The following is a 57,671-nucleotide window of genomic DNA, read 5'->3' as shown; positions in this document are numbered from 1 at the left end:
TTGTGGGCTTGCTCGGTTAAAGTGTCGATAATCTGTGGTAGGGTTTGAGAACCATAGTGACCCGGTTCGCGTAGACCCAACAGATTTAAATTTGGACCATTTAAGACAAGAATGCGTGATTTAGCTGTCATTGTGCTGCCATCTTCCTACTTCATGATATGAACTGGAATCTTCCCATAATATTTCCGATTCAGCGTGATTGTATTGTCAAATTTTACGCTGGATCTTTAAAATAGACCCAGATTATAGCCAATTCAGCGCATTTAGCAGCAATTTACTGGTCTAATCTCCCGTTTCTGAGATGAAAAACTGCTACCAAGGTAACAAATTTGACTGCTTTGTCTTGGACTTCAGCTCGCTAGATATGTTCCAACAAATAAAAAAGCCGCCACAAATGTGGCGGCTTGGTCTTGTTTTGCTATTTCTATGCAAGTTCGGCTTTTTCGGCGATTAACTTATCAACAACGCTTGGATCGGCCAGTGTTGAGGTGTCGCCTAAGTTGCTGGTATCACCAGTGGCTATCTTGCGTAGGATACGACGCATGATCTTACCGGAGCGAGTTTTCGGTAGAGAATCTGTCCAGTGCAGTACGTCTGGCGTGGCTATTGGGCCAATCTCTTTACGTACCCAGTCCTTCACTTCTTTGTGCAGCTCTGCTGATGGGAACTCACCATCGTTAAGCGTAACGTAAGCGTAAATGGCCTGACCTTTGATGTCATGCGGGATACCAACAATTGCCGCTTCTGCAATCTTATCGTGGGCAACTAAAGCCGATTCAATCTCTGCGGTACCCATACGGTGGCCTGAGACGTTGAGTACGTCATCAACACGGCCTGTGATCCAGTAGTAGCCGTCTTCGTCACGACGGGCACCGTCACTGGTGAAGTACATGCCTTTGAACGTAGAGAAGTACGTTTGCTCAAAGCGCTCATGGTCGCCATAAACAGTACGCATTTGACCTGGCCATGAATCAAGGATCACCAAGTTGCCTTCAGCTGCGGTTTCTTCAATGATGTTACCCATGTTATCGACTAACGCAGGCTGTACGCCAAAGAATGGACGAGTTGCAGAGCCAGGTTTTAGTGCCGTAGCACCTGGTAGTGGAGTTATAAGGATGCCACCGGTTTCGGTTTGCCACCAAGTATCGACAATCGGAGATTTCTCATTACCAATCGTCTTGTAGTACCACTCCCATGCTTCAGGGTTAATTGGTTCACCTACTGAGCCCATAATACGCAGGCTGTCACGAGTAGTGCCATCTACTGCTTCATTGCCTTTTGCCATTAACGCACGAATAGCCGTTGGTGCAGTGTAAAGAATATTGACTTGGTGTTTATCAACAACTTCACTCATGCGGTTGGTGTTCGGGTAGTTCGGCACACCTTCGAACAGGATGGTTTTAGCACCATTAGCTAGAGGGCCGTAGATAAGGTAAGTGTGACCTGTAATCCAACCTACGTCAGCGGTACACCAGAAGGTTTCACCTGGCTGGTAGTCGAAGACATATTTGAAAGTCATGGTGGCGTAAACGAGGTAACCGCCTGTGGTGTGAAGGACACCTTTAGGTTTACCGGTTGAACCTGATGTGTAGAGGATGAAGAGTGGGTCTTCCGCTTTCATTTCTTCTGGTGGGCAATCATCTGAAACAGAGGCCGTTGCTTCATGCCACCAAACATCGCGATGCTCATGCCAGTCAATATCACCACCAGTGCGCTTCAGCACTAGTACTTTATCGATTGTTTTTACTTCTGGGTTGGTCAATGCTTCATCGACGTTCTTTTTCAGCGGAACCGCTCGACCACCGCGCACACCTTCATCGGCTGTGACAACGACTTTGGCATCTGAGTCAATGATACGTCCTGATAGTGCTTCTGGAGAGAAGCCACCGAAAACAACCGTGTGGACTGCACCGATACGAGTACAAGCCAGCATAGCAACAGCCGCTTCAGGTACCATTGGCATGTAAAGACACACGACGTCGCCTTTACGTACACCTTGCTCTTTTAGAGCATTAGAGAAACGGCACACTTCTTTATGCAGTTCGTTGAACGTCAGTGTTTTATCGTCTGCTGGGTCGTCACCTTCCCAGATGATTGCCACGTCGTCACCGCGCTCAGCTAGGTGGCGGTCAATACAGTTTGCAGATACGTTGAGCGTACCATCTTCAAACCAGCGAATATCGACATGGCCTGTGTCAAATGAAGTGTTTTTAACTTTGGTGAAGGGTTTGATCCAATCAACAATCTTACCGTGCTCAGTCCAGAATCCTTCTGGGTCAGAGACAGACTGTTGGTACATGGCGAGGTAGGTATCATTATCCGCATGGGTATTTGTTTTGATATTTTCTTTTACCGGATAAATATGGGCTTCACTCATTGCTTTTCTCCTTGGGCTTAATTCAGAACGAATTGAGCAAGTGTTCGTTTAAAACGTTTTCCACGTTTGTCGAAATTCCCTATATCCGTAACTTTCTAGCACCGAGCGTAATTCGACAATTAGACTTTAGGATGAGAGGCCTGATTCTGCTTAGTATTGAGGAAGCTATGTTTGATTTTGAGAGTTGGATCGTAGGAATCCGTTAGCGGGTATAGGGCAGACTTAAGCTCGGTAAGTCTCCTTTGGTCAGGCGAACAAATACCAGCGCCGCTGAGATGGCATCTTGCAAAGCGTCGTGCTTACTCTGCATCGGTAAATCGAGATGTTTGCAAATGGCTTCCAGACTCAGATCGAAATAGGCGTTGGGTAAGTGTTTCTCCAGTTTGTCGTGGTAAATCTGGCTGACTTCAATCAAGGGGTTGGGGAGAGGAAATCCCAGATGACGTTTACACGCCAGATCAAGAATCTTCTTGTCGTAGCGAATGTGGTATCCCACCAGTGGCCGATTGCCGACAAAAGCCAGTAACTGTGTCAATGCCTGTTTTTCATCGATACCATCGGCCAGATCTGAATGGCGAATCTGATGGATCTTGACCGAATTAGAATCCAGCGATTGGGGAGCTCTTAATCTCACTTCGAAAGGTTGGCTGGTGATGATGCGGTTGTCGATGATTTTGGTCGCTGCGATGGTGACCAGTTCGGCGCGCTTTGGATCTAAGCTGGTGGTTTCACAGTCGAGCGAGACATACTCACCTTTTTGGACTGAGGCAAACAGGGGCTGATAAGGAGAGCCCTTCAATTTGTGATACCAGTAACGGCGCTGAATCCAGTTCATCATTAGTCCCGAATTTGATAGTGGTAGCCAAGGAACTGTTTGAATTTTTTGACCACATGCAGGCTGTGTCGCAGTAAGTCACGTTCCGTGCGTTCGAGCAGTTTGAGGTTGATGCGGTTGTGACTATGTTGATTCGCGACCTGTTGGCTAAGACGGAGTTTAAAGAACAGTTTCAATGCCTCATTGAGGTTGTCCGCGGTTTCTGGCTCTAAGATGCGCTTGTTACGCAACGCTTCAATCCGGTCAAAGGTGTTGTTTTCCTCTAAGCCATATTCCAGTGCTAGGGTACGAATCCCGTGAACGATTGGGAAGATACCGCCACTTTTCAGATCGACTCCTTGTTTATCCGATTTGACGTTGCCAAACAGAGTCAGTGGCAGAGAGAACTGCAAGGCGGGTCGAGTGAAGTCCTGTAGCGCCAGCATATTATTCAGCATCAGCCCTTTGAGGTGTTGTCGCACAGGAGTGAGTAAGGTCTTGTTGCCCGCGACCGCGTGGGCATCGGTGAAAATAGCCAGATCCATGACGTGCTCGGCAGAAGAAGGTTTAGACCAGCGTGTTAATGTTGTCTGCCAGTTACTCTGACTTTTTACCCATTTCGGATTGTTGACCATCACGTTACCCGGGCAAAGTGGGTAGCCTAGTTGTTGTAAAGTGTGGGTCAGTTGAGCCATAACTGTGTCGCACTGAGGCCAGTCCAATCCGTCTCTGATAATCAATGCATTGTCTTGGTCGGTTTTTAAGATCTGTTCCCCGCGCCCTTCTGAGCCTAAAACGATCAGACAGCAATGATCGTGAAGGGCAGGAGGAACAATCAGCTCAAACGCTTTTTCGATAATTTGCTCGTTGACTGCTGAAATCAGCTCCATGATAAAGCGTGTACGAATGCCGTTTCCTAGCAGGCTATCGACTAACTGACGCTGGCGATTGGATGCTAATGCCAGTTCTTCGATGCTGGAAGCGCGGGCTATGCTCAAGGTTAATACATGAGAATGGGTCGAAAAGGCACTGAGAATCTGGGTCATATCCAGCATACCGACTGCTTCTTTACCGTCCGCCACCATGACCCGTTTCAGACGCTGACGGGTCATCTTTATCATCGCGTTAAACAGAAAATCGCCATCGTCGACATGAACCACCGGAAAGGTAGCAATCGCGCTGATTTGAGTATCCAGCGGATGACCGTCAAGCATTACGGCATGCAGCATGTTGGTTCGGGTGACGATAGCGAAAGGCAGCTGATTTGGGTTGTTGGTCAAGCGTGGATCGTCATCATGGAGCCTGACCAAAGCGGCATCAATCCCATTTTGTTTTAAGACCTGAGTGACCTCATTAAGCGGTTGCTCAGGGTTAAGAATCATCGGAGGGTGATAGATATCACGGTCAACTTTAGTGAGAATAAACTCGGCCAGATTCTGTTGCTGCTGGGCAGCTTCAATCAACTGCTGTCGCTTGGCGAGATTGTTATCGAAATAGGCCGCAAACTGGCCATTTTCGTTGTATAGCTCAAGAAAGACCGCTTTAGGCAGCAGATACGTGAGTGTATCTTCCAGCGCGACGTAGTGGTGGCGGACTTTACCTTCAAACAGCGCGCGTACATCAAACAAGTCATCATTGGCGTAATGGGCGAATACTTCCTCTCCATTAGCACTGCGCTCCTCAACAGCGCCTTTAATCAGAATATGCAGGTGCTGGCTGTCCCCATCGGTTGCCAGCAAAACTTCTTTATCTCGGTAGTACGCCACATCCAGCGAAGCACGTAGCTTGTTCTGCTGTCTTTCGTCGAGACGATCAAACGGTGGAGAGTGCATGTTGAATTTATCTGGCATACCGGATCCGCGTGAGAAAAGAAACCATGTTTTAAGTGTGACAAGTTTCCTTTTAAGTGCCAGACGACTTTGGTCGAATTACTCTAATTTAGGATGGCTGTGCGGAAACAGATTGGTGAGTAATCTTCCCTTTTTATTCAGCAAGTAAGCAGAGATAATGCGGCATCCGCTCTCATATCGCATTCAGAGGTCAAAATGCTCAATCCGTCTCCCTATGGCTGGATATCTCAATACTTTGTCGGATTCTTTTTTGCCTATGGTGTCTATCTGCCATTCTGGGCGTTGTGGTTTGAGGAACAGGGTGTTTCAGCTACAGATATCGGCTTATTAGTTGGAATTGGTTTTGCGACTCGTTGTGTCGCCAATATGGTACTAACGCCGCGTATCCATATAGTTGAGCACCTGATGCCCGCGCTGCGCTGGTTGAGCATTGCAGCCCTAATTTTTATCGGTTTTCACTTCTTTACGGGCGGTAGTTTTTGGTTGATGGCAGGTGCAACTGTGCTGTTTAACCTTTGCTGCGGGCCGATTGTGCCGCTGTCTGATGCGATGGCGAACTACTATGCGCGGCTGAAGATGCTCGACTATGGGCGTGCTCGACTGTGGGGATCTGTGGCCTTTATTGCAGGTTCTACGGTGGTCGGCTATCTGGTGGCCAAATTCGGCACTGATATGATTTTGTATACCGCGCTAGCGGGGGTATTTTTTGCCATTTTAGTTGGGATGCGCAACACCAATCCGATGCCTGTCACGACGGAAGAAGAGCAGGCAGAAAGACCGAAACTGACCGAGCTACTAAAGGAGTCTTCCGTCTTGAAGTTCCTCGCTCTGGCGGCTTTGATTCAGGGCAGTCATGCCGCTTACTACAGTTTTAGCTCAATATACTGGAAAGAAGCCGGGCATTCTGAAGATATAATCGGCTATTTATGGAGCTTAGGCGTGGTGGCGGAAGTGGCAATTTTCGCCTTGAGTAAACGCCTGTTTGCCGGCTGGTCGCTACGTGCACTGTTTTTAGTCGCTGCTATTGGAGTCGTGGTTCGCTGGGGGTTGACCGCTTCGACCACGGTTCTGATTGGGCTTGTCTTAATCCAATTACTCCACGGTGTGACGTTTGCCGTCGCACACATTGCTGCTATTCAATACATCCAGCACTCGGAGCCAAGAAAAATGGTCGCCCTGCAAGCACTGTACAATGCGATTCCGCTCGGTGCATTCATCGCTCTGATGACCGCTTTGAGTGGTTGGGGGTATGAGAATTGGGGCGCGAACGTGTTTTGGGCGATGGCGGTGATGGGTATTCTGGCCCTGTTTATTCGTGTTGAACCAAAACGCGAACGTACCTCGGTTATCGACGTTAAAGCACAGAATTAAGCGGAACTGTTTGAGTTCGATTCGCTTCCTTAGTTAAATGAAACCTCTCCAGTATGGAGAGGTTTTTGTTTGTATAAACAAAGCTGCGGAATTCAATTCGATAAGGAAATCAGATGCAAGGCTGGCTAGTGATCACCGTATCACTGATGTACCTCGGACTCCTCTTTCTCATTGCTTGGTATGGCGATAAGCAGCATCGTTGGCTAGCTCGCTGGCGGCCGTGGATCTACAGTTTGTCGATTGCGGTCTACTGTACGTCGTGGACCTTCTATGGCACGGTGGGGCAGGCCAGTAACAATCCGTGGTCATTCCTCCCGATTTACATTGCACCTATCTTGGTGTTCACCCTTGGATGGCGAGTACTAGCTCGCTTGATCATTACCGCTAAGCGCGAACACATTACGTCGATTGCCGACTTTATCGCTGCTCGCTATGGTAAATCTCAAGGCTTAGCCGTCGCCGTCACTCTGATTGCCGTGGCGGGGATCTTGCCCTACATCGCCTTACAGCTGCGTGGTATTACCATGGGGTTGGAGATCGTCTCTCCGGAATTACCGGAAGCATTTAACGCTCGGGGCATGGATGTATCTTGGTTTGTGGTTGGTGCATTGGCGATATTTACCATGTTGTTCGGTACGCGCCACATCGACAACACAGAGCACCATCGTGGAATGATGATGGCGATCGCATTTGAGTCGATCGTCAAGCTGGTGGCATTCCTCGCCGTTGGGTGTTTCATCCTCTATCTGGCGCTCAATCGCAGCGACATTGAGCTGATGTCGATTGCCTCTGACACCTATCAATCACCAAACCTACCGACATTATTAATTCACACTGTGCTGACCATGATGGCGATTGTTTGTCTGCCGCGTCAGTTCCATACCATGGTAGTGGAAAACGAGCGCGCACAGGACTTGCATACGGCGCGCTGGTTATTCCCTGTTTATCTGGTGCTGATGGGCATCTTTGTTTTGCCTATTGCTTGGGTAGGGCAGGGGCTGCTGAGTAGTGCGAGCCCGGATACGTATGTGATCAGCTTACCGATGGCCGTAGGTGCTCAGGATATTGCTTTGCTGGCTTTTCTCGGTGGCACGTCTGCCGCTAGCGGAATGGTTATTGTCTCGACTATTGCGTTAGCCATCATGGTGTCGAACGATCTGGTGATGCCGCTGTTGCTGCGCCGGATGAAGCTTGCTCAGCGAAATCATCGCCACTTTTCAGGCTTATTACTGGTTATTCGACGTGGCTTAATTTTGCTGCTGTTACTTGGGGCATGGGGTTTCTATCAGGCATTAGGCAACATCCACTCTCTATCGGCAATTGGCTTTCTTTCATTTGCGGCTATTACTCAGTTTGCACCTGCTCTTCTGGGCGGAATGTACTGGCGAAATGGCAACCGAAAAGGTGTCTATGTTGGCCTCGCGTTTGGCTTTGGCTTGTGGCTTATTACCCTAATGAGTCAGACCGATATGCTGGCCGGCGATGCCAACAGTAATTTCCTTCTGTGGCTAGTGACACCGCCAGAGGCTTTACAGGCTGTAGGCATCAAAGGTTCTGACTGGGGAATTGTCCTCAGCGTGACGATCAACGCGCTGTGCTATGTAGTAGTTTCGTTAATGACGCGTTCAAGTCTGAGTGAGCGTTTGCAGTCGGCGTCTTTTGTCGGTACGCCAATGCCAGAAAGTGAGAACATCAGCCTCTACCAAAGCCGCGTGACGGTGGGAGAGCTGGAAATGCTAGCTGCGCGATTTGTTGGTCGACAAAGGGTGCGCATTGCGTTTGAGCAATACTGGGCCCAGCAACACGAAACTATGCTGCCAAATCAGCAAGCACCCGCCAGTTTAATCCGCCACACGGAACGGGTGTTGGCTGGCGTCTTTGGCGCCTCTTCAGCAAAGTTGGTCCTGACCTCTGCCCTACAAGGTCGCAACATGCAACTGGAAGAAGTCGCGACCATTGTCGATGAAGCCTCTGAGTTGTATGACTTTAGCCGCGGGCTTCTCCAAGGGGCGATTGAGCATATTGGCCAAGGCATTGCGGTGGTGGATAAGCAGCTTCGTCTGGTGGCATGGAACCAACGATATCTGGAACTGTTTGTATTTCCTCAAGGGTTGATTCAGGTAGGCAGGCCGATAGCGGATGTGATTCGTCACAATGCGGAGCAGGGGCTATGTGGCCCCGGTGACCCAGAAGACCATGTCCGTCGCCGTATCTATCACCTTGAACAAGGCACCCGTCATACTTCTTCACGAGTTCGGCCTGATGGTCGGGTTATTGAAGTGCAGGGCAATCCGATGCCCGGTGGCGGCTTTGTGATGAGTTTTACGGACATTACAGTGTTCCGTGATGCGGAACAGGCACTTAAGGATGCTAACGAAAGTTTGGAAGAGCGGGTTCATGAGCGGACTCAAGAGCTGGAGCAACTCAACAAACAGCTGGTCTCTGCCACTCAACGTTCCGAGCATGAATCTCAGTCGAAATCGCGCTTTCTTGCGGCGGTCAGTCATGATCTGATGCAGCCACTCAATGCCGCCCGCTTGTTTGCTTCATCACTGTCTGAGGTGGCGCAAGAAGAGGAAACCAAGCGTCTCTCCAAGCATATTGAAAGTGCTTTGGAGGCTGCTGAAGATCTGATTGATGACTTGCTTGATATTTCTCGGTTGGAGTCTGGCAAGCTTGATATTAATGTGCATAGCTTTGCAATTAATGATGTTCTCTCCAATCTAAATGCTGAATTCAGTGCGTTGGCAAAACAGCAGGGGATAGAGTTTGAGATGGTGCCAAGCCAGCTGATTGTTCAATCTGACCCGAAACTACTGCGCAGGGTGGTGCAGAACTTCCTAACCAATGCTTTCCGTTACAATCCCAAAGGCAAGGTGGTGCTTGGGGTAAGACGGGTAGGTCAACAGGCGAGGATTGAAGTGTGGGATAACGGCACCGGTATCGATGAAGACAAACAGCAGGAAATTTTTGAAGAGTTTACCCGCGGCAGTCAGGTTCGTTCGGATCAGGGGCTTGGGCTTGGTTTAGCGATTTCGAAAGGCATCGCCCACGTGCTTGGTCATCAAATATCCATGCGTTCGTGGCCCGGTAAAGGCAGTGTATTCTCAATCACACTCCACCGCAGTGCAGAAGCTTTAGTGCAGCCGCAAGCTGCGCCTTCTGCTGCCGTCTCTGACCTCAGCCACCTTAATGTACTCTGTGTCGACAATGAGCCAGAAATCTTGGTCGGGATGGAAAACTTGCTTGCGCGTTGGGGATGTAACGTGCGCACGGCAACCGATATTGTCACTAGTCTGAAATGTCTAGACGAAGAGTGGCTGCCGGACGTGGTTCTCTCCGACTATCGTCTCGATAACGGCCGTACAGGGCTTGAAGTTCTCCAACAGTGTCGCCTGCGCTTGGGAGATAGCTTTGAAGGGGTGATCATCAGTGCTGATCGAACCAACGACATGATGGATGGCATTAAATCTAACGGATTTAGCTTTATTCCTAAGCCAGTTAAACCGCTCAAACTTAGAGCGATTCTGAATCGGGTCTAGGCTTACCAAGCATCCTGTCGCGCGTTTGAATATGACTCAGTGCGTTTAAACAAAAAGGGTTGACGCTTCACGTCAACCCTTTTAGCTATTCTAATTTCGGTTTACTCAGTAAACAGTGTTTCGTATTTCACGAATGCGGTTTGTGTTTCCCCATAATACAGCGTGCCGTCAGATTGAATCGCCACTCTCAACCAGCTGTCTGCTGATGTGGGTTTAGGTAACGTGATATACCAGTTTTGCCCTGCTTGATCGGCTGGTTCCATATTGATTGGTTGCGCGTTCTGCTCTTGGCTGTCGACCAAAGAAAGCTTAACGCCTTCGAGAGAATGGGCTGAATGAAGTGATAACTCAAGATTTTCATCAGTAAGCTTTTCTGAGCGGAACTTGACCTTAAAGTCTCCATTTTCCATATCGCACAAACCACTGGTGTAGCGGCAGTTTGATTTGCTGACCAGTTTGTAGCTCTGGCCTTCTTTGGCGGCATGGGGTTTTTCGCTGACTGCCATGTCAGTGCCGAAATAGGCAATAATGGACAGAATCGGTGCAATCAAAAGAGCGACAATAAAGTGCTTATTTTTGAACATCTTGGCTTCCTTGCGACAACATTTCGAAACTACGGTAACTGAATTAAGAGCAATAAAAAAGCCCCGGACGGGTCGTCCCGTGAGGGGCTTTAATAGTTAAGTGTAGATTAGTGATCTACCGCATCTCCAGCGCCTGCTGGAACACGAACGTGTTCGACCAAATCTTTCACTTCTTGTGGTGTTTCTGCCGTGACTCTCGATACCGCGAATGCAACTAGGAAGTTGAATAGCGCACCGATAGCACCGAAGGCATTAGGTTCGATACCTAGGAACCAGTTGCTGCCCCAGCTTTCTAGGTACTTCCAGTCAGCGATGAACAGGATGCCTTTGTGCTGGAATACGTAGAATAGAGTGATCGTGATACCTGCAATCATACCGGCAATCGCGCCTTCCTTGTTGATGTTCTTACTGAAAATACCCATCATCAAGGCTGGGAAGATGGACGATGCGGCCAGACCGAAGGCCAGTGCCACCGTACCTGCTGCAAAGCCAGGAGGATTTAACCCCAGATAACCGGCGACAGCAATTGCGACCGCCATGGATATCCGGCTCGCCAGTAGCTCTTTCTTCTCAGAGATATTCGGATTTATCACACCTTTGATTAAGTCATGAGATATTGCCGACGATATCGCAAGTAGCAGGCCAGCAGCGGTAGATAGAGCAGCGGCTAAACCACCCGCGGCAACCAGTGCAATAACCCAGTTAGGTAGCTTGGCAATTTCTGGGTTAGCCAATACCATGATGTCACGGTCGACTTTCAGCTCGTTGGTTTCAGCATTTGATGTGTACTGGATGTTGCCATCACCGTTCTTGTCATCAAAGCCAAGTAGGCCAGTTTTTTCCCAGTTTTTGAACCAGTCAGGGCGTTCATCGTAAGCAAGATTTTGACCCGGAGCCGGGTTAACCGTATCCATTAGGTTTAGACGTGCCATTGCAGATACCGCAGGTGCAGTCGTGTATAGAATCGCGATAAAGACTAGCGCCCAGCCTGCTGAAGTACGTGCATCACGTACTTTCGGTACCGTGAAGAAACGGATGATAACGTGCGGTAGACCCGCAGTACCAATCATCAGAGACATGGTGTAGACGAACATGTTCAAGGTATCGCCACGTACTTGGGTGGTATATTCACTGAAGCCGAGTTCGGTGACCACCTGATCAAGCCGATCGAGTAGATAGACATCCGTTCCGGCCATGGTACTGCCGAGACCGATTTGTGGAATTGGGTTACCCGTTAGTTGGAGCGAGATAAAGATAGCTGGAATAGTGTACGCAAGAATAAGTACACAGTACTGAGCAATCTGCGTGTAGGTAATGCCTTTCATGCCGCCCATTACTGCGTACATGAATACAATACACATACCGATCAGTAGACCTGTTGAGTAGTCCACTTCAAGGAATCGACCGAAGGCAACACCAACCCCTTTCATCTGACCGATTACGTAAGTCACTGACGCGATAATCAGACACACAACCGCAACAATACGTGCACCATTGGAGTAGAAACGCTCACCAACGAACTCAGGTACCGTGAACTTACCAAATTTGCGTAGGTAAGGCGCTAAAAGCAGAGCGAGTAGTACATAGCCGCCTGTCCAGCCCATCAGGAATACAGAACCACCGTAGCCCATGAAAGCGATAAGGCCTGCCATTGAAATGAAGGAAGCAGCAGACATCCAGTCTGCGGCGGTTGCCATGCCGTTGGCGATCGGGTTAACCCCGCCCCCTGCAACATAGAACTCTTTAGTTGATCCCGCGCGTGCCCAAATTGCGATACCGATATAAAGGATAAAGGTGGCACCTACAACGAGATAAGTGATTGTTTTCAAATCCATCTGAACTGCTCCTTACTCGTCCACATCAAATTCGCGATCGATTTGGCGCATTTTCCACGCGTAGTAGAAAATAATGCCTAGAAAGGTATAGATGGAACCTTGTTGTGCAAACCAGAAGCCCAGTTTGTAACCACCTATCTGAAATTGGTTAAGCTCGTCGACAAATAGAATGCCGCAGCCAAAAGAAACGACAAACCATATAACCATTAAGCTAATCATCAGTTTTACGTTTTTGTCCCAGTAGGCTTTGGCTCGTTCCTGACTTTCAAACGCCATTGCCGCCTCCTTACGATTGGTTTCGTTGTTAAATAAATGTTTCACCATCTACATTAGCAAGGTGCTGACAAGAACTCTTTGCAACTTTAGTCGCGAGAGAAAAAACAAAAAGCACCTAAAAATCAGGTGCTTAATATTTGAATGATAGATTTTTGTGATGTTAATGTGGTGTTAAATTAGCCTAAGGTCTAATGATGTGTTGATGACTTTATAAAATAATTCAACCAAGGTAGAAGTCTTTGATGCCCAATAACAGGTTGTTTAAAGCCACTGCTGCAAGGATCAACCCCATGACTCGGCTGATGATCGCAGCGCCGACATTGCCAATCCATTTCTGGATATGTGTCGCGCCAAGCAGCAGGAGTAAGGTGATCAACAGAACACTCACCATCACCGCGGCAGTAATGCCTTGGTCGACCAAGGAATAACGGTGGTTGTCGGTCAGCATCACGATCGCCATCATTGCGCCGGGAGAGGCAATTGAAGGGATCGCGAGTGGGTAGACGGCTAAGTCAGCCAGATCGGAGTGGCTGACTTCTTCAGAAAGCTTAGTTTCCTGTTCAGGCTTAGATTCACCAAAAATCATTGTTAGAGCGAACAGCAAGAGTACTAAGCCACCAGCTGCCTGAAACGCAGGTAGAGGAATCTGCATTGCATCCAGCAGCAGCTGACCGGCAATGAGGAAGAACAGAAGTACGCCTGTTGAAATACCTACCGCTTTGAGCGCCACTAAACGGCGTTGCTTGGCAGTAAGGTGTTGAGTTTGGGATAGATAGACCGGAACTGAACCAATCGGATCGATGACGGCCCAGAGAACGACAAATTGAGTGATCAATACGCTAAGCAATGATTTGACTCCCAGAGTTAGTGAAACAGAGGGATGAATAAGTCGATCAGATGACCGACTTGACTATCTTAGCAGATAAATGATCGAGATAGGGTGAAAAAGAAAATTAAGATTCAGATTCTAGCTGCTGAAGTAAAATCACAGCCTGAGTACGGTTTTTAACACCTAACTTTCTAAAGATCGCAGTCATGTGGGCTTTTATCGTTGCTTCAGAAACATTTAACTCATAGGCAATTTGCTTGTTTAGCAGACCATCAGATAACATTCCGAGTACTTTGTATTGCTGTGGCGTTAAAGTGGCAATTTTCTCTGCTAAGTCATTACAAGCTGCGTTGTTGGTGATGGAGCCTTCTGGGAAGAAAGGTTCGCCGCTCAAGACCTGATTCAATGCACTGACCAATTCTCGCATGTCACTCGACTTAGGGATAAAACCAAACGCACCGTGGCTCTTGACCTGAGTGACTACGGAAGGTTCTTCACTGGCCGACACGACCACAATGGGCATGTCCGGGTACTCTGCCCGTAGCTGAATCAGCCCAGACATCCCGTTGGCGCCAGGCATTTTTAAATCAAGCAGCAGAAGGTCGGGTTCGTCTTCTTTGGCAAGAACTGCCAGAAGCGCATCGAGGGAGTCCGCTTCCAATAAATTGGCACCACTAACCGCCATGTGCACAGATTGAAACAGTGCATTACGAAATAAAGGGTGATCGTCGGCGATGATAATGGTGTAGGTCGAGTCCATGACGTTAACTGCTATTGAAAGTTTGCTTACAGGAATTATTGTCACCTTTGAGAGTATGGACAATATCCATACCCTAAAAGTCTGAACTGTATCGGGTTTTATCGCCAAATTGCATATAAATAAACAAGATACAAAAACGCCAGTCGTTAGACTGGCGTGAAGTTAATCCGCTGGTGCTTACAGGCTGTGGGCGTTGATGTGTTGTAAAAACGGCTCTGCCTGCATAAATCCGGTTACTCTGGCGTTGGAGACATGTTGGCCGCTGGCGTCCCAGAACTCTATTGTTGGCAGGCCAAGTACATTCATCTCTTTTAGCAGTGCGATGTCTTGCGGCAGGTTCTTGGTGACATCGGCCTGTAACAGCACAAAATTACGTAGCTTTGCTTCTACATCAGGCTTGTGGAAGGTGTACTTTTCGAACTCTTTACACGCCACACACCAGTCAGCATAGAAGTCGAGCATCACAGGCTTGCCTGCCAGCTTAGCTTGTTCCAACTGGCTGTTGAGGTCATCCACAGTGCTAATGCGTGTAAATTGAATACTAGGCTGCGCTTGTTCTGTATGACCACCAAACCAATAGTTGAGTGCGGGTTGCGCTGAAGCGAATAAGCCAAGAACCGCAATGATACCGACTGCACTTTGTTTCCAGCCGCCAAATGGCAGTGAGTTTTTAACATGGTATAGCCAGCCAAAAGCGGCTAGACCAAGTGCGGACCACAACCCGGTTGCCCAAGTTTCTGGCAGGATACGTTCAAGTAAGAAGATTGGCGCAGCAAGCAGAATAAAGCCAAACAGGGTTTTTACTCTGTCCATCCAGTTACCGGCTTTTGGCAGCAGTTTGTTGCCAAATACCGCAACCAGCATTAGCGGGATGCCCATACCTAAAGCGAGAGCGTACAGTGCGACGCCGCCCGTGAGTAAGTCACCGCTTTGTGCGACGTAGAGCAGTGCGCCTGAAAGCGGCGCTGTGGTGCAAGGGGAGCAGACTAATCCAGAAATTGCACCCATGGCAAACACGCCCAGCGAGCTGCCGCCTTGCTGTTTGTTACTTAGGTTATTGAGCCAAGTCTGCACTGCACTTGGCAGCTGAATGGTGTAGGCACCAAACATCGACAGCGCTAGGGCAACAAACATGACGCTTAAACCAATCAGGACATAAGGGTGTTGCATGGCGGCCTGAAACTGCATACCCGCCGAGGCGACAACCAATCCCAATAAGGTGTAGGTGAGTGCCATCCCTTGAACGTAAATAAACGCCAGGCCTAATGCTCGGCCGTGACTCAGTTTGCCGCTGCCAAGCACAATACTGGTCAAAATCGGATACATCGGCAGTACGCATGGCGTAAACGCAAGGCCAACACCCAGTGCTAAAAACAGTAAGGGGGTCCACCAGCTATCACTTAGGCTGGACGCTAGGCTCGACTCCTGAGAAACCGGCTGTGACGGTTTGACTGGAGTGTCAGTTGGGGCAGAAGAACTTGCGCTGCCAGATGGCGCTGATTGGTCACCAGCGCTGGATTGGAAGCTGGTTAAGTCAACCACGCGAGTCTCTGGTGGGTAGCAAAAGCCAGCTTTTGCACAGCCCTGATACTGGACAATCAGACGGGCGCCATCCTGATAATCGGCCAAAGGCACTTCGACAAACAGAGGTGTGGTATAGATGTTGACCTCACCGAAAAACTCGTCTTTGTAGGGCTGGCCGTCTTCCATTTTCAGCTCGCCTACCGTGACATTTTCGCCGCTGACCGATAAACGGTGTTGGTAGAGGTAGTAATCCTGTTTGACTTGCCAGTCGAGGAAAACCCGATCGCCTTGTTGGTAGGCGTTAAACGGGAAAGCTTGATCGACAGGGACAAAAGTATTGCTCTGATTTCCGAAGCTAGGCGCAGAGTTAGACTGCTCGAAAAGCGCCATAGCAGGGGCAGAAGCTACAGTCAGACATAATAAAATCAGTGAAAAGACGGCACGCATAGAAAAGTCACTTGAGTTAAATTTTCATCATTTTAACTCAATCAGACAGGGGAAAGGGGGAATAAGTTTCATACTCCGACAAATATCGCCAATTCAAAAGCTTAAGTCAGGCCGATACCTGACTTAAGTTGAGATGATGTAGGCAAGACTTAAGCCACACCGAGTCGAGCGCGAACCACTCGTTCGCAGGCATCAATATGATCGGTGTCTTTTGGTATCACGAGGACGGTGTCGTTGCCACCTACTGTACCGAGGATTTCGGTGTGTGGGTCGATGTCGACCAATCGTGCGACAAGCTGGGCACTGCCTGGGTGAGTTTTAACCACCACCATCGCCTGATTATGGGTAATGAATTCAATCTGCGAGGAAATCGATGACTCAACACGCACAGGTGCGGTTTCAACGGTAATGCAATACACCTTTTTACCACAGGCATTCTGGACCTTAACTACCCCAAGCTGAGACAGCAGACGCGAGACCGTAGACTGGCTGATACCTTCAAAGCCAATATCAACCAGTGCTTCGCGCAACTCATTCTGAGTGGTAAAGCTCTGCTGTTGAAGCAGGCGTTTACAGGCTGCGGTCAGGGTTTTGTCTTCAGTGTAATCCACCGAAGCGAGATTTAGAGTTTCACTCATGCGAACTCCTTAAAACATGACGTAGAGATAACTCTTCCTTGCGACCTTCGGCACTTCATTCCCTAGTAGTGCCTTCAGACATTGAGCGGTCACTTCTGTGGTGACTTAAAGATTTGATTCGGGAGTATTTTAACACCAAACAAAGTGTGGCTTTTTGAAAGGGATCACCAATTAAAAACTATTAATTGGTGATTTTATTGGTTGATAATTCTGTGGTGTGTGGATATTTATTCTCAAATGGGAATAAATATCCACAGCACTTTTAAATAGCGTTTGTCAGAGCTGATTAGCGCACTTCTGCCATGATTTCGCGTGAGAATACTTTTTCACAGTAGTGGCATTTGAGCTGAACGTGACTCTGCTTTTGCAGCACTTTAAAGTGGCTTTCGACAGGTTCACCGTGCGAAATACAATTGCTGTTCGGACACTCAAAGACGCTATGAATATGTTCTGGGAGCGCTAAGGTCAGCTTGTTGACCACCTGATATTCCTCAATCTGGTTTACGGTGGCTTTCGGCGCATACAGAGCCAATTGGTTGGCCTGCTCTTTGGTCAAATAGACATTTTCAATCTTGATGAGGTCTTTCTCGCCGAGCGCCGAAGAAGGTAAGTTGAGACCAATGGTGATGCGTTGATTGGTCTTGTGCATTTTAAAAAGTTTGAGCACTTTAATGCCGACGTTAGCAGGAATATGGTCAATCACGCTGCCGTTACGAATGGCTTCTACTTGTAGTTGAGTTTCTTTCACCATGATAATTCTCCTGCAATTAAAGGGTTTCACTAAGAACAAGGGCAAGTAAGGCTTCACGGGCATAGACACCGTTTTCGGCCTGCTCAAAGTAGTAAGCGTGTGGCGTTTTATCGACGTCTGTTGTGATTTCATCGACTCGTGGTAACGGGTGAAGTACCTTCAGGTTTTCACGTGCCTCTTTCAGCGTATCGGCGGTGAGAATGAACGCTGACTTAATGTGAGCGTATTCGGACTCGTCAAAGCGCTCTTTCTGTACGCGCGTCATATACAAGACATCAAGCTCCGGTACGACGTCTTCGATGTTGTTGTGCATACTGAATTTGATGCCTGCCTCTTCGAGTTCTTCACAGATGTAATCGGGCATCGCCAACGCTTCAGGAGCGATAAAGAAGAAGCGAACGTTGTTGAACTTCGCCAGTGCCTGAGTCAGAGAGTGGACAGTACGACCGTATTTAAGGTCACCCACAAACGCGACATTGAGGTTGTCGAGCGTGCCTTGGGTTTCGTAGATAGAAAACAAATCCAGCAGAGTCTGAGTTGGATGCTGATTCGCGCCATCACCCCCGTTGACCACAGGTACGCCATTGGAAAATTCGGACGCTAAACGTGCTGCGCCTTCTTGTGGATGGCGCATCACAAAGGCGTCGACATAAGAAGCAATCACCTGAACTGAGTCGGCCAGTGTCTCCCCCTTTTTCGCCAGTGACGTGTTGCCACCATTGTCGAAGCCAATGATTGTGCCACCGAGGCGCTGCACAGCCGTTTCAAATGACAGCCTGGTGCGAGTGGAAGGTTCAAAGAAGCAGCTGGCCACTACTTTGTTTTTTAGCAGTGTCGGGTTTGGCTCGGCTTTTAGCCTAGCCGCGGTGTCGACGATAAGCTCTAGCTCGCTGCGGCTGAGCTCAGGAATGGAGATAATGTGCTTGTTAAATAACGAATGCGCCATAGCAGTGTTTCCTCGTCTCAATGGGTGAGTTTGTCCAACCCTTGTAGATTGCTAATCCATGGGTTGATGTAAATTTCAGACAAAAAAAAGCCTCCTAAATAGGAGGCTTGAAAAGGATCGACAGAATAAAATGAAACCACACATGCTCCTGAGTCAGGGCATAAGTTAAGCCAACATTGAGTGGTTGCTGACAGGTTCATTTTGATCCTCCGAAGACAAATTGCGGAGGATTATACGGACAAAAAAAGCCAACGCAAGCGTTTGCGTAAAGTATTCATAAATTGGATTTTTATGCGTATTTCGCCTATTTTAGCGACACGTTTGCAGCGGTTGTGCTGTCTTGCATTGAGAACGATGATGAATCCTTAAGTGTGAAAAAAAATGCGGGCTTTATTCAGCATGTTTTTGATACATGATGAACGCCACCCGCATTTCCCTGCAAACAATACTCAGTCTAATTTGAGTATGATTACTTTTAATCGATGATATTAGTCACCTAGTGTAGCTACCATCACCGCTTTGATGGTGTGCATACGGTTTTCAGCTTCGTCGAACACAATAGAGTAGTCAGATTCAACCACCTCATCAGTCACTTCACAGCCGTTTTTAAGCATTGGGTATTCTTCAGCAAGCTGTTTACCGACCGTGGTATCTTCGCCGTGGAAGGCAGGTAGGCAGTGCATGAATTTCACATGAGGATTACCTGTTGCTTTGATCATTTCCATGTTGACTTGGTAAGGCAGCATGAGGTTGATACGCTCTGCCCATGCTTCTTTTGCTTCGCCCATCGATACCCACACATCCGTGTACAGGTAGTCACAACCTTGAACGCCTTCTTGAACATCTTCAGTCAGTGTAATTTTCGCACCGGTTGTTTCAGCAATCTCACGGCACTGTGCGACAAGTGCTTCTTCTGGCCAGAACTGCTTAGGCGCGACGAGACGAATATCCATGCCCATCTTAGCGGCGCCAACCATCAGAGAGTTGCCCATGTTGTTGCGCGCATCACCTAGGTAGGCAAACTTCATTTCGTGTAGCTGTTTGCCACGGCCATGTTCCATCATAGTTAGGAAGTCAGCGAGAATTTGCGTCGGGTGGAACTCATCGGTCAGGCCATTCCATACCGGTACACCGGCGTAAGCGCCCAGCTCTTCGACAATTTCCTGACCAAATCCGCGGTACTCGATGCCATCGTACATGCGGCCTAAAACACGAGCGGTATCTTTCATCGATTCTTTGTGACCAATCTGAGAGCCTGTTGGGCCTAAGTAAGAAACTTGAGCGCCTTGGTCAAAAGCCGCAACTTCAAAGGCACAACGGGTACGAGTCGACGTTTTCTCGAAGATCAGAGCGATGTTTTTACCTTTCAGACGAGGCTGCTCATAGCCGTTGTATTTCGCTTTTTTCAACTCCACGGATAGGTCCAACATGTGTTGAATTTCACGCGGAGTAAAGTCTAATAATTTTAGGAAGTTACGGTTGCGTAGGTTGAAAGCCATGATGTTTTCCTTCTTATCGATGTGCACTTTCTCGTTGCAGGGAAAGAGGTAAGAAAGTGCAGTAATGAATTTGAGTGATTGTTTGTTTCATCTCAGCCCTGACTCAAGTCAGGACTGCTGGTAATTAGCCTTTGGTGATATTGGTGCCTGCCGTGCCCTGAAGAATGCGTAAACCATCTTCCAGTGAGCCGATACCGACCACTTTGCCACCTTGCTTGACGAACTCGCATGACGCTTCGATTTTTGGCCCCATTGAGCCGGCGTCAAACTGGTACTGTGCTAATTCGGTTGGGTTCGTGCTGCGCAGCGCATGTTGAGTAGGCTTGCCCCAATCGAGGTAAACCGCATCTGCGTCAGTGAGGATAAGCAAAGCGTCAGCATTTAGCTGCTTAGCCAGGAATGCTGCGGACATGTCCTTATCAATCACAGCTTCAACACCAACCAGTTTGCCATTCTCTTTTTTGACTGGGATGCCGCCACCACCAGTACAAATCACTAAGTGACCTTCGTCGATGAGCTTGGTGATCGCGTCGTGCTCGATGATGCCTGTTGGTTGTGGGCTAGGTACGACGCGGCGGAAGTGCTGACCATCTGGTTTGATGGTCCAGTGGTATTTCTCAGCCAGTTCACGAGCCTCGGCTTCTTCATAAATTGGGCCGATGGGTTTGGTTGGATCGGCAAATGCAGGGTCATTAGGGTCCACTGTCATCTGCGTTAACATGCAAGTGGCATTGACGTTTGGCATTTGGTTTTTGAACTCTTGCATTAGCATGTAACCAATCATGCCTTGCGTTTCACTGCCCAGAACATCCAGTGGGTATGGTGCTACTTTCTTGTATTCCAAACCTTGTAATGCCAACAAGCCAACCTGTGGGCCATTACCGTGTACCAGTACGACGTTGTATTCCTGAGCAATTTCCGAAATGGTTTTGACGGCAATTTCGATGTTCTGACGTTGTACTTCGGCTTCCAATGGCTCACCGCGGCGAAGTAGGGCGTTTCCACCAAGTGCGACAACTACAGTTTGTTTTGTCATTGCTTTAATCTCTCTGCTGAGGGCGAGAGCTAAGTCGCTCTCGCCAACTTATCCGTTACTTAAATACCATCACGTTCGATTGGGCAGCTCATGCAGCGCGCGCCGCCACGGCCACGACCCAGCTCATCGCCCGGAATAGGCAATACTGTGATGCCCGCTTTGTCGTACTTCTCGTTGGTGTAGGTATTGCCTTCGTATCCGATCACGACGCCAGGCTTAACGGTGAGAACGTTGTTAGCGTCGTTCCACTGTTCACGTTCCGCGTTGAAGTTGTCACCGCCAGTGGTGATAAGGTTGAGTTGGTCGACACCAAGAGCTTTCTCGATAGCCGTCACGAAGTAACCTTCTTCTTTGACGTTCACAGCGCCAGACGCATCACCAGTCAGGCTCCAGCACTTCACATCTTTGCGCATCACTTCTGGGTAAACAGAGAAGGTATCTTCACGCATATGAGTCATGACGGTGTCTAAGTGCATGCATGAACGATGTTTTGGCAGCTCCATCGCAATCACTTGTTTAGCTTGACCATGTTTGAACAAGCCAGAAGCAAGATGCTCAACACCTTGAGCGGTTGTGCGCTCTGACATACCAATCAGCACGGCGTCTTTACCAATGACTAAGACATCGCCGCCTTCAATGGTGGAGTTGTCGTAGATTTTCTCTTCATCACCGAAGTATTTGATGAAGTCCTGACCAGCAAAGCTTGGGTGCCAGCGGTAGATAGCACGAACGTGGTTGGTTTCACGTTGACGGGCTGGTTTCGCCATTGGGTTGATAGAGACACCGCCATAGACCCAGCAAGAAGTGTCGCGGGTAAATAGGTGGTTTGGTAATGGCTCAATGATGAAATCTGTTGGTGCATGAAGCCCCTGCATCATAGATGAGGATTTCATCGGCATTTCAGCATAAGAAAGACCACCGGTAAGAATCTTAGCCAGCTCAACATTGGGTAAGTCACCTAAGTAGCAACGAACGTCATTGGCAAAAGTTTTACCTAAACGGTAATCCGATACCTGACGACTTAGCAGCCAGTCTTTGGCTTCTGCTACCGCCAGCGTGTCTGCAAGTAAGTCAGTAAGCAGTAACACTTCCACACCTTGGTCGCGCAGAGTTTGGGTGAACACATCGTGCTCTTTACCTGCACGCTCGACGGCAAGTACGTCATCAAATAGCAGATCGTGGCAGTTGGAAGGCGTCAGGTGAGTCAGTGCTCGTCTTGGGCGATGCACCAGAACGCGACGTAATTGACCGATTTCAGAACCTACGTATAACTTACTCATGATCGTATCTCTCTTATATTTTTAATTAGTTTTAAAACTTAAAAAACTAATATTTAATTTGTAGGGAATAGAAGAGCGAATTTATTTATTCACTTATTTTGTTTCTGGAATTCATATTACGCTTGTCTGGGTAGGAATCTTAGAGATCAATCACAGTTCGTTTTTTATGCCTAAAGCCAGTGTTTTCAAGGGGTTTAACAATATCTATGCAGTTGTTATTGGTATGTGAACCCCCTATTTAACCATTTAAGGGGGAAGTTTATGCATAAGTTAAGGTTGAATGTCTGATTAATATCCTTACCAAGGAAAAATATTCAAATTTAAATTGTTTACAAAGGGTATATTAGATTGAAATTATGCACTCTAACTTTCTAGATAATTGCTTTTAAGTGTTGAGCTATTCGTTTTATAACAAAACTTTTGATAATAAATTTAATGTCGATCACATATTAAATTCGTAGGATTATTTTAGAGAATTAATATTGGATAAATGAAGATTATAGATAGGAATAGTTTTTCTAATTTTCAGCTGAACAGATAAAAGAAAAGCCGCACTAAGGCGGCTTTGGGGGCTCACATCCTGTGAGCGAGTGTAAGGAAAAGAGCAGGTTAGATAAGTGCGCCAATACTGATCATCACAACACAGAATAGTGTTAGAATGGCTAGCAATGGTGCCACCCATTTCACCCAGCGCACATAAGGCACACGGGCAATGGCAAGGCCGCCCATAACGACTGCCGAAGTGGGGGTAATAAGGTTGACCAAGCCAGAAGCCGATTGATAAGCCGTGATGACTAGGTCGCGTCCGACACCAGCAAAGTCTGCGAGTGGAGCCATAATCGGCATAGTGAGTACTGCCAGACCAGAGGTGGAAGGCACAAGGAAAGATAGCAATATCTCAAGGAAGAACATGACATTAATGAACACGACCGACGAAAGACCGGTCACCATCTGCTCCGCTGAGTACAAGATGGTATCAGTGATCATGCCGCGGTCCATGACAACTACAATCCCGCGCGCAATACCGATGATGAGCGCTACGCCAAGTAGGTCACGAGCACCATCAATAAAGCTGTTGGTGAACTCTTCTTCGCTCATACGTGCGACGAGTCCGACTAAAATCGTTGCTGCTAAGAACATGGCTGAGATTTCTGCCATCCACCAGCCAGCAACGGAGACACCGTAGATCATCACGCCGAATGAGCCGCCGAAGATGGTTAAAATGACTTTACGTGTGGTGGTGAACTCAAGAGATTCGCCAGTTTGATTACCAAGGAAATGCGCTTTGTTCTCTTCGTATTTATCGTAAACAATCGATTTGCTCTGGTCTTCACGCACCATACGGGCATAGCGCATCACGTAGGCGACACAAATGACCCAGCCGATCACCAGCATTAAGGCACGTAGCATGATGCCATCAGTAAACGGAATGCCAGATGCGTTAGCAGCAATGACGGTGGCAAATGGGTTTATGGTGGAACCCAATACACCAATGCCTGCGCCGAGTAACACCGTGGCTGCGGCAACCAGTGGGTCGAAGCGTGCAGCCATCATCACTGGCACTAACAGGGTGTAGAATGGCAAGGATTCTTCGGCCATGCCGTAGACGGTTCCTCCAGCAGCAAACAGAGCCATTAGAATGGGTATCATCATCTCTTCTCGGCCCTGAAGGCGCTGCGTTACGCGCTCAATCCCAGCATCGATGGCGCCCGTTTTTGTCACTAGCCCCAAGAAGCCACCAATGACAAGGATGAACAGAGAAACATCAATTGCGGCGGCTTCGTAGCTATTGTGGTCATAGAAGCCGTCAATGGGTGCTAGTAGTACGTCAATGACACCTTGAGGGTTGCCTTCTACAGCTTGATAAGTACCAGTGACAGGGACTTCTCGACCCAAATCTTCATTCATTGCTCGGTCATACTGGCCAGCAGGTACTATCCAGGTCAACATCGCAACCAGCGCAATTAAAACAAACAGAATCGTGTAAGCGGAAGGGAACTTAAAGTTGGCAAAGAAGCCGCCTTTTTTTTCTTCGGTAGGTACAGTTTGGGTGGTCATGGTGATCTCCTTACTCTTACTTGTTGAATAACAAATAAAAGTGAATCAGCGACTAGAGTTATAAATATAAACTCATAAATACTAAGTTATTGGAATAGTGATAATTATTTTGAGCTGATTACGAATAGCTCTTGGAGGTTATTTTAATTATTGATAGATTTTCTAACTTTGGTGATCTTCACAAAAATATTCAGTGTTATTTTTCTGACTTTTAAATAAGTTGATAATGTTAGGGTATTTGTTTAATTAAAATGGATTTCTATTCCTTTATCAGAGGTAAGGGCAAGTTATTTAGGTCATAACTGATGATGAATAAATAAAATGAGGAATTTTATTCATTGATTCGGATTTTCATTCAGGATGATTTTTTGGGAGATCTTTTGACTAAAGTCAAAATAAAACTGTGATGTGAGACTTTTTATTGAGAACAAAATTAAAAAGGGAGCACAAGCTCCCTTTATTTTTACCGTTTTAATTAGATCAGTAGCCCACCGAAAGTGAAGCCTAATGCAACGGCTGACGCAATGGTTACCACGCCTGGGATGAAGAATGGGTGGTTAAATACGTAGCTACCGATGCGAGTTGAACCTGTGTCATCCATTTCAACGGCAGCAAGCAACGTTGGGTAAGTCGGTAGAACGAACAGAGCGCTCACTGCGGCGAAAGACGCGACTGCTGTTAGCGGAGCAACACCAATAGCAAGGGCGGCAGGCATTAGCGCGACCGTGGTTGCACCTTGTGAGTAAAGCAACATAGAGGCAAAGAACAGTACCATGGCCAGCATCCATGGGTAGTCAGCCAGCAACGCACCTGCCACTTCTTTAATGCCATCCACGTGTGCATTGACGAAGGTTGAACCTAACCAAGCCACACCTAGAACACATACACAAGCGGTCATGCCAGAACGGAAAGTCGAGGCGTTAGGAATCTTTGACGCATCAATCTTAGTGAATAGAACGATCGCTGCTGCCGCTGCCAGCATCACTGTCATGATGGCTTCGTTACGCCCAAGTGCCGGGTCAACAATCAGACCTACTGATTTAGAGATGGCCGCTGCGTAGCAAACCACGAAGCCTATTGCCGCAAGGAAAATGTACGTGGCTGTTTTTGCCGTTGGCAGAATGTCGCGCTGCTTTTCCGTTGCGAGTTTGATCAGGCCTTTCTCTAAACGCTCCTGATAAATCGGGTCATCTTTCAGTTCACTGCCCATAAAGTTAGCGACAAAGGCGCCAATCATACAAGCGATGAAGGTGGTTGGGATGCACACCGCAAGCAGTGTCAGGTAGTCAACACCCATTGGTGCCAGCATTGCAGCGAATGCTACAACCGCCGCAGAGATTGGTGAAGCGGTAATCGCGATTTGCGATGCGACCACAGCAATAGAGAGAGGACGAGATGGACGAACACCCTGACCTTTTGCGACTTCCGCGATAACCGGTAGAGTTGAAAATGCCGTGTGGCCTGTACCCGCCATTAATGTCATAAGGAAAGTGACGATAGGCGCATAAAAGGTGATGCGCTCAGGGTTCTTGCGCAAGAAGTTTTCTGCCAGTTGTACTAACCAATCCATACCACCGGCAACTTGCATTGCAGCAATTGCTGTGATGACCGACATAATGATCAGAATAACATCAACAGGAATGTATGCCTGACTGGTCGGTACGCCAAGTATTAATGACAATGCGATAACGCCTGCACCGCCCGCAAAGCCGATGCCAATACCGCCGATTCTTGCTCCTAAAAAGATAAAGAGCAGAACGACTAACAGTTCGACCGCTACCATAATAGATACCTCATATTGTTAACTTAAATTCGATTATCTAAACACTCAGTGTCTAAACGTTTAGATAATGGAAGGAGGGAGCCACTGAATGAGTTAACCCTGATAAAATTGTGGTTAACCGTATTAGTGCCTAAAAAAGGGCCCTATTGGGCCCTCCTTGGTAGCAATCTTATTCGTAGCGTTTCGCTTTATACTTAGGATGCATAAAGTTTTCAACGTTCAAGATATCGTCCAACTCTTCTTCGGTCAGTAAGCCACGTTCTAGCACTACTTCACGGACGCTCTTACCCGTTTCCGCACAGATCTTACCGACGATGTCACCTTCGTGGTGGCCAATGTATGGGTTCAGGTAAGTCACGATACCGATTGAGTTGTAAACGTAGCCTTCACAGATCTCTTTGTTGACCGTGATGCCATCAATACATTTGTCACGCAGGTTGACACACGCGTTAGATAGTAGAGAAATGGACTCGAACATGCTTTGCGCGATGACAGGCTCCATCACGTTTAGCTGTAGCTGACCACCTTCTGCGGCAAATGAGATGGTGTTGTCATTACCTAGTACTTTGAAACACACTTGGTTGACCACTTCTGGTACCACAGGGTTAACTTTAGCTGGCATGATAGAAGAGCCTGCTTGCAGCTCTGGGAGGTTAAGTTCGTTTAGACCTGAACGTGGGCCAGAAGATAGCAGGCGCAGGTCATTACAGATCTTAGACAGTTTGACCGCCAATCGCTTCAACGCGCCATGTGTCATTACATAAGCACCACAGTCTGAAGTTGCCTCAATCAGATCTTCTGCTGGGACTACGTCTAGGCCAGTCACGTCAGCTAAGTGTTTCACTGCCAGTTTCTGATAGCCTTCAGCTGCGTTCAAACCGGTACCGATCGCAGTGGCACCTAAGTTAATTTCAAGCAGTAGCTTTGAAGTGTACTCAAGGGCACGGATTTCTTCATTCAGAGTCACCGCCCATGCGTGGAACTCTTGACCTACGGTCATTGGTACCGCGTCTTGAAGCTGAGTACGACCCATTTTAAGCACGTCTTTGAACTCTTGGCTCTTAAGCTCAAATGCACCTTTCAGGTACTCAATCGCTTCAATCAGAGTGTGAACACTGTTGTAAACGGCGATACGGAAACCCGTTGGGTAAGCACAGTTAGTCGACTGGCTCTTATTAACGTGGTCATTTGGGTTAACGAATTCGTACTGACCTTTTTCCTTGCCCATCAGCTCAAGTGCGACGTTGGCGATCACTTCGTTGGTGTTCATGTTGACTGATGTGCCTGCACCGCCTTGGAAGACGTCTGAAGGGAACTGATCCATGCACTTACCTGTTTCAAGGATCAAATCACACGCTTCAACCACGTATTTCGCGACATCTTTAGGAATAACGCCTAACTCTTTGTTTGCTAACGCCGCGGCTTTCTTGGTCATAACCATGCCACGGACAAATTCAGGTACGTCTGAAATCGTGACATTTGAGATGTTGAAGTTTTCGATAGCGCGTAGCGTGTGGATGCCGTAGTAAGCGTCGGCAGGAACGTGGCGTTCGCCAAGTAGGTCTTCTTCGATACGAGTGGCTGCAGCTGCAGTGCTTGGAGTATCAGTTAGGGTAGCCATCACAGGATCCTTAGATAATTATTCTGATGATAAAGTAAAATGCTAGCCATTCTGCAGTGTAAGAATCCTTTCGTCAGAATTTTTGGCTGTAAAATCCGTCCTGACTTATGGGGCTCATGATACTGTACCCAGCGGATAAAAATAGTAGCTTGATCACCTTTTTTGCTTTTGTTTAGTTAAACTTTTGCAAGATATGAACAGGGTATTAATAACCACAAAGTAGTAGTGGTTTATTGAGATTTCTATCACTCTTTTTTACAGCTTTAATTTGAGCTTGAATCAGCTTTGGGCTTACACTGGGCCTAACAAAGGAGGGCGTGTGTTTCCTATCTTATTATTGATGTTTATTTTCGTTCCTATTATTGAAATAGGCCTGTTTATTTCGGTCGGCGGTTACTTAGGATTGTGGCCGACGATCGCACTGGTACTGATTACCGCGTTTGTCGGTGCGTCTTTGGTACGCAGCCAAGGTTTACAGACTTTGATGTCAGTGCAAAACCGCTTGCAGCAAGGCGAGCTGCCTGCTCAGCAAATTCTTGAAGGTGTGATGCTAGCGGTCTCAGGGGTACTACTGCTGACACCGGGCTTTATGACCGATGCGCTCGGCATGTTGGTGCTATTACCGGCACCACGCGCTGCGATGGCAAAATACCTTATGAGTAAGATGACGGTGCAGTCTGTCGGTGGTGGCTTTCAAGGCGGCTTCGGTTCTGGAAACTTCCAACAAGGCCCTTTTGATCAAGACCCGTTTAATCAACAACCTAAAGACGGTAATACGTTTGAAGGGGAATATGAGCGTAAGGATGGAGACGATAATAATCGCCTTAATTAACGGACAAAACCCCGCGAACACTTGATAAATAAAGGCGCAATCACAGCGCCTTTATTTGTATTTGCCTCTAGAGCTTTAATTCTATTTATAAGCAAAAGCTAAACTAAATCAGCGATCTATTCTCATTTGTGCAACAAACGTTTCACCTTATGTTTAAACTTTGAAGTCTCTTCAAATATTCAGCATATCTATGAGATCGAAATCTCACTGTCACTGAATGTTGTTTTTAGTTTCATGAAAAAGATAAACACTTGTCGTGCTTTATAAGTCTTTTCTCAATAGAAAAGGTGATTTGGAACACGCTTTCTCAACCCTATACAACACGGAAAGCGATGCAAGGTGGACAGAATGAAACAAAAACTAACCCCAACCTTACTTGCAGCAGTGGTCGCAAGTGCTCTCTCCGCTCCAGCCATGGCGGATATCGTAATTTCTCAGTACGTTGAAGGTAGCAGTAACAATAAAGCTATTGAGATTGCCAACACTGGCGATTCAGCAGTGACGCTGGATGGCTATGAGCTAGCGAAATCGACCAACGGCGGCGGTGAGTGGGGCAGCAAACTGGCTTTAGATGGCCGTGTACTGGAAGCGCAAAGCGTTCTGGTTGTTGCACACACAAGTTCAAGTGATGAAATTAAAGCAGTAAGCGACATCCTAAATGGTTCAGTAATCGGATTTAACGGTAATGATCCGGTTGCGCTACTTAAAGACGGCAACGTACATGACGTATTGGGTAACATGGGCGGCTCAGATTTCGCAAAAGATGTCACTCTGGTACGTAATGTTGATGCGATGACGCCTTCTTCTACTTATGACGCTTCTCAATGGTCATCGCTGGCAAAAGACAGCATCGAAGGTCTAGGTGTACTGGATGGCGGTGAGACACCAGAGCCGTTCGCTTGTACTCAAGATGGTGCTGAACCTGTCTTTACATCGATTCAAGAAATTCAAGGTGAAGGTGATACGTCTCCATTCATCAATGGCTATCCATACATCACAGATGAAGACTTCTTCGTCAAAGGTGTGGTTAGTGCAGTGACCACAGGTCTAACAAAGGGCTTCTATCTACAAGCACTGGAAGATGACTACAACCCGAAAACATCGGAAGGTTTGTTCGTCCATACTAACCAGTCAAGCTCTGATCTCCAGCCTGGCGATGTGGTTTGTGTGAAAGGTAAAGTTCAAGAGAACTACAACCTGACGCAACTAAAAGCAGAAAACAACAACTGGGTTAAGCAAGGTGAGCAATCTGCTCCAGCAGCGACAGCGATTGAAGTGATGGCGGATGACGCTAACTTCGACCAGACGCTAGAGCGTTACGAAGGCATGCTGGTTAAGACCACTGAAGCGCTGGATATGCGTGTGACTCGCACCTTTGGTTACGATTACGCATCGCGTCGTAACAACATGGTTGTTGCTCAAGGCCGCATCAATATGCACCCTAACCAGAACTTTGCAGCAGGTTCTGACGAAGCGAAACAGCAGAGCACAGAAAACGCAGAGCGTCGCCTATTCGTTGAGTCTGATGCAAAAGCAGCTAACGGCACGGTTCCTTACTACCCAGACTTTGGCCGTACGGACGCTGACCAGAATGGTTCCACAGAAGACTACATCCGCATCGACGATACCATCGTTGGCCTAGAAGGTGTCCTAAGCTACAGCTACGGTGACTACCGTCTGATTGCGACTAACACCTTAACGAACGAAAACTTCGTACGTAACGATCCTCGTACTGAAGGCATCGATATGGAAGAAGGCGATCTTCGTATCGCGACATTCAACGTACTTAACTACTTCAACTCTCCGTTTGGTGGTGACGCTAACCAGCACGGCGACAACCGTGGTGCCAACAGCTTTGAAGAGTTTGAAGTTCAGCAGGCGAAAATTGTTAACGCAATTCTACGCCTTGACGCTGATATCATTGGTTTGATGGAAATCGAAAACAATGGCTTTGGTGACAGTGGTGCTATTCGTCAGCTTGTTGAGCAGCTAAACCAGCGTATCGATAAGAAGAAAGACCGTTACGACTTCGTTGCCGTTGACAGCAATGGCGATAAAGTGACGGATGAGAACGACTCAATTGGTACTGACGTTATCACTACAGGCGTTATCTACCGCTCTAAAGTGGCGAAGCTGAAAGAAGTACGCGTTATCGAGATGCCAAGTCAGCAAGCGCCTGAAGTGCTAGATGACGACGGTAAAGTGATCGAAGATGGTAAGAACTACCAACGTAACTCACTGGCGCCAACGTTCAAGATCAAAGGCACAGATGAGAAGATCACGGTTGCCATCAACCACTTCAAATCGAAAGGTTCTAAATGTTGGGAAGACGCAGCACCCGTTGACCAAGGTGGTCAGGGCGGTGTAGATGCTGACCAACAAGGCTCTTGTGAAAACTTCCGTGTTGCAGCGGCGGTTGCACTGGGCGATGCGCTGAAAGAGATCAAAGGTCATAAAGTAATTCTTGGTGACTTGAACTCTTACGGTATGGAAGATCCAATGCTGGTTCTGACGGATTACAGTGAAGAGAAATACGGTAAGCAGATCAAAGCGGCACGCAATACCTTCATTGGTGACACAGAGCAGTTTGGTGACCATGGTGCGGTTATTACGGAAGGGTATAACTACATTAATGCTGTTGCGATGAAGCACCCTAATAGCTGGAGCTACTCGTACAATGATGAAGTGGGCGCGCTAGACCACCTACTAATCAGCCCAAGCCTGAAGAAGCACTTTGTGGATGCGACAGATTGGCATATCAATGGCGGCGAATCGACACTATTTGATTACAACGATGAGTATAAAGGTGACTTACCGAAGTACAACGATCATTTCCGCTCTTCTGACCACGATCCAGCAGTTCTAGAACTGAACATGGCAGGTTCGTTCGGTTTTGGTGCTCTAATGTCATTGTTTGGCTTAGCGCTATGGCGTCGTCGTAAGTAAGCCACTCTTTTATAGAGACCAAGTAAAAACCGCCACATTCAGTGGCGGTTTTTTTATTCGTATAGGTCCGTTGGAACTTCGGTCTCGCAACGTGCTAGATCATAATCACGAGTAGTACCGCTATTGCCGCGGAATTGCATTCTTACAATCATTCCACGTTCGACGTACCAACGTAATTCTTCACAAGAGTATCGGTAGCTTAACTCGATAATGTGGGCAGTCGCCCAGCGAGAGTTACCTGGTAAGCTCGCCGAGTAGTAGATTACACCGTGATCTGTGACTCTTAAGTCTTTGATATCACTAAGATATTCTTTTGCTGTATTAATTGTTTCTTGATCAGCGGTTGGCTGAAGTTCTTCTAGGCTTTTCGTTTTACAAGCGCTCAAAGCCAACGCTGAAAGGCACGCCACTGCGATGTGTTTTAGTTTCATTATTGTTCTCGGTTGATATGAGATTAAGGACAAACCTTAAGGAAGAGTGGATTTTATTTATAAGTTATATCAATGTGTAGTGATAATTTTATAAAACTAAAATAAGTGTGAACTTAGATACATCGACTTCCAACTGAAAGCATCTGTTTGATAAAAACAAAGCTTCTATTGCGCTTTGAGTTTTTACCTAGCCCAACTATCTCCTGTCTTATATTCATTTTTACTAATTTAACTAACTGAAACCAAAGTGCTATTTATTCGATTGCATTGTGATTTATATCATATCTATGAATTAATAAGTTGAGCTTATATAAGTATTGATTAGTATCTGTGCTCTTTTATAAATTTCTCATATGATTCGTTTAATTGCGAAGGGCGGTAGCGTATCCAGTTACCGCGTTAAAGACTGAAATTTAATCAATGATGACTAAAAAATACTATGTCTTCGCAGTGGCTTTACTCATTTCCATTGCTGGCGCTTTATACGCAACGTTTTCAAGGCAGATAGCTCAGCCAATCACCGATGAGATGACGACTTTGGATGACAGCCGCGAATCGTTACCCCAAATAAAACTGAGTGAAGATGCGAATTTCCCTTCACCGGTGATTCAGCTTCAGCAAACCATTGCCCATGGTTTAGTTGAAGTGGAGAAAGCGGAACTCCCACTCCTTCGTGGAGACCTAGCGGAATTTTCACAAAGCAATATCCAAGAACAATATCAGCCTCCCGCAGAGCTTGAGAATCTGCAACTGAGGCTAAAAAGGCTGCAATCCATCAGTCAATAATCAATTCGCGACCTGAACTTTCAGAGTAACAAGCGTAATCCAATTAAGAATATAAACAGCAGTGGCTTATATGAAATCGAATCGTTTCACTCATACCTATGCGGTGTATGTTGTTTCACTACTGGCGGCAGCCTTTTCGCACCCAGCTCTCTCGCTAACCTCAGAAGAAGGAAAAAGCATTGAGCTATCTGGTGATTTTTCTGCGTCAGGCGGTCAGGCGACATACTCGCTGCCTATAGCGGTATCTCCGGGGCGTGCAGGATTACAACCTTCTGTGAGTTTGGAATATCGTAGTGACTCTCCTAACGGCATGCTTGGTATGGGATGGAGCTTAGGCGGGCTCTCTTCTATTTCTCGTTGCGGTAAAAACCTCAATAAAGATGGCCGTTGGGGAGGGGTTCGATTTAATGCGGATGACCGTTTTTGTCTTGATGGTCAGCGCTTGATTGCAGTCTCTGGCCGCGATGGAGAAAACCTGACCGAGTATCGAGTGGAAACAAACGGCTACTCGAAGATCGTTTCATTTGGCCGTGCGGGTAATGGGCCAGCCAGCTTTAAAGTCTGGTACAAGGATGGCTCGGTGTATGAATATGGTGCGACGTCTGATTCGCGAGCTGAGCTACCTGGTCAGTCGCACGTTTATAAATGGTCACTGAATAAGATCACTGATACCAGCAAAAACAACCACGTACAGTTCAGCTACCGTGAAGACAATAGTAATGGTACGCATCGAATTGACAATATCAGCTATGTAGGTGGTAAGGTCAGCTTTGAGTATGAAGCGAGAACGGATCAAATCGCGCAATATCTGTTTGGTAGCCAGTTAAAACGAAATGTACGCTTAAAAACTATCAAGACTTTTGACGCCAGCAACGCCCCTGTAGGGAGCTATAACCTTAAATATACTTACTCTGGGATCACCGCCCGAAGTCTACTAAATACGGTGGATTACTGCAGCAATGGCCAGTGCAGTACAGAAATCAATTTCTCTTGGAATAATAGCCATAACGTTCTTAGTAGGACCTCGACCAGTCTCAATTTTGAAGAAGTGAGCTTCTTTGATACCGACCGAAATGGAATGTTTGAACCCTATGGGATGTCTAAAAAAACGCCAAATCCTGCATGTTTAGGCTATAAAAGTCACTTAAACCAAGGTGTTGCTAAAGGCTTGAAAGGTGAGACGATTAACAACGTAGGTGGTTATGCGCTTTCCGGTAGCCTAGATTCTCCTAATTTGGTGGCGAGATCCTATGAATACAATATAAAGGGTTCAGAATGTGCACGTCGTGCCGGTCATTCAGACAATAGCAGTGACCGGGTTAGTTATGACTATTATTTGGATACAAAGAACCGGCTCAAAAGCTACTCTCCTAATACTAATGGTGTAATGGCAACCTACCAGTCTGAGCACTCTGCAGCCGACTTAAATGGAGATGGAAAGGAAACGCTCTTCTTGTCACCAAAGGGTACGTCTTACCCTATATCTGGTATTGCTGATATCGATAATGACGGTAAAGATGACTACTACGTTAAGTATACGAGTGATTTGGTCTTCTATTTATCAAGCCGTTCTTATAAAGAGTATGTGTTCCGTAGTGAAACTCCGCAGTGGCGACCAGATTTAGCTTTTCTCGCAGACGTAAACAGCGATGGTTACAAAGACCTAATTGCAGCGGGTGGTAACCAAGGCACCATTCGCGTCTATCTATTTAATGGTCATAGTTTTGTACACAGGTTTACTTCTGGGCGTTTGCATGGCGATGATTTAAAGAAAATCAAAGTCATCGACTACAACGCTGATGGTTACCCTGAAGTTTACGTTAACGGACGTTTCTACAAAAACAATTTCGGTAATATCAATTTTAGTCAGACCATTGGGTCAAACGTTTCGAAAATTGAGCAATTGGTTGACTACAATTCCGATGGTATCGTTGATTTTGTTCGCAATGATAACGACAAGTTATACTTGCTAACGTCTAGCGCATACCCGACAGATAAAATATCCAAGATTGAAGAGTTTGCGATTGAATACCGCGTTAGCTACAAATTAGCGACAGATACAAGTGTCCATAAACAAAAGCGTTACTACAGCTTCCCTTACGTTAACTCAACCCCGACCGCTTACCTTGTCTCTAGCGTTGTTAAACAGCCTAAAGGTTATGCATCCACCTCATATAGCTATCAGTATGAAGGGGCGAAGTCGCACTATTTGGGTGGTGGCTTCCTTGGGTTTGAAAAAATCACCGAAACAGAAAATGCAGAGGTCACCACTCGTACAGAAACCATATTTGAACAGCTGGATGTGGTGAAGGCGGGTGAGCCAAAGCTCGTATCCGTATTCAAAAACAATAAGAAAGTATCGGAAACATCGTACAGCTATCAAAAGTTGACCAATCAAGGCTACGGAGCCAAGTACTACCAGCTTTATGCTAATAAAGTCGTTAAGAAAAAGTATGGTTTGAGCAGCAGTGCAGTTGAGCGTCAGGAAGTGATTACTCGCTCAATGGATCGCTTTGGCAACTTAATCAATGAAAAATCAGAATTATCCAGTGAATTAGAAGGTGCGGGCAACTTTACCAGCAACACCCAATATCAATACGTCTCAACGGGTGTTAATCAAAACCATTACATTTATGACATTACCAGCGTTAGTAACGTCAACAATTTAGACACTCTGCTTCGTACTTATAAAGCGGGCATGGGGCGCTATTGTGGTGAAAACGGCGAAGTGTTCTTTAAGCCCAATGACTACATTGTGTTGATCCACAGTGATGTTGATATTCCTCTCGTTCTAGAGCGCTACGATAGTTATTTCAAATACCAGAGCAGTTCTTACAGCGTTGATCTCGATGGTTTAACGGTCTACAAAGGCCAACTTGCCAGCTCAAGCGCCAGCGAATTTAACAACTCAAACGCTAAGTCGTGCGGAAGCTATTCGTATAATGACTATGATGGTGACGGCAATATGGAGTTCACCACATCGTCAATGACGCGTGTGCAGACTGTCGGCCAAACGGGCGAGAATTATTGGAAGATCGGCGCCGTTGCCAGTTCTATCTCTACCATTGTTGATAACACCACCAATCTGAAGAGAACCATCGCGAACCAGTATGATTACAGTAGCAATGGTTTCCTTATCTCAGACAAAACAACCAGCTCGGATTATGAGTCAAGTGGTGATATTGCATTGGCTGGGAAATCGATCACCACACAATATAGCTATGATGATTGGGGTAATGTTGTCAGCCAAAGTGTAGAAGGCGCTGATTTGGCTAAACGCACGACGACCACCCAGTTTGATGCACAAGGTTTATTCTCAACAGCTTCCACCAATGCCGTTGGTCACCGCACGTCAACACAGTTTGATGCTCAAGGAAGGCTTAAACAGTCTGTGAGTCCGCTAAAAGGCCGCACCACAGGTTACACCTATGATGTTTTCAGTCGCGTAATGACAGAAACCCTACCGGGCACTGGCAATATCAACCACACCAGTTACGGTTTGGGTAGCCAATGTAAAGATGGAACGTCGCAAACCGTCAGCTGTGTTACGACATCGCCTGCGACAGGCGGCAAAGTGGTGACGCATTTTGACTACGCTGGAAGAGAAATCCGAAAACTGCATACAGGGTTTAGTGGCCAGCTTGTGGTAGTGGATACTCGTTGGGACCGTAATGGCCGTAAAGTCAGCGTAACCCGACCTCAGTTCCTTAGCAAAAAATCGCCTGCGCCAATAGTCACTTTTAGCTACGACGAGTTAAACCGTGAGTTGACTAAGTCGGAGCCTGCAAGCAACGGTGGTGTAGCCAGCTTTACCACCCGTTATCAAGGCTACTTAACTTCTGTGACTGATGCCCGAGGTTTTGAACACAGTACTTTGACCAACATCATGGGTCATATACTGCGCAAAAATGAGCCAGATAGCGCGTACCAAACCTATCAGTACTATCCGGATGGAAAACTACGTTCAAGCACGGATTCCGCAGGTAACACGACTCAAATCCGCTATGACAATTTAGGTCATCGTAATTCATTGGATGACTCAGATATGGGCCAGTGGAGTTACAACTACAACGCAGCGGGCGAACTGGTTTACAAGCGCGATGCGAAAGGAACGGTCACAACGATTGAGTACGATAGCCTTGGCCGAAAAGTGAAGCAGACCGAAGGGAGTAACGTTTCTACCTGGCGTTATGATGAACGCGGCGCGCTTGGCACCCTATCTGGTTTTGCTGGTAATGGCAGTGAAACGGACTATTACTATAATACCGCCGGTCTTACTGAAGAAGTCGCCGTTCAAGTTGGTGACGAGAAGTTCAGTACCCATTACTTCTACGATAAGTTCGAGCGTGTTGCTAGGGAAGTTCGACCAAATGGCATCGATACCACACTTGCCGGTGCGGCCAAGTTATTGAGCAGCACCAACAGCAACGATCGCCTAGCGGTTGAATATGTTTATAACCCTTATGGCTACGTCGCAGGGGTACGCAGCCCGCGAAATTATGCAGATGAAGTCTTTACCAGTGCTAGTTTCCGTGAAGGTATTCGTGAGCTGCTGAATGATGCGATAGCACAAGCCAATGTTTACCTAACTAAGGCAGAGCGCTACGCCACTCAGGAAAGCTTCTTTACCACTAAGGCGGCTGAGTACAATAGCAAAACCGTTAATGTGCACAATCTGGATGCCTCCTCGCAAGCCTTGCTGGGTGACGGCTATCGCTATAAGCAGTGGTGTAATGACCAAGGCGAATGTTACTTACGTCCAGCGACTTGGGTGTTGCTCCATGATGATGTCTCTATCCCACTAGATATTACGCTGGAAGGCGCGATTTATCGCCTAACGACTACCTTAGCCAATAGCCAACCGGGAGTGCGTAACTACAATGCGACCATCCATACGGTGCCAGCTTCGGAGTTTAATGCGCAAAACTTGAGTGCTTCACATGACTTCTTACTGACTGACTATGACAGCAATGGTCAGAAAGATCTGATGAGCAATAACGATATCTACATTGCTCAGGCGGATAGTGAAACACGTGACGAACTGTTGTTTGCTGCCGATGACTTATCTGAAGCTGCAACGGTGGCAACCACTCGCTATAAGTTCTACACCGACCTTGCAAGCCAGTTGATTAACCTGTCAGAAAAAGTGGCAGAGTTGAGTGGTTTGAACTGTGAATATGCAAATCAACTGGGAGGGAATCAGCTAGAGGCCTCTTCTCGTAATCATTGTGAGAATACTCAGCAATCTAGCCAAGCTGATCACCTCAATATGATTCTGACTCAATCAGAAATGGAAGAGTCATTAGATAACCCAGCCTACCTTTACTATTGGCAACGTCGTGAAACCGATGCGTATGATCATACGTTATCTGAAACGCTGGGTAATGGCCTGGTTAACACCTACAGCCATGATGCCAATACCGGTCGACCGAATTATATTACTACTCACAAAGCGAATGTGTTGTTTGATCCGCGCCTCTCTGCAAGTACCAGCCAAGGGCGTAATATCCGCTTTATTCAGTATCGCTACGATAATCACAATAACGTGACCTATCGATACGATGAGCAGTTGGGCATTACCGATACCTGGACGTACGATGGTTTAGATCGCGTCACCAGCAATGCCATCAGTTTGGCAAATAAAACGCAACACGGAGTAAACAATCCGGACCTAGCGGGGCCGTTTAATTACCGTTATGACAAGCTGGGCAATCTGATCCATAAATCCGACATTGGAGACTACCACTACAGCGGCCAGCAGGCAGGACCACATGCCGTGACAAAAGCCAATGGGCTAAATTACCAATATGACAATAACGGTAATATGCTGCGCGCATGGGCGGATGGCAACTCGGCCAATGAGCGAGAACTGGAATGGACGGAATTCAACAAGCCGAACAAGATTACCCGCAACGGTAAAACCGTCGAGTTTTTCTATGACGCTAACCATAATCGTTATCTGAAGAAGAACAGCGACGGCATTGAAACCTTCTACTTTGGCAAGAGCTATGAGCGAGTCAAGGATACCAATACAGGGATTGTTCAACACAAACACTTTGTTTATGCCGATGGCAAGCTAATCGCACTCAATACTCAGACTAAGGGTGCAGAAGACGACTTGCAGGATAAACAAGTCCGTTACCTTCATTACGATGCGCTGAACTCGGTCGATATGATTACCGATGGCTACGGTTTAGTGGTAGAGCGACGCAGTTACGATACATGGGGTAAGCAACGTAAAGTGGCATGGTCCGACAAAGGGCCGTTGGATGTGGTACAAAGCGCCATTACTAACCGCGGTTATACCGGACATGAAGAAATTACCGAAGTTGGCCTAGTTCATATGAATGGCCGAGTCTATGACCAAGAGCTTGGGAGGTTTTTAAGTGCGGATCCCTATATTCAAGAGCCATACAGAACAAATAGTTTTAATCGGTACTCTTATGTGATGAACAATCCTTTGAAATATACCGATCCAAAAGGATATTGGTTTCAGGATGAAAATGGGAATGGATTAACAGGGACATGTAATACAGACAGTACAACTACCAACGGAATAACGGGAAGTGAAGGAGATTGGGGGACCGATGATAATGGTAACTTTTATGTGCGTGAAGATATAGCTGAGGATGGAATTGGCTACACCATGGAATACGCAAAGCGCTGGTGGGAGGGCCTTTGGGGGGGGCCTGGTAATACAAAGTACGATCAACTGAAGATGAGCGCCCGCAATGCCGTAAATCAATGTAGTCGAGGACGATGTGGCACAATGCAATACAATGCGATTAATAGTTTCAAAGAAATAAGCTATGAAAGGTATGCAAGAAACTTTGGAAAAGGTTTTGTTAGTAGTGTATTCGCAGGTTTTCAGGTTGTAGGTGGTGTTGGTCAAGTAGTTTTAGGGGGGTTGACGGTTCAATACGCTATTGGAGTACCGCTTTCAATGCATGGAGTTGCAAATATCCAAGAAGGAGTTACAACTTGGGGTAGTATGTTGGGGGTCGCACAACAACAAAATTATATGAAAGAGATTTACGGAACTTTAGGGGCTGGGCCTTTATATAACGAAATAGATTTGGCTTTAAGTGTTGGTGGTTTTGGCTTTGCAAAGTATACATCAGCTACATTAAGATTACCTGCTGAATACCCTACTGGTAGTCTTGGTTCGCCTGTTTTAACAAAAGATACTGTGTCGGCGTATGGCCAATATGCTGGAACTATGGGTCTCGTCGATATAAGCAATATAGTTAAAGGTGGAATGGAGTTTGATATAGAAGAAGATGAAAATTTAAAATGATGTTGTTAACTTTAGCTATAATAACTTCCATAATTAGTTTTTTCATTAAATGGAAAAGACTAAATATTCTTGGTATAAGCACGATGATATCTGGAGGGATATCGTTAGCATGTATGGATATATACAGCGGCAATGTTCTAATGTTGGTTTTTTCAACTATAATTTTGATTTTTAATGTTATTTTGCATTTTTCTCCTGATTAATTATATGTAGTTTTTAATTACATCATCCTTTACTTATTCATCAGTTATTGAAGGTAAGAAGATTGTTGAGTTTAAATCTCATGCAGAACCTTATTCTGGTGGCAGTAGTTGGGATAATCAGTCATGGATCACCCTCGAAGGGATCACAAGTGTTGGTGATGATTGTCAGCCTCAGCCGTGGTCAAATGGGTTAGCATAAAAATTATTGCAAATAAAAATAGCACTTTTACTACTTTTTTACTCTTATGAATACGTTTTAAATAGTGACGTTACGAAGATAATTATTCTCAATTAATTTCATTTCAATAATTAGTTGATAAAACTAACGAATTATCCCGAATCATTGAGTAAAACTGATTAACTAGTTTACCTTGACTAATACTAAAGGACTAACAATGAAAAAATATTTTACCTTTCTTATTCTACTGCTTAGCTTCGGTGTAAGCGCAACAGAAGAATCACCAACTGGGTTGATTAAAAGAATACAAGCTTATTCTGTTCATGGGGATGTTTTTATTAGTATGGAAACTAATGGTCAGCAATGTAGCACTGGATACTTTATAGATAAAGTCAGCCCTGGTTATGAATCGATTTTAAGTATGTTACTTGCGGCCTACCAAGCCAATACGCCAATATCAATATTTGCCTATGAAGACCAACGATGGTCGGGGACTACTGCCCCTGTATGTAAAATATTTAGCGTGGTTTATGCGCGTTAGTAGCCAAGTTAGCAGACAGAAAAGTTTAAGATAATTAGGTATTACGAAAGATATATGATCTGGATTCAGGGAGTAATTTAAATTTTCCTTTGGATTTAATTTAAACCTCCAGATAGATAACAATACTTGTAATTAAAACTTATAATTAACAAGCGCTACCTATGGTATTAAAATGTTTATGAAATATATACTTCCCATCCTGTTGGCACTCACATCATCCTTCGCTTATTCATCAATCATCGAAGGTAAGAAGATTGTTGAGTTTAAATCTCATGCAGAACCTTATTCAGGTGGTAGTAGTTGGGACAATGCGTCATGGATTACCCTCGAAGGGGTCACAAGCGTTGGTGATAATTGTCAGCCTCAGTCTTGGTCAAATGGGTTAGCACCATTTTATATTGATGGCGAGAGCGAGACATTATTCTTTCTTACTTTGGCCACCTAATTAGTATAACTCTGTAAGTGGAACTTATTTATGTTAGAAGAAAACCTTATAAACTTTATTGGCTTTGGTTTAGTGATCTTAAACATGCTGGTTTTCTTTTCTGGTGTGTTTTTCTTTATTAAAAGTTTTTACTGTTTATTTTATGACAGAGCACGTTTCTTTAGTTCTTTCGCTCGTTTTTTCCTTTTGTTTTTCTTATCGGGATTATTATACTATTTGATAGGTTCAAATGCGGATTTACTGAATTTTAACATTATTGAAAAGGTCGATTGAAACAAATCTGATAGATATTTATCAGGATTGTTTATGGTTACAAAGTATAGTGAGCTAGCGGTCAGTGTAGAATAAAGATTTTTCCTTTTTATGCAACTTTAATTGATTCGATAGGTATGCAGAAAATAGTGGTTTGAGAAAATGAAAAGTATATTATTTCTGTTCACTTTGGTTTTTATTTATGGCTGTGGAGCTAAAGAATCAATCGTTAAAATTGATGGGGTATTAACCCCTGTTGAAATGAAAAGTAAGAAAGGAAGAGGTACTGGCCTTAGGGTAGTATATTCTATAAGCTCTAATCTTGAAATTAAGCTGGTGACACATGGTTTTAGAATTGGGTGGGATCTTTTTAGTAAAAGAGGAAACTATTATAATAAAGATGTTTCAGTATCCTACTTTATCAGCGGTGATCCTATTCCTAGTTATGAGTCAATCACTAAAACTTATATTGTTGGTAAAATAGAATATAAGGGCAAGGTAGTATATCAGGATCCTTACTTATGAGGCCTTTATTGTACTTAATCATACTTATTATAACAGGGTGTGGCCCTGAGCAAGACCTTGTAAATGTTGAAGGAGTATTAACACCAATCAAAATTACGGAGAATTATGGTCGTGGTGGTGATGGTCATACAATACGATTAAAAATTAGTGGCGATTCCAATTTAAATCTTGTGGTATATGGATTTGTTGATGGTGAGGTTTTATTTTCTCCAGGTGGGAAATACTATAATAAGGAAGTAGAAGTTGTCTATCGATTTAATAATGGTTTGGTGAATGAAAGTAAAAACAAAGCACTTCAAACTTATAGTATTGATAAGATTTCTCATGACGGTAATTTGATATATGAAGATTGATATACAAATGGTTTTGTATATAAAATGAGCGTTAAATCAAGACGTGGGCATATTTAATTTTTAACACTCATCAGAGAAACAGGTATATGCCCGCATTGTTGAAGGCTCCAACGATTGCCAGCTCGACTATATGGTTATTTATTAACGCGTACTCCAAATTATTTTTATCAAGAAAGGCTAGGTTAAAAATATGAATATTAAAGTTTTTACCGCTTTAGTGATGTTAATTCTCTCTGCACCAGCTAATGCGGCTCGATTCGATATAACTGGGGATATTGGCCAAATTCGATATCATGAAGCCTCTAATTCATTAGCTCCATTATGGCGAAAACACACTTGGTTTGAAATCGTCAACCCAGAAACAAAGCCTAACTGTAAATCTTATGCTTCTGGCACTTACGCAATTTCAATTCCAGAAAACAACGAAACAGCATTGACGATGTTGTTATCTGCAAAAATGGCAAATAAGAAAGTCATGGTTACGTTAGATGATTCTATCCTCTTCCCTGACAATGGGTATTGCAAGTTACAGTATCTGACTATTTTATAATTAAGGTAAATAAAATGAAAATACGCTATAAATTATACTGGTTCTGCTTTGCACTTATTGGTTGTAGTAGTGCTTATGCCGCGTCTATTTATAACATTAAAACAGAAATATCGAGTATTGTCGTGTACCCGCAGTCTAGTACTTCTCCATCAAGCGTGTCTTATACTGAGCTATTAATTAACATTCCGACTGACATGTCTGAAAAACCATCATGTGCAGTGCACTCTAATCGATTTATTATCGACTCTCGCAACCCTTTGTTTGACCATGTTTTGAGTGTTGCACTTGCCGCGCGAGTTGCGAAAATACCTGTGACAATAAGTTACTGGGACGTTTGTGAAGCATCAGGGACACACCGAGCGCCCTTAATTCGCCATTTCACTTTATGAGCTCACCAGGACTTTATATGAAAAAATTAATTCTGATCCTACTTCCTTTATTGTTTGTCTCCATACCAGCCAGTGCAGAGAAAGGGTTTGTAAAAGGAGAAATTGAATATATACGCACCCATGATGGCGATGTGATCTCCTCTTGGAGACCGCCAGCGTTTTGGTTTACGTTAAAAGGTGTAGATAAGGCAGGGACATGTAGTATATGGACCCCTAGCAATACGGTGTTATTTGCGGCGACCGACAGTTCTGCTTATTCAATGATTTTAGGTGCGTTTATGGCAGGTAAAGAGGTGTCGGTCTCTTTTGACGATTCTGTTAAATACTCTGGCTCTGGTCACTGTAAAGCAAGATACATCACCCTTGGTAACCCGCCATTACTCCAGTAGGACACAATGCAAAATGAAACGACTTCTAATTTTAACTTCACTCTTTCTCTTTTCATTCCAAGTGTTAGCTACTAATGCCAGTAAAAATGGAGACTGGATTGCCATGGGGGTTCCTCAATATGTTCATTTAGGAACCCAAGGAACGTTTTTAATCAATGGAAACGGTACTCATGGTACGTGTGCAGGAAAAACACCACGTTATTTTAGTTTTGATATGAATGCGCCACATTTCTATGCCATGTATTCATGGTTGATGCATATGTCAAAGGAAAATAAGGCGGTGGCTTGTGTTGTTGAAAGTGGCTGTGGGACGAACACCGTACAGGTCCAATATTGCCGTGGGCCACTGAGATAATCACTTACAAGACAGGAAACACTGATGAAAAAAATACTCCTACTGGCAGCAATTCTATTTAGTACGCCCTCAATGGCTGCTATTAGTTGCCATGGCACCATCAAGCATATTCTGCAGTATGCTAATGGTGATATTAACGTAGCGACCTCATATAGGGGTACATACACCGTGATGTGTAATATTGAAAAGCACTGGAAAGGAGTCAGCCCTGAAGCATGCCAAGGCATGCTCAGCGTATTACTGACTGCGCAATCAACAGGAAAAACTATAGCGACTTACTACAACACTGATCAATATACTTGTAGCAATCTGCCTCATTATGGAAGTGCTCCTGGTCCTAATTATGTTGGAATCTTGGGAGAGTAATGATAATACGCGGAATCACATTCTTAGCCCTTGTTTCATCGTCTAACTTTGCTTTGGCATCAGGTGCTTTTATTGCCGAAGGTTCAACTATAAATCTATTGCCAATACAAGCAGCAATACCGATAGTTTTGCAGTATCAGTGAAAGGTGGTACAGGTGTATGTGGAAGTACCACAAGACTATTTCCACGTAATGCAACTACCTCTTCCGAAGTGCACAGGCGTGCCTATTCGCCTGCGCTGACCGCATTTTCTATGGGCGCCAAAGTAACGGTTCATAACTATGCTGGGGATGATTGTAAGAACGCTGCTTACATTAAAATAGAGCGCTAGCCCATATGACTGTAAACCCATAACGCCAGCTTATGCTGGCGTTATTTTTATCGTTTGCGGAGTTATTGCTTGCCTTTCCGTCTTGGTATTGCACAATACCGCCCCTGACAAGCAATTTTATCAACACCAATCCAGACCCATGCTGTTAATCATCGATAACTACGACTCTTTTACTTACAACCTGTACCAATACTTTTGCGAGTTGGGTGCAGAGGTAAAAGTCGTGCGTAACGATGAAACAGACATTGCGGCGATTGAAGCGATGAAACCTAGCCATCTGGTGATCTCTCCGGGGCCGTGTACACCTAATGAAGCAGGGGTCACTCTAGAGGTGATTGAACACTTTGCAGGTAAACTGCCGATACTTGGTGTGTGCTTAGGCCATCAGGCGATTGCTCAGGTATTTGGCGGTGAAGTGGTGCGTGCTCGTCAGGTGATGCACGGGAAAACATCCCCAATTCGACACAGTGGCCGCAGCGTCTTTGCAGGCTTGAATAACCCTCTCACAGTAACGCGCTATCATTCACTGGTGGTTCAAAACGGCACGTTACCAGAGTGTTTTGAGCTCACCGCTTGGACGGAGCTCGAAGATGGCTCGATGGATGAAATCATGGGCTATCAGCACAAAACCTTGCCTATTGATGCGGTGCAATTTCACCCAGAATCGATCAAAACTGAGCAAGGGCATGATCTACTTGCCAACTTTTTACGTCGCTAACCCTCTTTTATTACCTCAATAAATCCTGACTGGGATCACTTTTTTTAACATTTCTTTCATATTCTTGCGTGCGGATATTATGTGAAAAACTATTCGCAGGCGTTGTCCTGCCTAACTCTCCGCCCTTGTTATTACTATGCTTAACTACAGCTTATCTTTGTTATAAGAATATATTGCTTCATAAAAGCAGTGGCTTAATGCATAAATACTCAAAGCTAATGCAGAACAGACTTTCAGCAGTGAAGTAAAAAGAATAATTCACTATTGAAATGGTTAATTAAATGTAAATACAATGCCGCAATTGCTTAAATGCAAAACAATATGTGCTTTCGTTTAATGAAAGCAAGGATGCAAAAATTACCTGGCATGCGGTATCGAGAGGGAATGTGCAATGACAGTCGAAAATAAAGTAGAACGCGGTTTGTTTGATGAGGTGATGGTACCTTGTTATAACCCAATGGAAATGGTTCCAGTCAAGGGCGAAGGCGCTCGTGTTTGGGATCAGGAAGGCAAAGAGTATATCGACTTTGCTGGTGGTATCGCCGTGAGCTGTCTGGGTCATTGTCACCCTGCAATGGTTAATGCTCTGACGGAGCAAGGCCAAAAACTATGGCATCTAAGTAATGTCATGACAAACGAACCTGCACTTCGCCTAGCGAAGAAGCTGACAGACGTGAGCTTTGCAGAAAAAGTGTTCTTCGCTAACTCAGGTGCAGAAGCAAACGAAGCAGCTCTGAAACTGGCGCGTCGTTACGCAGCTGACCAGTTTGGCCCTGAGAAATCTGAAATCATCGCTTTCAAACAAGGCTTCCACGGTCGTACTTTCTTTACGGTAACGGTTGGTGGCCAAGCGGCTTACTCTGATGGTTTTGGTCCTAAACCTGGTGATGTCACTCACCTGCCGTACAATGATGTGGAAGCGCTACGTGCACACATCTCTGACCGTACTTGTGCCATCATGATGGAACCTCTTCAGGGTGAAGGCGGTATCATCTCTCCAACAGATGAGTTTGTTCAAACCGTTCGTGAACTGTGTGACAAGCACAATGCACTGCTTATCTTTGATGAAGTTCAGACAGGTAACGGCCGTACGGGGCACTTCTACGCTTATCAAGGTCTGGGTGTCACACCAGATATCCTAAGCACCGCAAAATCGCTCGGTGGCGGTTTCCCTATCGGTGCAATGCTAACTACAACTGAACTGTCTAAGCACCTGAAAGTGGGCACTCATGGTTCAACGTACGGTGGTAACCCACTTGCGTGTGCAGTTGCAGAAGCGGTCGTCGACATTGTAAGCGCACCAGAAACTCTGGCTGGCGTTGCAGAGCGCGAAGCTCTGTTCCGTGACGGTTTAGCTAAACTTAATGATAAGTACAACATGTTCGCGGAAGTTCGCGGCAAAGGCCTTCTTTTAGGCGCTGCGCTTAACGATGAGTGGCAAGGCCGTGCGCGTGACGTACTGGTTGCAGCAGGTAAAGAAGGTCTGATGGTGTTAGTGGCAGGCGCGAATGTAGTTCGCTTTACGCCTTCACTGGTTATCACCAAAGAAGAAATCGCAGAAGGATTAGCAAAACTAGATAAAGCACTAGCCACTCTAGTTAAATAATAAATAAACAAACTGGGAGAGCTGTATTGCAACAGTTCTCCCAATACCAGTGCTATCGGTCATGTGTTTGGATAGTTGCGCAGGAAAAATTGCTTAGAACAAGGCGTAGCTTACAGCAAGCGAGCGGGCCTAACTTCAAAAGCTACAACGTAGTGATTAGCGATTTTAGCCAGCAACAACGAATAGATGACCGATAGCATTGGTATCCTGCATCTGGAGGGAGTATCGATGCTGGTTGTTCGCCCTATAGCAATGTCGGACTACGATGCGCTGCACACCTGTGCGGTTGAATCGGGTCACGGATTCACATCTCTTCCGGTTAACGAAGAACTGTTGACCAATCGTATTACTCATTCTGAGTACAGCTTTGCCAAAAACGAAGTGACTGAACCTGGTGACGAAGGTTATCTGATGGTCGGTTTCGACAGTGAGACTGGCGAAGTCGCTGGTTGTACTGGTATTGAAGCTTCGATTGGCTGGGATGTGCCATTTTATTCTTACCACATCAGCACTATTGTACATTCATCGCCAAAATTGGGGGTGAATAATGTGGTTAAGCTGCTTACATTTGGCAATAACTACACGGGTTGTAGTGAAATCTGTACCTTGTTCTTGCGCCCGAATTTCCGTGGCGGACTGAATGGTCGCCTAATGTCGAAGTGTCGTTTCTTGATGATGGCGGAACACCCGCATCGTTTCTCAGAAACGGTATTTGCTGAAATGCGTGGCGTGTCAGATGAAGAAGGTAACTCACCATTCTGGCAATGGCTGCAAGAGCATTTCTTCTCGATTGATTTCACTATGGCTGATTACCTGACGGGTATCGGTAAGAAAGGCTTTATCGCCGACCTAATGCCTAAGCTACCAATTTATATCAACTTACTGAGCAAAGAAGCTCAGGCGGTGATTGGTCAGGTACATGAAAATACCAAGCCTGCATTGCGCTTGCTTGAGAAAGAAGGCTTCACTTGCCGTAACTACGTCGACATCTTTGATGGCGGCCCGTCGGTAGAGTGTGATGTGCGTAATATTGAGTCGGTCCGCCACTCATTCCGCGCGAAAATCACCATTGCTGAGCACACCAGTTCGCAAGATTACCTTATCTCAAACACGTCGTTTGAAAACTTCCGTGCCGTGGCAGCTAAAGCCGCATATGACCAGGCCTCTGAATCTGTGATTCTGGCACCTGATGTTGCTAAAGCACTGGAAGTGAATGAAGGCGAATACGTTCGCATGCTGGCTCAGTAATCGAAAGGAATAGAATCATGACACATTGGATTGCAGGCGAGTGGCTTGCGGGTCAGGGCGAATCGATGAACTCGATCAGCCCATACAACAATGAAGTGATCTGGCAGGGTGACAGTGCGTCACCTGCGCAGGTTGAATCGGCAGTGAGCGCTGCTCGAAACGCTTTCTTGAGCTGGAAAAAGCTGACTTACGCTGAGCGCGAAGCTGTGGTGCTGGCGTTTGCTGAGAAAGTAAAAGAGAACAGCGAGCAAATCGCTGAAATTATCGCGAAAGAAACCGGAAAACCAATCTGGGAAACGCGCACTGAAGCAGCAGCTATGGCTGGTAAGATTGCGATCTCTATCCGTGCTTACCATGACCGTACCGGTGAAGCGACGCGAGAAGCGGCAGGCAACCAGATTGTTCTGCGTCACCGCCCTTTGGGTGTAATGGCGGTATTCGGCCCTTATAACTTCCCAGGTCATTTGCCAAATGGCCACATTGTTCCGGCACTGCTTGCTGGTAACACGGTCGTGTTTAAGCCTTCAGAGCAAACGCCACTCACCGGCGAGTTCGCGATGAAACTATGGCAGCAAGCGGGCTTACCAGCAGGCGTAATCAACCTTGTTCAGGGCGCGAAGGAAACCGGTGTTGCGCTGGCAGATTCGAAAGGCATTGATGGCGTATTGTTCACGGGTAGTGCAAACACTGGTCATATCCTGCACCGTCAGTTTGCAGGGCAGCCGGGTAAAATGTTGGCGCTAGAAATGGGCGGCAACAACCCGATGGTGATCTCTGAAAACTACGGCGAGCTGGATGCAACTGTGTATACCATTATTCAGTCTGCTTTCATCAGTGCAGGTCAACGTTGTACTTGTGCCCGTCGCCTGTACGTGCCTGTTGGTGAGAAAGGCGACCAGCTGGTCAGCAAACTCGTTCAAGCAACTCAAAAGATTCGTGTTGATCAGCCATTTGCTGAACCTGCGCCATTTATGGGGCCTCAGATTTCTAAAGCAGCGGCTGACTTTATTCTTAATGCGCAAACAAACTTGCAAAGCCTTGGCGGTGTGAGCTTGCTAGAAGCGAAAGCGGGTGAAGCGGCATTTGTTTCTCCGGGCATCATTGATGTGACGCCAATCGCTGATCTGCCAGATGAAGAGTACTTTGGGCCACTACTACAAGTGGTGCGTTACCAAGGCTTGGAGAAAGCAGTTGAACTGGCAAACGATACGCGCTTCGGCTTGTCGGCAGGTCTGGTTTCAACCGATGATAGCGAGTGGGATTACTTTGTTGACCACATTCGTGCTGGCATCGTCAATCGCAACCGTCAGCTAACTGGCGCAAGCGGTGATGCACCATTCGGTGGCCCAGGTGCTTCGGGTAACCTACGCCCAAGTGCTTACTACGCAGCAGATTACTGCGCATACCCAATGGCATCAATGGAAGGTGGGGAAACTCTACTACCTGCTACATTGAGCCCGGGTGTTGAGTTATAAAAATATTTTAAGGGTTTCCCTTACCACCTCTCTTTTTGGGGAGGTTTTTAAACGTCACAGGTTGAAGGCTATCTGATCAGATTTCTGGACAAATTTGGTCAGATAGCCTCATTTATAAAATCAAATAAACAATAAATATAACTCCGTTAACGTAGACAAACCCAAACAAGGAGGCGTTATGACGCCACAAGTTTTATTCCAGTCGTTATGGAATGACTATATTCAACGCTTATGTCCCTCTGCTGATAAAGTTCACCATCTGCTTCAGGAAAATGAGCCATTGATCAATGACCACATTGCGCTGCGTACATTTAATGTCGCACCTTTGGGGATTGAGACACTGGCCAAACCGTTTATCGACGCTGGCTATAAGCCGTGCGGTGATTACGAGTTCGAAAGTAAGAAGTTAGTGGCGAAGCACTTTGAGCATCCAGACCCGAAACAGCCAAAAGTTTTTATCAGTGAGCTAAAAGTGAACGAGTGTTCTCCAGAGCTTCAGGCCATCGTTGCCAAGCTGGTTGAGCAATTGGACACCGATAAGCTAAAAGGTCATGAGTTCTTGTCTGGTGGGCGTTTATGGGATCTGAGTTTTGCTGATTACCAGTTGCTGGCAAAAGAGAGTGAATACGCTTCTTGGCTAGCAGCACACGGCTACGGTGCTAACCACTTTACGGTTAGCGTGAATCAGCTGGACGCTTTTGAAGAAGTGAAAGGTGTTAATGACCACCTACGTGAAGCTGGCTTTACGATCAATGAATCAGGCGGTGAAGTGAAAGGCTCGCCGGACGTGCTGCTTGAGCAATCTTCTACCATGGCGGATAAAGTACCAGTGACCTTCACTGAAGGGACTGAGATGGTTCCTGGTGGCTTCTATGAGTTTGCTAAGCGTTACCCAATGAGTAACGGTGAACTTTACCCAGGATTCGTTGCTGCTTCTGCTGACAAGATTTTCGAAAGTACTAACGGATAAGATAGACGAGAACGGGCTTCTCTCCCGATGGAGTCGAGAAGTCCTTTCCGGTTCCTGGATCCGATATAAACAAAAAAGCCACCAATGTTTCCATTGGTGGCTTTTAAAATTTTAGCGGTTAATCGAAATTAACGAGTTCCGTAAACAACGATTGTCTTACCATGGGCAGAAATTAGGTTCTGCTCTTCTAGCATCTTCAAGATACGACCTACTGTTTCACGAGAACAGCCAACAATCTGACCGATTTCCTGACGAGTGATCTTGATCTGCATGCCGTCTGGGTGTGTCATTGCATCTGGCTGTTTTGCCAGGTTAAGCAGTGTTTGCGCGATGCGGCCTGTTACGTCTAGGAATGCCAAGTCACCCACTTTCTGACTGGTTACCTGTAGACGGCTTGCCATTTGTGCAGACAGGCGCATTAGGATGTCAGGGTTAACTTGGATTAGCTGACGGAATTTCTTGAATGAAATTTCTGCTACTTCACAAGGAGATTTCGCACGAACCCATGCCGTACGCTCTTGGTCTTCTTCGAATAAACCAAGTTCACCGATAAAGTCACCTTGGTTTAGGTAAGAAAGGATCATTTCCTTACCTTCTTCGTCTTTGATAAGTACTGCAACAGAACCTTTAACAATGTAGTAAAGAGTCTCTGCTTTTTCGCCCGCGTGGATCAGCGTGCTTTTTGACGGGTACTTATGAATATGACAGTGTGAAAGGAACCACTCTAATGTTGGATCGGTTTGAGGTTTACCTAGAACCATAATATCTCACTTCCTCTGCAGGGTACGCTTGCTGCTTTCCATGTTTTAGCTAAGCCTTGAATCAAGACCTACTAGGATAAGAGCACTTTTCAAATGCTGCAAGCCATCTTTGTTTCGGTTTCAAATAGTATCTTTTTTTGAAATCGATTTCTTGATTTTAATCGGGTACACCTTACGATTTTGTACGCAAAAATGTGCACATGATCACGGTATGAAAAGTAATCGTGTTTATAACGCGAGTCTTAGCCATTTTTCCGGTTTCGATTAACTGTTGCAAGATCGGGCGAACAATCAACTCGACCGCGAAACTCATTTTGCCGCCCGGTACCACGAGCGTGTTGTGGCGAGACATAAACGAACCATCAATCATTGCCAGTAGGTAAGGGAAATCGACGTTCTTAATTCCGCGCAGGCGAATCACGACAAAGCTTTCATCTAGGCTCGGTATGCCTTTGGCGTTGAGTGGGTTAGATGTGTCGACTGTTGGAACGCGCTGGAAGTTGATATGAGTTCGCGAGAACTGGGGAGTGATATAGTTAAGGTAGTCGTCCATCGAACGGACAATAGAATCCATCACGGCCTCACGAGAGTGACCACGATCTCGGGTATCTCGAACGAACTTTTGTATCCATTCCAAGTTAACAATGGGTACCATGCCAATCAGAAAGTCGACATGCTGAGCCACGTTAACATCGCCATCAACTACGCCACCGTGCAGACCTTCATAAAACAGTACATCGGAGTTCTCTGGTAGTTCTTGCCAAGGCGTAAAGGTTCCCGGCATCTGGTTGTACGGTACGGCTTCATCAAACGTGTGCAGATAACGGCGTACTTGCCCGGTTCCTTCGTTACCGTATTTACGGAAAAATTCAGCAAGCGCTGGGAAGTCGTTTGCCTGCGGGCCAAAGTAACTAATGTGACGACCCTGTTCACGGGCCTTACGAATTTCAACGTCCATCTCTGGGCGAGTAAAACGGTGAAAACTATCACCTTCTACCCAAGCGGGCTTAACGCTCATCATGTTGAACATTTTGCGGAATGCTTCAGATGTCGTGGTAGTACCTGCACCAGATGAACCAGTGACGGCAATGATCGGATGTTTTGCTGACATGACAAACCTTGTCTGTAAATAACTGTCCCTTGTTGCATGTCACTATAACACGCTTTAATGCAAGGGCACGGTATGCTGTGTTTTAAAGTTAGAACTTTTGTTTGAGCTGGATATCGACAGTTTCGTGAAGCTCAGAGAACACCACAACGGCTTCACCGGATTCAAGCTGAGCCTTAATCTGATCGACTTTATCTTGCAGGGAAATTTCCATCTCACCGTAGTCAGTGCCTTCACGCAGAACGAATTCACGAATCAGGTTTTCCAGTGTCTCTGGATCAATTTGTTGCCATGGGACGATCATAAATACCTCTGTCTTTTATGGTCGAAAGTTGGTGGGCTATTATCCAGAAACCGCCAGACTTTGATAGTAGGCAGGTAACGCTTCTTCTAACCAGAATCTTGGTTTGAGAGCACTGCCCGTTAAAAATCCGACATGACCACCTTGCTCGAACAGTCGGTAGTCTATGTTATATGGCAAGACGTATTTAGGGATGACGGCATCCGTCATGAAAGGGTCGTCTTTGGCATGAATGATTTGTGTCGGTATGCGAATGTCTTTGAGTCGATGAATACCGGAGCACCTTTGATAGTAATCCTGTGCGTCTTTAAAGCCATGTAAAGGAGCGGTAATTAAGTCGTCAAATTCAAACAGCTTAGTGACACGCTTAATGCTCTGGTAAGAGACATCGAGCTCGCCTTTAATTAGGTGATGTTTACGCAGAGCATTTTTCTTCAAAGATGAGAGCAGGTATGTTTTGTACACCTTGGAAAAGCCTTTCTCGATACGCTCTGAACAGGCTGATAGATCGAGCGGCGCCGAGACGATGGTCGCTGCAGAAAGTAGGGGCTCTTGATTATATTGCGCCAGATAGTTAGCCAGCATGTTGCCACCAAGAGAAATTCCTACCGCGACTTTAGTTTGATTCGGTAGCTGTTGATTTAGCTGCTCAAGGAAGAAACGTGCATCTTCTACTTCACCTGAATGATACGCTCGTGCACGATGGTTAGGCTTACCGCTGCAGCCGCGAAAATGCATCATCACGGACAGCCAGCCATGTTGAGAAAAGGCGTGCATCAAACCATTCGCGTAAGGACTGTAAAAGCAGCCTTCTAGTCCATGAAACAAGACAAACACAGGCTTTTTCTTAGCTTGCTCGGTTTGCCAGTCTTCACTCCAAGCCAGATCGAGAAAATCACCATCCGGTGTGCTGAGCGTTTGCCAAAGCGGTTCAAACAGCGCTTTCTTACGAATAAAACGCGGCGCCAGAGTTTGCAGATGAGGATTGGCTAATCCTTTGGCAGCAATAAATTGAGTCATAAGAACGCCTATCAGTGGGTGAGGTCATCGATGGAATGGGCAAAAACGTCGTGCAAATGTTCTCCGCCAAGCTGACGACAATATCTCAACGTCAGCGGTTCAGCTTGATTCGTCTGTAATTCTATACTGTTTATGCAGTCGACCAGATCAGACTGCTGTTGCTTTTCAAGTTGTAATTCGAACTGTAAGGATTCTCTGTAGAGGGTATCCGTTACATGGGATTTGAGTTTACGACGTAGGTCTCGATAGCTGTGTAACAGGGTTTCTGAACGACCTAGACACTCTTCGACTTTATGCCAGTCTTCATCGAGAAAGGCAGCCTGCTGCTCATCAAGCCATTTGAGTAGCAGCAGCAGGTTAACATTACCTTTGAACTGGTTTTGTAAATTGAGGCACGCATCTTTCACTTCTCGAACACTGTAATATTGCAGACTGAACTGCCATAAGCGTTCTAGGGTTAGCGATACTGATACGTGCTTTGAGCTCATTGGCTAGTAAACTCCTGTTCCATCTGCTCCAGATCTTCTTGCAGTGCCATCCACTCCATTTCGATGTCTTCCAGTTCGGTTTTGGCTTGGCTCTGGGCGGTTAATACCTGATTAAGTTTAGCTTTATTTTCCGCTTCATACAGTGAGTTATCAGATAATTGCGTCTCTGCTTCCGCTAATTGAGTGCCCAAAGTTTCCATCTGAGCTTCCAATTTGGTCAATGTCTTGCGAATCGGAGCGGTTTGTTTACGAAATTCTGCTTCGCGGCGTTTTTGCTCTTTCTTGGCAGCCGCGCTATGGGTGCTGCTCTTTTCTGGCTGGGCAGATTGTGCTTCACGGCGCTCTGCTTTTTGCTGCTCTGTCAGCCATTTATAGTAATCGTTCAGGTCGCCATCGAATGGTGCTACCTGACGATCATGGACCAAATAAAGATCATCGGTTGTGGCGCGCAGGAGATAACGGTCGTGCGAGACAATCACCATCGCCCCTTCAAATGTTTGCAGTGCGAGAGTCAGGGCCTGACGCATGTCCAAGTCTAAGTGGTTGGTCGGTTCATCGAGCAGCAGCAAGTTGGGCTTTTGCCATACGATCAGTGCCAACACTAAGCGTGCTTTTTCTCCCCCTGAGAAAGGCGCCACTTTCTCTAATGCTTTATCACCTTGAAAGCCGAAACTGCCGAGGTAATTACGCAATTCCAGTTCATTCTTATCCGGCGCGATTTGCATCATATGCTGGAGAGGCGTTTCCTCAGGGTGCAAGGTTTCGAGTTGGTGCTGAGCGAAGTAACCAATCTTAACCCCTTGCGAGTAAGTCAGATCGCCTCCTTGACTGTTGAGCTCACCTGACAGCAGTTTAATCAGCGTAGATTTACCAGCACCATTTCGGCCAAGCAGACCAATACGGCTCCCCGGAACCAGATTGAGGCGAATTTTTTCCAAGATAAGGTTGTCACCATACCCCGCAGACACCTCATCCATCATGATTATGGGATTGGGTAGCGAATCAGGATCGCGAAATTCGAAACTGAATGGGTTATCAAATTGAGCAGGTAATACCTTTTCCAAACGATCTAACGCTTTAATTCGGCTTTGTGCCTGACGCGCTTTGGAAGCTTTGTAGCGGAAACGGTCGATATACTTCTGCATGTGCGCCATTTGTTTCTGCTGCTTTTGATACTGCGCTTGTTGCAGGATCAGTTTTTGCGCACGCTGATCTTCGAATGACGAGTAGTTACCAGTGTACTCGTTCATCTGCTGGTTCTCGATATGAATAATCCGACCAACGATCGGGTCAAGGAAGTCGCGATCGTGTGAGATCAACACCAGTGTCCCCGGGTAGTTTTGCAGCCAGCGCTCTAGCCACATAACCGCATCTAGGTCTAAGTGGTTGGTCGGCTCATCGAGCAGTAGTAAGTCTGAGCGACATAAAAGTGCTTGAGCAAGGTTGAGACGCATGCGCCAACCACCAGAGAACTGAGTCAGGTTCCAGCTCATCTGCTCCTGACTGAAACCTAAGCCATCAAGCAGCTCAGCAGCGCGAGCACGAATACTGTACCCGCCGATTGTCTCAATCTTGCCATGCAGTTCAGCCACCAGTGTGCCGTTATCCGCTTGTTCTGCTTGAAGAAGCTGAGCTTCTAATGCGCGGTATTCTCGATCACCATCAATGACGTATTCCAGTGCTGGACGTTCCAGTGCCGGCGTTTCCTGCGCAACCCAAGCGAGCTCCCAATGTGAAGGTTTGCTGAAGTTGCCTGCATCAATCGATAATTCGTCTTTAATTAATGCAAACAGGGTAGATTTACCACAGCCGTTTTTACCGACTAGACCGACTTTGTCGCCCGGGTGAATGGTTGCTGAGGTTTGATCCAGTAGTGGCTTGCCGCCACGTAGCAGCTGGATGTCAGAAAAGGTAATCATAATCTTGTGCTTTATTCTTGCTCGTGTCGCGTCGAATAGTAGGGGGAATGAGATAAAATGTCGATCATTGCGTTATGCTTAACAACAACGTATAACAAACCGATAACGATAAAATTGTACCTAACGCCTACTTAGGTATTGAAAACAAAAGGATGGCTGCTTACGGAATGGCTGTAAACGATTTAAATACTGAGTCGCCTGAAAAACCGAAAGTGCTGGTGATTTATGCTCACCCTGAATCGCAAAGCTCTGTCGCAAACCAAGTCATGATCAAGAAGATAACCGCGCTTGATCACGTCACTGTGCATGATCTCTATGCGCATTACCCCGACTTTTTTATTGATGTGGACGCGGAGCAGCAGCGTTTGCTGGATCATGAGGTGATCGTTTTTCAGCACCCTTTGTACATGTATTCTTGTCCTGCATTACTTAAAGAGTGGATGGATCGAGTGCTCGGTAAGGGGTTTGCTTATGGTAAGGGTGAAGCACTAAAAGGCAAACATTGGCGTAGCGTGATTACTACGGGTGGTAACGAAGATGCCTTTGGCAGTGAAGGTTACAACAAGTATCCATTGTCAGAAATTTTGCAGCCGTTTGAGCTAACAGCAGCCTTGTGCCAGATGGCGTGGATTGAGCCTTTGGTGCTCTACTGGGCACGAAATGTCTCCGATATGGACCGCTACCAGCACGCTGAGAAGTACCGCCAGTGGCTGCTCAACCCGACTATGACTTCAACCTCAGGAGAAATTCATGGCACTTGAAAATGATTTTCTTCAGAGCAGCGTTATCTTTCTTACCGCGGCAGTAGTGGCAGTACCATTGGCTCAGCGTCTTGGACTGGGGTCTGTACTTGGTTATCTGCTGGCTGGTATTACTATCGGTCCATGGGGGCTAGGCCTTATTAGCGATGTAGAAGCGATTCTTCACTTTGCAGAATTTGGTGTGGTTCTACTGCTCTTCCTGATTGGTCTCGAACTGAATCCCAAAAAGCTGTTGCAAATGAAAGGGCCAATTCTCGGGCTTGGCGGGGCACAGGTTGTGATTACCACCGCCGTGCTGGCGAGTGT

General features: G+C 46.1%; 49 protein-coding genes (2 of these 49 running past the window's edge). 23 read left to right on the top strand and 26 right to left on the bottom strand.

Annotated features, from left to right (window positions below):
- The 4 genes from aroQ to VIC_RS25395 form a co-directional block, all read right to left on the bottom strand.
- On the bottom strand, positions 1-131 hold the 5' end (the start) of the coding sequence (aroQ, locus tag VIC_RS25410; protein WP_006963271.1) for a type II 3-dehydroquinate dehydratase. 319 nt of this gene lie to the left of the window's left edge; 131 of the gene's 450 nt are visible here — the first part of the coding sequence; its start codon is at positions 129-131; the stop codon falls past the left edge of the window.
- A gap of 293 nt (positions 132-424) precedes the next feature.
- A complete protein-coding gene (gene acs, locus VIC_RS25405; protein ID WP_006963270.1) occupies positions 425-2,377 on the bottom strand; it encodes an acetate--CoA ligase in 1,953 nt (650 codons plus the stop codon).
- A 202-nt stretch (positions 2,378-2,579) separates the two neighbouring features.
- A complete protein-coding gene (locus VIC_RS25400) occupies positions 2,580-3,212 on the bottom strand; it encodes a 3'-5' exonuclease (RefSeq protein WP_006963269.1) in 633 nt (210 codons plus the stop codon).
- Positions 3,213-3,214: 2 nt separating this feature from the next.
- On the bottom strand, positions 3,215-5,041 hold the full coding sequence (locus VIC_RS25395; RefSeq protein ID WP_006963268.1) for a DUF294 nucleotidyltransferase-like domain-containing protein: 1,827 nt from the start codon (positions 5,039-5,041) through the stop codon (positions 3,215-3,217).
- 195 nt (positions 5,042-5,236) lie between these two features.
- Here VIC_RS25395 and VIC_RS25390 point away from each other — a divergent pair, with 195 nt between their 5' ends.
- Positions 5,237-6,412 (top strand): 3-phenylpropionate MFS transporter, encoded by a 1,176-nt coding sequence (locus VIC_RS25390; protein ID WP_006963267.1) that lies wholly within the window; start codon positions 5,237-5,239, stop codon positions 6,410-6,412.
- Between the two features lie 113 nt (positions 6,413-6,525).
- Positions 6,526-9,954 (top strand): PAS domain-containing hybrid sensor histidine kinase/response regulator, encoded by a 3,429-nt coding sequence (locus VIC_RS25385; protein WP_006963266.1) that lies wholly within the window; start codon positions 6,526-6,528, stop codon positions 9,952-9,954.
- 101 nt (positions 9,955-10,055) lie between these two features.
- Here the strand turns inward: VIC_RS25385 and VIC_RS25380 are convergent, their stop codons facing one another.
- The 15 genes from VIC_RS25380 to aspA all read right to left on the bottom strand — a co-directional run bounded on the left by VIC_RS25380 (position 10,056) and on the right by aspA (position 27,821).
- Positions 10,056-10,538: a hypothetical protein gene (locus VIC_RS25380; protein ID WP_006963265.1), complete on the bottom strand. Its 483-nt coding sequence runs from the start codon at positions 10,536-10,538 to the stop codon at positions 10,056-10,058.
- A gap of 107 nt (positions 10,539-10,645) precedes the next feature.
- On the bottom strand, positions 10,646-12,373 hold the full coding sequence (locus tag VIC_RS25375; RefSeq protein ID WP_006963264.1) for a sodium:solute symporter family protein: 1,728 nt from the start codon (positions 12,371-12,373) through the stop codon (positions 10,646-10,648).
- Between the two features lie 12 nt (positions 12,374-12,385).
- The gene (locus tag VIC_RS25370) at positions 12,386-12,649 is read right to left on the bottom strand and encodes a DUF4212 domain-containing protein (RefSeq protein ID WP_006963263.1); all 264 of its coding nucleotides are present in this window, start codon (positions 12,647-12,649) and stop codon (positions 12,386-12,388) included.
- A 220-nt stretch (positions 12,650-12,869) separates the two neighbouring features.
- Positions 12,870-13,496, bottom strand: coding sequence for a MarC family protein (locus tag VIC_RS25365; protein ID WP_006963262.1), 627 nt, complete (start codon positions 13,494-13,496; stop codon positions 12,870-12,872).
- Between the two features lie 106 nt (positions 13,497-13,602).
- Entirely contained in the window at positions 13,603-14,238 is a 636-nt protein-coding gene (locus VIC_RS25360; protein ID WP_006963261.1) for a response regulator transcription factor, read from the bottom strand.
- Between the two features lie 177 nt (positions 14,239-14,415).
- The gene (locus VIC_RS25355; RefSeq protein ID WP_006963260.1) at positions 14,416-16,209 is read right to left on the bottom strand and encodes a protein-disulfide reductase DsbD; all 1,794 of its coding nucleotides are present in this window, start codon (positions 16,207-16,209) and stop codon (positions 14,416-14,418) included.
- 149 nt (positions 16,210-16,358) lie between these two features.
- Positions 16,359-16,847 carry an arginine repressor gene (locus VIC_RS25350; protein WP_006963259.1) on the bottom strand — a complete coding sequence of 163 codons (489 nt, stop codon included), beginning with the start codon at positions 16,845-16,847 and terminating at the stop codon, positions 16,359-16,361.
- 286 nt (positions 16,848-17,133) lie between these two features.
- Positions 17,134-17,598 (bottom strand): aspartate carbamoyltransferase regulatory subunit, encoded by a 465-nt coding sequence (gene pyrI, locus VIC_RS25345; RefSeq protein WP_006963258.1) that lies wholly within the window; start codon positions 17,596-17,598, stop codon positions 17,134-17,136.
- A 16-nt stretch (positions 17,599-17,614) separates the two neighbouring features.
- On the bottom strand, positions 17,615-18,544 hold the full coding sequence (gene pyrB, locus VIC_RS25340) for an aspartate carbamoyltransferase (protein WP_006963257.1): 930 nt from the start codon (positions 18,542-18,544) through the stop codon (positions 17,615-17,617).
- Between the two features lie 488 nt (positions 18,545-19,032).
- Positions 19,033-20,043, bottom strand: coding sequence for an ornithine carbamoyltransferase (locus VIC_RS25335; RefSeq protein WP_006963254.1), 1,011 nt, complete (start codon positions 20,041-20,043; stop codon positions 19,033-19,035).
- A gap of 124 nt (positions 20,044-20,167) precedes the next feature.
- Positions 20,168-21,079: a carbamate kinase gene (arcC, locus tag VIC_RS25330; protein ID WP_006963253.1), complete on the bottom strand. Its 912-nt coding sequence runs from the start codon at positions 21,077-21,079 to the stop codon at positions 20,168-20,170.
- Between the two features lie 59 nt (positions 21,080-21,138).
- A complete protein-coding gene (gene arcA, locus VIC_RS25325; protein WP_006963252.1) occupies positions 21,139-22,359 on the bottom strand; it encodes an arginine deiminase in 1,221 nt (406 codons plus the stop codon).
- Between the two features lie 609 nt (positions 22,360-22,968).
- Complete coding sequence (locus tag VIC_RS25320; protein WP_006963251.1) at positions 22,969-24,417, bottom strand: YfcC family protein; 1,449 nt, start codon at positions 24,415-24,417, stop codon at positions 22,969-22,971.
- A gap of 475 nt (positions 24,418-24,892) precedes the next feature.
- A complete protein-coding gene (locus tag VIC_RS25315; RefSeq protein WP_006963250.1) occupies positions 24,893-26,200 on the bottom strand; it encodes an anaerobic C4-dicarboxylate transporter in 1,308 nt (435 codons plus the stop codon).
- Between the two features lie 169 nt (positions 26,201-26,369).
- Positions 26,370-27,821, bottom strand: coding sequence for an aspartate ammonia-lyase (gene aspA / locus VIC_RS25310; protein ID WP_006963249.1), 1,452 nt, complete (start codon positions 27,819-27,821; stop codon positions 26,370-26,372).
- A 319-nt stretch (positions 27,822-28,140) separates the two neighbouring features.
- Between aspA and VIC_RS25305 the strand changes: the two genes are divergently transcribed.
- On the top strand, positions 28,141-28,653 hold the full coding sequence (locus tag VIC_RS25305) for an FxsA family protein (RefSeq protein ID WP_006963248.1): 513 nt from the start codon (positions 28,141-28,143) through the stop codon (positions 28,651-28,653).
- 348 nt (positions 28,654-29,001) lie between these two features.
- Entirely contained in the window at positions 29,002-31,599 is a 2,598-nt protein-coding gene (locus VIC_RS25300) for an ExeM/NucH family extracellular endonuclease (RefSeq protein ID WP_006963247.1), read from the top strand.
- 53 nt (positions 31,600-31,652) lie between these two features.
- Here VIC_RS25300 and VIC_RS25295 read toward each other — a convergent pair whose 3' ends face one another.
- Positions 31,653-32,030, bottom strand: a complete 378-nt coding sequence (locus VIC_RS25295; protein ID WP_006963246.1) for a putative periplasmic lipoprotein — start codon at positions 32,028-32,030, stop codon at positions 31,653-31,655.
- A 420-nt stretch (positions 32,031-32,450) separates the two neighbouring features.
- Here VIC_RS25295 and VIC_RS25290 point away from each other — a divergent pair, with 420 nt between their 5' ends.
- The 17 genes from VIC_RS25290 (at position 32,451) to VIC_RS25205 (ending at position 51,007) form a co-directional block, all read left to right on the top strand.
- Positions 32,451-32,816, top strand: a complete 366-nt coding sequence (locus tag VIC_RS25290) for a hypothetical protein (RefSeq protein WP_006963245.1) — start codon at positions 32,451-32,453, stop codon at positions 32,814-32,816.
- A 70-nt stretch (positions 32,817-32,886) separates the two neighbouring features.
- On the top strand, positions 32,887-40,113 hold the full coding sequence (locus VIC_RS25285; RefSeq protein ID WP_006963244.1) for an RHS repeat-associated core domain-containing protein: 7,227 nt from the start codon (positions 32,887-32,889) through the stop codon (positions 40,111-40,113).
- 598 nt (positions 40,114-40,711) lie between these two features.
- Positions 40,712-41,035 carry a hypothetical protein gene (locus VIC_RS25275; protein WP_039952717.1) on the top strand — a complete coding sequence of 108 codons (324 nt, stop codon included), beginning with the start codon at positions 40,712-40,714 and terminating at the stop codon, positions 41,033-41,035.
- Between the two features lie 172 nt (positions 41,036-41,207).
- A complete protein-coding gene (locus VIC_RS25270) occupies positions 41,208-41,480 on the top strand; it encodes a hypothetical protein (RefSeq protein ID WP_039952715.1) in 273 nt (90 codons plus the stop codon).
- A gap of 414 nt (positions 41,481-41,894) precedes the next feature.
- Entirely contained in the window at positions 41,895-42,257 is a 363-nt protein-coding gene (locus tag VIC_RS25260) for a hypothetical protein (RefSeq protein WP_039952712.1), read from the top strand.
- Positions 42,254-42,610, top strand: coding sequence for a hypothetical protein (locus VIC_RS25255; protein ID WP_039952710.1), 357 nt, complete (start codon positions 42,254-42,256; stop codon positions 42,608-42,610). Before VIC_RS25260 ends, VIC_RS25255 begins: the two co-directional genes overlap by 4 nt.
- Before the next feature lie 190 nt (positions 42,611-42,800).
- The gene (locus VIC_RS25250) at positions 42,801-43,160 is read left to right on the top strand and encodes a hypothetical protein (RefSeq protein ID WP_006963243.1); all 360 of its coding nucleotides are present in this window, start codon (positions 42,801-42,803) and stop codon (positions 43,158-43,160) included.
- Between the two features lie 14 nt (positions 43,161-43,174).
- Positions 43,175-43,549 carry a hypothetical protein gene (locus tag VIC_RS25245; RefSeq protein ID WP_039952708.1) on the top strand — a complete coding sequence of 125 codons (375 nt, stop codon included), beginning with the start codon at positions 43,175-43,177 and terminating at the stop codon, positions 43,547-43,549.
- Positions 43,550-43,566: 17 nt separating this feature from the next.
- Complete coding sequence (locus VIC_RS25240) at positions 43,567-43,938, top strand: hypothetical protein (RefSeq protein WP_039952706.1); 372 nt, start codon at positions 43,567-43,569, stop codon at positions 43,936-43,938.
- 13 nt (positions 43,939-43,951) lie between these two features.
- Positions 43,952-44,293, top strand: coding sequence for a hypothetical protein (locus tag VIC_RS25235; protein ID WP_039952705.1), 342 nt, complete (start codon positions 43,952-43,954; stop codon positions 44,291-44,293).
- 24 nt (positions 44,294-44,317) lie between these two features.
- On the top strand, positions 44,318-44,659 hold the full coding sequence (locus VIC_RS25230; protein ID WP_039952702.1) for a hypothetical protein: 342 nt from the start codon (positions 44,318-44,320) through the stop codon (positions 44,657-44,659).
- Positions 44,660-44,717: 58 nt separating this feature from the next.
- The gene (locus VIC_RS27300) at positions 44,718-44,990 is read left to right on the top strand and encodes a DUF5992 family protein (RefSeq protein ID WP_367317355.1); all 273 of its coding nucleotides are present in this window, start codon (positions 44,718-44,720) and stop codon (positions 44,988-44,990) included.
- 139 nt (positions 44,991-45,129) lie between these two features.
- The gene (locus VIC_RS25225) at positions 45,130-45,708 is read left to right on the top strand and encodes an aminodeoxychorismate/anthranilate synthase component II (protein WP_006963240.1); all 579 of its coding nucleotides are present in this window, start codon (positions 45,130-45,132) and stop codon (positions 45,706-45,708) included.
- A 391-nt stretch (positions 45,709-46,099) separates the two neighbouring features.
- On the top strand, positions 46,100-47,314 hold the full coding sequence (locus VIC_RS25220) for an aspartate aminotransferase family protein (RefSeq protein WP_006963239.1): 1,215 nt from the start codon (positions 46,100-46,102) through the stop codon (positions 47,312-47,314).
- 228 nt (positions 47,315-47,542) lie between these two features.
- The gene (gene astA, locus VIC_RS25215) at positions 47,543-48,562 is read left to right on the top strand and encodes an arginine N-succinyltransferase (RefSeq protein ID WP_006963238.1); all 1,020 of its coding nucleotides are present in this window, start codon (positions 47,543-47,545) and stop codon (positions 48,560-48,562) included.
- A 17-nt stretch (positions 48,563-48,579) separates the two neighbouring features.
- Positions 48,580-50,037, top strand: coding sequence for a succinylglutamate-semialdehyde dehydrogenase (gene astD, locus VIC_RS25210; RefSeq protein ID WP_006963237.1), 1,458 nt, complete (start codon positions 48,580-48,582; stop codon positions 50,035-50,037).
- 178 nt (positions 50,038-50,215) lie between these two features.
- A complete protein-coding gene (locus VIC_RS25205) occupies positions 50,216-51,007 on the top strand; it encodes a DUF1338 domain-containing protein (RefSeq protein WP_006963236.1) in 792 nt (263 codons plus the stop codon).
- 128 nt (positions 51,008-51,135) lie between these two features.
- Here the strand turns inward: VIC_RS25205 and crp are convergent, their stop codons facing one another.
- The 6 genes from crp to VIC_RS25175 form a co-directional block, all read right to left on the bottom strand.
- Complete coding sequence (gene crp / locus VIC_RS25200) at positions 51,136-51,768, bottom strand: cAMP-activated global transcriptional regulator CRP (protein WP_004410522.1); 633 nt, start codon at positions 51,766-51,768, stop codon at positions 51,136-51,138.
- 172 nt (positions 51,769-51,940) lie between these two features.
- Complete coding sequence (locus tag VIC_RS25195; protein WP_006963235.1) at positions 51,941-52,879, bottom strand: phosphoribulokinase; 939 nt, start codon at positions 52,877-52,879, stop codon at positions 51,941-51,943.
- A gap of 88 nt (positions 52,880-52,967) precedes the next feature.
- On the bottom strand, positions 52,968-53,180 hold the full coding sequence (locus tag VIC_RS25190; protein WP_006963234.1) for a YheU family protein: 213 nt from the start codon (positions 53,178-53,180) through the stop codon (positions 52,968-52,970).
- Between the two features lie 39 nt (positions 53,181-53,219).
- The gene (locus VIC_RS25185; RefSeq protein ID WP_006963233.1) at positions 53,220-54,197 is read right to left on the bottom strand and encodes a hydrolase; all 978 of its coding nucleotides are present in this window, start codon (positions 54,195-54,197) and stop codon (positions 53,220-53,222) included.
- 11 nt (positions 54,198-54,208) lie between these two features.
- Positions 54,209-54,685 (bottom strand): TIGR02444 family protein, encoded by a 477-nt coding sequence (locus tag VIC_RS25180; protein WP_006963232.1) that lies wholly within the window; start codon positions 54,683-54,685, stop codon positions 54,209-54,211.
- The gene (locus VIC_RS25175; protein ID WP_006963231.1) at positions 54,682-56,604 is read right to left on the bottom strand and encodes an ABC transporter ATP-binding protein; all 1,923 of its coding nucleotides are present in this window, start codon (positions 56,602-56,604) and stop codon (positions 54,682-54,684) included. The genes VIC_RS25180 and VIC_RS25175 overlap by 4 nt, the downstream gene beginning before the upstream one ends.
- A 167-nt stretch (positions 56,605-56,771) precedes the next feature.
- Here VIC_RS25175 and kefG point away from each other — a divergent pair, with 167 nt between their 5' ends.
- Both kefG and kefB read left to right on the top strand, forming a co-directional pair.
- The gene (gene kefG / locus VIC_RS25170) at positions 56,772-57,365 is read left to right on the top strand and encodes a glutathione-regulated potassium-efflux system ancillary protein KefG (protein ID WP_006963230.1); all 594 of its coding nucleotides are present in this window, start codon (positions 56,772-56,774) and stop codon (positions 57,363-57,365) included.
- Positions 57,355-57,671, top strand: partial view of a glutathione-regulated potassium-efflux system protein KefB gene (kefB, locus tag VIC_RS25165; protein ID WP_006963229.1) — the beginning only. Its footprint extends 1,480 nt past the window's final position; only the first 317 of its 1,797 coding nucleotides appear in the window; the start codon lies at positions 57,355-57,357; its stop codon lies off the right edge, out of view. The genes kefG and kefB overlap by 11 nt, the downstream gene beginning before the upstream one ends.

The organism is Vibrio coralliilyticus ATCC BAA-450 (genome assembly GCF_000176135.1).
In the GTDB taxonomy this organism is placed as follows: domain Bacteria; phylum Pseudomonadota; class Gammaproteobacteria; order Enterobacterales; family Vibrionaceae; genus Vibrio; species Vibrio coralliilyticus.
The sequence above is the reverse complement of the archived record's forward strand: the minus strand, read 5'-3'. Positions and strand labels throughout refer to the sequence as shown.

Bases quoted from the DNA above. Each gene is read 5' to 3' on its own strand.
- acs (WP_006963270.1), bottom strand. From the start codon at position 2,377: ATGAGTGAAGCCCATATTTATCCGGTAAAAGAAAATATCAAAACAAAT.
- VIC_RS25400 (WP_006963269.1), bottom strand. From the start codon at position 3,212: ATGAACTGGATTCAGCGCCGTTACTGGTATCACAAATTGAAGGGCTCT.
- VIC_RS25395 (WP_006963268.1), bottom strand. From the start codon at position 5,041: ATGCCAGATAAATTCAACATGCACTCTCCACCGTTTGATCGTCTCGAC.
- VIC_RS25390 (WP_006963267.1), top strand. From the start codon at position 5,237: ATGCTCAATCCGTCTCCCTATGGCTGGATATCTCAATACTTTGTCGGA.
- VIC_RS25385 (WP_006963266.1), top strand. From the start codon at position 6,526: ATGCAAGGCTGGCTAGTGATCACCGTATCACTGATGTACCTCGGACTC.
- VIC_RS25380 (WP_006963265.1), bottom strand. From the start codon at position 10,538: ATGTTCAAAAATAAGCACTTTATTGTCGCTCTTTTGATTGCACCGATT.
- VIC_RS25375 (WP_006963264.1), bottom strand. From the start codon at position 12,373: ATGGATTTGAAAACAATCACTTATCTCGTTGTAGGTGCCACCTTTATC.
- VIC_RS25370 (WP_006963263.1), bottom strand. From the start codon at position 12,649: ATGGCGTTTGAAAGTCAGGAACGAGCCAAAGCCTACTGGGACAAAAAC.
- VIC_RS25360 (WP_006963261.1), bottom strand. From the start codon at position 14,238: ATGGACTCGACCTACACCATTATCATCGCCGACGATCACCCTTTATTT.
- VIC_RS25355 (WP_006963260.1), bottom strand. From the start codon at position 16,209: ATGCGTGCCGTCTTTTCACTGATTTTATTATGTCTGACTGTAGCTTCT.
- VIC_RS25350 (WP_006963259.1), bottom strand. From the start codon at position 16,847: ATGAGTGAAACTCTAAATCTCGCTTCGGTGGATTACACTGAAGACAAA.
- pyrI (WP_006963258.1), bottom strand. From the start codon at position 17,598: ATGGTGAAAGAAACTCAACTACAAGTAGAAGCCATTCGTAACGGCAGC.
- pyrB (WP_006963257.1), bottom strand. From the start codon at position 18,544: ATGGCGCATTCGTTATTTAACAAGCACATTATCTCCATTCCTGAGCTC.
- VIC_RS25335 (WP_006963254.1), bottom strand. From the start codon at position 20,043: ATGGCTTTCAACCTACGCAACCGTAACTTCCTAAAATTATTAGACTTT.
- arcC (WP_006963253.1), bottom strand. From the start codon at position 21,079: ATGACAAAACAAACTGTAGTTGTCGCACTTGGTGGAAACGCCCTACTT.
- arcA (WP_006963252.1), bottom strand. From the start codon at position 22,359: ATGAGTAAGTTATACGTAGGTTCTGAAATCGGTCAATTACGTCGCGTT.
- VIC_RS25320 (WP_006963251.1), bottom strand. From the start codon at position 24,417: ATGACCACCCAAACTGTACCTACCGAAGAAAAAAAAGGCGGCTTCTTT.
- VIC_RS25315 (WP_006963250.1), bottom strand. From the start codon at position 26,200: ATGGTAGCGGTCGAACTGTTAGTCGTTCTGCTCTTTATCTTTTTAGGA.
- aspA (WP_006963249.1), bottom strand. From the start codon at position 27,821: ATGGCTACCCTAACTGATACTCCAAGCACTGCAGCTGCAGCCACTCGT.
- VIC_RS25300 (WP_006963247.1), top strand. From the start codon at position 29,002: ATGAAACAAAAACTAACCCCAACCTTACTTGCAGCAGTGGTCGCAAGT.
- VIC_RS25295 (WP_006963246.1), bottom strand. From the start codon at position 32,030: ATGAAACTAAAACACATCGCAGTGGCGTGCCTTTCAGCGTTGGCTTTG.
- VIC_RS25290 (WP_006963245.1), top strand. From the start codon at position 32,451: ATGATGACTAAAAAATACTATGTCTTCGCAGTGGCTTTACTCATTTCC.
- VIC_RS25285 (WP_006963244.1), top strand. From the start codon at position 32,887: ATGAAATCGAATCGTTTCACTCATACCTATGCGGTGTATGTTGTTTCA.
- VIC_RS25275 (WP_039952717.1), top strand. From the start codon at position 40,712: ATGAAAAAATATTTTACCTTTCTTATTCTACTGCTTAGCTTCGGTGTA.
- VIC_RS25270 (WP_039952715.1), top strand. From the start codon at position 41,208: ATGTTTATGAAATATATACTTCCCATCCTGTTGGCACTCACATCATCC.
- VIC_RS25260 (WP_039952712.1), top strand. From the start codon at position 41,895: ATGAAAAGTATATTATTTCTGTTCACTTTGGTTTTTATTTATGGCTGT.
- VIC_RS25255 (WP_039952710.1), top strand. From the start codon at position 42,254: ATGAGGCCTTTATTGTACTTAATCATACTTATTATAACAGGGTGTGGC.
- VIC_RS25250 (WP_006963243.1), top strand. From the start codon at position 42,801: ATGAATATTAAAGTTTTTACCGCTTTAGTGATGTTAATTCTCTCTGCA.
- VIC_RS25245 (WP_039952708.1), top strand. From the start codon at position 43,175: ATGAAAATACGCTATAAATTATACTGGTTCTGCTTTGCACTTATTGGT.
- VIC_RS25240 (WP_039952706.1), top strand. From the start codon at position 43,567: ATGAAAAAATTAATTCTGATCCTACTTCCTTTATTGTTTGTCTCCATA.
- VIC_RS25235 (WP_039952705.1), top strand. From the start codon at position 43,952: ATGAAACGACTTCTAATTTTAACTTCACTCTTTCTCTTTTCATTCCAA.
- VIC_RS25230 (WP_039952702.1), top strand. From the start codon at position 44,318: ATGAAAAAAATACTCCTACTGGCAGCAATTCTATTTAGTACGCCCTCA.
- VIC_RS25225 (WP_006963240.1), top strand. From the start codon at position 45,130: ATGCTGTTAATCATCGATAACTACGACTCTTTTACTTACAACCTGTAC.
- VIC_RS25220 (WP_006963239.1), top strand. From the start codon at position 46,100: ATGACAGTCGAAAATAAAGTAGAACGCGGTTTGTTTGATGAGGTGATG.
- astA (WP_006963238.1), top strand. From the start codon at position 47,543: ATGCTGGTTGTTCGCCCTATAGCAATGTCGGACTACGATGCGCTGCAC.
- astD (WP_006963237.1), top strand. From the start codon at position 48,580: ATGACACATTGGATTGCAGGCGAGTGGCTTGCGGGTCAGGGCGAATCG.
- VIC_RS25205 (WP_006963236.1), top strand. From the start codon at position 50,216: ATGACGCCACAAGTTTTATTCCAGTCGTTATGGAATGACTATATTCAA.
- crp (WP_004410522.1), bottom strand. From the start codon at position 51,768: ATGGTTCTAGGTAAACCTCAAACCGATCCAACATTAGAGTGGTTCCTT.
- VIC_RS25195 (WP_006963235.1), bottom strand. From the start codon at position 52,879: ATGTCAGCAAAACATCCGATCATTGCCGTCACTGGTTCATCTGGTGCA.
- VIC_RS25190 (WP_006963234.1), bottom strand. From the start codon at position 53,180: ATGATCGTCCCATGGCAACAAATTGATCCAGAGACACTGGAAAACCTG.
- VIC_RS25185 (WP_006963233.1), bottom strand. From the start codon at position 54,197: ATGACTCAATTTATTGCTGCCAAAGGATTAGCCAATCCTCATCTGCAA.
- VIC_RS25180 (WP_006963232.1), bottom strand. From the start codon at position 54,685: ATGAGCTCAAAGCACGTATCAGTATCGCTAACCCTAGAACGCTTATGG.
- VIC_RS25175 (WP_006963231.1), bottom strand. From the start codon at position 56,604: ATGATTACCTTTTCTGACATCCAGCTGCTACGTGGCGGCAAGCCACTA.
- kefG (WP_006963230.1), top strand. From the start codon at position 56,772: ATGGCTGTAAACGATTTAAATACTGAGTCGCCTGAAAAACCGAAAGTG.